Origin of the sequence: Robertmurraya mangrovi, from assembly GCF_034427655.1 — a bacterium.
Lineage (GTDB): Bacteria > Bacillota > Bacilli > Bacillales > Cytobacillaceae > Robertmurraya_A > Robertmurraya_A mangrovi.
Map to the genome: position 1 here is coordinate 1 of NZ_JAXOFX010000025.1, position 49473 is coordinate 49473.

At 36.4% G+C, this 49473-nt stretch carries 46 protein-coding genes, 2 tRNA genes, 2 rRNA genes and 2 riboswitches; of the genes, 7 read left to right on the forward strand and 43 right to left on the reverse strand.

What is annotated here, in order from left to right; all coding sequences use genetic code 11:
• The 8 genes from SM124_RS22115 to SM124_RS22150 all read right to left on the reverse strand — a co-directional run.
• Positions 1–98: ribosomal RNA gene (locus tag SM124_RS22115) — 16S ribosomal RNA — on the reverse strand; the annotation flags it as partial.
• 353 nt (positions 99–451) lie between these two features.
• Positions 452–2521, reverse strand: coding sequence for a glucose-specific PTS transporter subunit IIBC (ptsG, locus tag SM124_RS22120; protein WP_322448686.1), 2070 nt, complete (start codon positions 2519–2521; stop codon positions 452–454).
• 299 nt (positions 2522–2820) lie between these two features.
• Complete coding sequence (glcT, locus tag SM124_RS22125) at positions 2821–3663, reverse strand: glucose PTS transporter transcription antiterminator GlcT (RefSeq protein ID WP_322448687.1); 843 nt, start codon at positions 3661–3663, stop codon at positions 2821–2823.
• A 167-nt stretch (positions 3664–3830) separates the two neighbouring features.
• Entirely contained in the window at positions 3831–5159 is a 1329-nt protein-coding gene (locus tag SM124_RS22130; protein ID WP_322448688.1) for an NCS2 family permease, read from the reverse strand.
• Between the two features lie 110 nt (positions 5160–5269).
• A riboswitch (purine riboswitch) is annotated at positions 5270–5371 on the reverse strand.
• 93 nt (positions 5372–5464) lie between these two features.
• Complete coding sequence (gene guaA, locus SM124_RS22135) at positions 5465–7018, reverse strand: glutamine-hydrolyzing GMP synthase (RefSeq protein ID WP_322448689.1); 1554 nt, start codon at positions 7016–7018, stop codon at positions 5465–5467.
• Positions 7019–7204: 186 nt separating this feature from the next.
• Positions 7205–7306, reverse strand: a riboswitch (purine riboswitch).
• A gap of 90 nt (positions 7307–7396) precedes the next feature.
• Entirely contained in the window at positions 7397–9589 is a 2193-nt protein-coding gene (locus tag SM124_RS22140; RefSeq protein ID WP_322448690.1) for a DUF4129 domain-containing transglutaminase family protein, read from the reverse strand.
• Positions 9586–10800, reverse strand: coding sequence for a DUF58 domain-containing protein (locus SM124_RS22145; protein ID WP_322448691.1), 1215 nt, complete (start codon positions 10798–10800; stop codon positions 9586–9588). Before SM124_RS22145 ends, SM124_RS22140 begins: the two co-directional genes overlap by 4 nt.
• A 1-nt stretch (position 10801) precedes the next feature.
• Positions 10802–11758, reverse strand: coding sequence for an AAA family ATPase (locus SM124_RS22150; protein ID WP_322448692.1), 957 nt, complete (start codon positions 11756–11758; stop codon positions 10802–10804).
• A gap of 457 nt (positions 11759–12215) precedes the next feature.
• Here SM124_RS22150 and mdxK point away from each other — a divergent pair, with 457 nt between their 5' ends.
• From mdxK to SM124_RS22165, 3 genes are all read left to right on the forward strand, one after another.
• Positions 12216–14525 (forward strand): maltose phosphorylase MdxK, encoded by a 2310-nt coding sequence (gene mdxK, locus SM124_RS22155; protein ID WP_322448693.1) that lies wholly within the window; start codon positions 12216–12218, stop codon positions 14523–14525.
• Between the two features lie 13 nt (positions 14526–14538).
• Positions 14539–15210, forward strand: coding sequence for a beta-phosphoglucomutase (gene pgmB / locus SM124_RS22160; protein ID WP_322448694.1), 672 nt, complete (start codon positions 14539–14541; stop codon positions 15208–15210).
• A gap of 118 nt (positions 15211–15328) precedes the next feature.
• On the forward strand, positions 15329–15859 hold the full coding sequence (locus SM124_RS22165; RefSeq protein WP_322448695.1) for an STM3941 family protein: 531 nt from the start codon (positions 15329–15331) through the stop codon (positions 15857–15859).
• Between the two features lie 41 nt (positions 15860–15900).
• On the opposite strand, the gene SM124_RS22170 is transcribed toward SM124_RS22165, so the two are convergent.
• From SM124_RS22170 to SM124_RS22270, 21 genes are all read right to left on the reverse strand, one after another.
• Entirely contained in the window at positions 15901–17268 is a 1368-nt protein-coding gene (locus SM124_RS22170; protein WP_322448696.1) for a vWA domain-containing protein, read from the reverse strand.
• A gap of 24 nt (positions 17269–17292) precedes the next feature.
• Entirely contained in the window at positions 17293–17847 is a 555-nt protein-coding gene (locus SM124_RS22175; protein ID WP_322448697.1) for a hypothetical protein, read from the reverse strand.
• Between the two features lie 65 nt (positions 17848–17912).
• Positions 17913–18620, reverse strand: a complete 708-nt coding sequence (locus tag SM124_RS22180) for a hypothetical protein (RefSeq protein ID WP_322448698.1) — start codon at positions 18618–18620, stop codon at positions 17913–17915.
• A 25-nt stretch (positions 18621–18645) separates the two neighbouring features.
• Positions 18646–18939 (reverse strand): hypothetical protein, encoded by a 294-nt coding sequence (locus SM124_RS22185; RefSeq protein WP_322448699.1) that lies wholly within the window; start codon positions 18937–18939, stop codon positions 18646–18648.
• Positions 18940–19191: 252 nt separating this feature from the next.
• Positions 19192–20889: a transglutaminase domain-containing protein gene (locus SM124_RS22190; protein WP_322448700.1), complete on the reverse strand. Its 1698-nt coding sequence runs from the start codon at positions 20887–20889 to the stop codon at positions 19192–19194.
• 783 nt (positions 20890–21672) lie between these two features.
• A complete protein-coding gene (locus tag SM124_RS22195) occupies positions 21673–21975 on the reverse strand; it encodes a barstar family protein (protein ID WP_322448730.1) in 303 nt (100 codons plus the stop codon).
• A 17-nt stretch (positions 21976–21992) separates the two neighbouring features.
• Positions 21993–22745 carry a ribonuclease domain-containing protein gene (locus tag SM124_RS22200; RefSeq protein WP_322448701.1) on the reverse strand — a complete coding sequence of 251 codons (753 nt, stop codon included), beginning with the start codon at positions 22743–22745 and terminating at the stop codon, positions 21993–21995.
• A complete protein-coding gene (locus SM124_RS22205; RefSeq protein ID WP_322448702.1) occupies positions 22637–23632 on the reverse strand; it encodes a hypothetical protein in 996 nt (331 codons plus the stop codon). The genes SM124_RS22200 and SM124_RS22205 overlap by 109 nt, the downstream gene beginning before the upstream one ends.
• A 239-nt stretch (positions 23633–23871) precedes the next feature.
• On the reverse strand, positions 23872–24159 hold the full coding sequence (locus SM124_RS22210) for a hypothetical protein (RefSeq protein ID WP_322448703.1): 288 nt from the start codon (positions 24157–24159) through the stop codon (positions 23872–23874).
• 24 nt (positions 24160–24183) lie between these two features.
• Entirely contained in the window at positions 24184–25710 is a 1527-nt protein-coding gene (locus SM124_RS22215) for a hypothetical protein (RefSeq protein WP_322448704.1), read from the reverse strand.
• A 25-nt stretch (positions 25711–25735) separates the two neighbouring features.
• Complete coding sequence (locus tag SM124_RS22220) at positions 25736–26491, reverse strand: pilus assembly protein TadG-related protein (protein ID WP_322448705.1); 756 nt, start codon at positions 26489–26491, stop codon at positions 25736–25738.
• A complete protein-coding gene (locus SM124_RS22225; protein ID WP_322448706.1) occupies positions 26481–26861 on the reverse strand; it encodes a TadE/TadG family type IV pilus assembly protein in 381 nt (126 codons plus the stop codon). Before SM124_RS22225 ends, SM124_RS22220 begins: the two co-directional genes overlap by 11 nt.
• Before the next feature lie 23 nt (positions 26862–26884).
• On the reverse strand, positions 26885–27088 hold the full coding sequence (locus tag SM124_RS22230; RefSeq protein ID WP_322448707.1) for a hypothetical protein: 204 nt from the start codon (positions 27086–27088) through the stop codon (positions 26885–26887).
• Between the two features lie 53 nt (positions 27089–27141).
• A complete protein-coding gene (locus SM124_RS22235; RefSeq protein WP_322448708.1) occupies positions 27142–28080 on the reverse strand; it encodes a type II secretion system F family protein in 939 nt (312 codons plus the stop codon).
• A 4-nt stretch (positions 28081–28084) separates the two neighbouring features.
• Positions 28085–29017, reverse strand: a complete 933-nt coding sequence (locus tag SM124_RS22240; RefSeq protein WP_322448709.1) for a type II secretion system F family protein — start codon at positions 29015–29017, stop codon at positions 28085–28087.
• Positions 29014–30348, reverse strand: coding sequence for a TadA family conjugal transfer-associated ATPase (locus SM124_RS22245; protein WP_322448710.1), 1335 nt, complete (start codon positions 30346–30348; stop codon positions 29014–29016). The genes SM124_RS22240 and SM124_RS22245 overlap by 4 nt, the downstream gene beginning before the upstream one ends.
• A 4-nt stretch (positions 30349–30352) precedes the next feature.
• Complete coding sequence (locus SM124_RS22250; RefSeq protein WP_322448711.1) at positions 30353–31477, reverse strand: CpaE/TadZ family protein; 1125 nt, start codon at positions 31475–31477, stop codon at positions 30353–30355.
• A gap of 60 nt (positions 31478–31537) precedes the next feature.
• Complete coding sequence (gene cpaB / locus SM124_RS22255; RefSeq protein ID WP_322448712.1) at positions 31538–32158, reverse strand: Flp pilus assembly protein CpaB; 621 nt, start codon at positions 32156–32158, stop codon at positions 31538–31540.
• A gap of 28 nt (positions 32159–32186) precedes the next feature.
• Entirely contained in the window at positions 32187–32894 is a 708-nt protein-coding gene (locus SM124_RS22260) for a hypothetical protein (RefSeq protein WP_322448713.1), read from the reverse strand.
• 47 nt (positions 32895–32941) lie between these two features.
• The gene (locus SM124_RS22265) at positions 32942–34264 is read right to left on the reverse strand and encodes a vWA domain-containing protein (protein WP_322448714.1); all 1323 of its coding nucleotides are present in this window, start codon (positions 34262–34264) and stop codon (positions 32942–32944) included.
• Positions 34265–35308: 1044 nt separating this feature from the next.
• The gene (locus tag SM124_RS22270) at positions 35309–35446 is read right to left on the reverse strand and encodes a hypothetical protein (protein WP_322448715.1); all 138 of its coding nucleotides are present in this window, start codon (positions 35444–35446) and stop codon (positions 35309–35311) included.
• A 207-nt stretch (positions 35447–35653) separates the two neighbouring features.
• Between SM124_RS22270 and SM124_RS22275 the strand changes: the two genes are divergently transcribed.
• Entirely contained in the window at positions 35654–36829 is a 1176-nt protein-coding gene (locus tag SM124_RS22275) for a DUF4317 domain-containing protein (protein WP_322448716.1), read from the forward strand.
• A gap of 191 nt (positions 36830–37020) precedes the next feature.
• Here the strand turns inward: SM124_RS22275 and SM124_RS22280 are convergent, their stop codons facing one another.
• The 3 genes from SM124_RS22280 to groES form a co-directional block, all read right to left on the reverse strand.
• Positions 37021–37746 (reverse strand): polysaccharide deacetylase family protein, encoded by a 726-nt coding sequence (locus tag SM124_RS22280; protein ID WP_322448717.1) that lies wholly within the window; start codon positions 37744–37746, stop codon positions 37021–37023.
• Between the two features lie 323 nt (positions 37747–38069).
• Positions 38070–39704, reverse strand: a complete 1635-nt coding sequence (groL, locus tag SM124_RS22285; RefSeq protein WP_322448718.1) for a chaperonin GroEL — start codon at positions 39702–39704, stop codon at positions 38070–38072.
• A gap of 66 nt (positions 39705–39770) precedes the next feature.
• Entirely contained in the window at positions 39771–40055 is a 285-nt protein-coding gene (gene groES, locus SM124_RS22290; protein ID WP_322448719.1) for a co-chaperone GroES, read from the reverse strand.
• A 421-nt stretch (positions 40056–40476) separates the two neighbouring features.
• On the opposite strand from groES, the gene SM124_RS22295 reads away from it, so the two are divergent.
• The gene (locus SM124_RS22295; RefSeq protein ID WP_322448720.1) at positions 40477–41214 is read left to right on the forward strand and encodes a CPBP family intramembrane glutamic endopeptidase; all 738 of its coding nucleotides are present in this window, start codon (positions 40477–40479) and stop codon (positions 41212–41214) included.
• A complete protein-coding gene (locus tag SM124_RS22300) occupies positions 41211–41420 on the forward strand; it encodes a YdiK family protein (protein WP_322448721.1) in 210 nt (69 codons plus the stop codon). The genes SM124_RS22295 and SM124_RS22300 overlap by 4 nt, the downstream gene beginning before the upstream one ends.
• A gap of 15 nt (positions 41421–41435) precedes the next feature.
• Here SM124_RS22300 and tatC read toward each other — a convergent pair whose 3' ends face one another.
• The 4 genes from tatC to moaC all read right to left on the reverse strand — a co-directional run bounded on the left by tatC (position 41436) and on the right by moaC (position 43754).
• Positions 41436–42200: a twin-arginine translocase subunit TatC gene (gene tatC / locus SM124_RS22305; RefSeq protein ID WP_322448722.1), complete on the reverse strand. Its 765-nt coding sequence runs from the start codon at positions 42198–42200 to the stop codon at positions 41436–41438.
• A gap of 18 nt (positions 42201–42218) precedes the next feature.
• Positions 42219–42398 carry a sec-independent protein translocase protein TatAY gene (tatAY, locus tag SM124_RS22310; RefSeq protein WP_322448723.1) on the reverse strand — a complete coding sequence of 60 codons (180 nt, stop codon included), beginning with the start codon at positions 42396–42398 and terminating at the stop codon, positions 42219–42221.
• Between the two features lie 183 nt (positions 42399–42581).
• The gene (locus SM124_RS22315) at positions 42582–43235 is read right to left on the reverse strand and encodes a redox-sensing transcriptional repressor Rex (RefSeq protein ID WP_322448724.1); all 654 of its coding nucleotides are present in this window, start codon (positions 43233–43235) and stop codon (positions 42582–42584) included.
• A 33-nt stretch (positions 43236–43268) separates the two neighbouring features.
• Entirely contained in the window at positions 43269–43754 is a 486-nt protein-coding gene (gene moaC / locus SM124_RS22320) for a cyclic pyranopterin monophosphate synthase MoaC (protein ID WP_322448725.1), read from the reverse strand.
• 217 nt (positions 43755–43971) lie between these two features.
• Between moaC and SM124_RS22325 the strand changes: the two genes are divergently transcribed.
• Positions 43972–45897 (forward strand): ABC-F family ATP-binding cassette domain-containing protein, encoded by a 1926-nt coding sequence (locus SM124_RS22325; RefSeq protein ID WP_322448731.1) that lies wholly within the window; start codon positions 43972–43974, stop codon positions 45895–45897.
• A gap of 229 nt (positions 45898–46126) precedes the next feature.
• On the opposite strand, the gene tsaD is transcribed toward SM124_RS22325, so the two are convergent.
• The 7 genes from tsaD to rrf form a co-directional block, all read right to left on the reverse strand.
• Entirely contained in the window at positions 46127–47149 is a 1023-nt protein-coding gene (gene tsaD, locus SM124_RS22330) for a tRNA (adenosine(37)-N6)-threonylcarbamoyltransferase complex transferase subunit TsaD (protein ID WP_322448726.1), read from the reverse strand.
• Positions 47149–47598, reverse strand: coding sequence for a ribosomal protein S18-alanine N-acetyltransferase (gene rimI, locus SM124_RS22335; protein ID WP_322448727.1), 450 nt, complete (start codon positions 47596–47598; stop codon positions 47149–47151). The genes tsaD and rimI overlap by 1 nt, the downstream gene beginning before the upstream one ends.
• Before the next feature lie 14 nt (positions 47599–47612).
• A complete protein-coding gene (gene tsaB / locus SM124_RS22340) occupies positions 47613–48314 on the reverse strand; it encodes a tRNA (adenosine(37)-N6)-threonylcarbamoyltransferase complex dimerization subunit type 1 TsaB (protein ID WP_322448728.1) in 702 nt (233 codons plus the stop codon).
• On the reverse strand, positions 48311–48766 hold the full coding sequence (tsaE, locus tag SM124_RS22345) for a tRNA (adenosine(37)-N6)-threonylcarbamoyltransferase complex ATPase subunit type 1 TsaE (protein ID WP_322448729.1): 456 nt from the start codon (positions 48764–48766) through the stop codon (positions 48311–48313). The genes tsaB and tsaE overlap by 4 nt, the downstream gene beginning before the upstream one ends.
• A gap of 252 nt (positions 48767–49018) precedes the next feature.
• Positions 49019–49094 (reverse strand) — tRNA-Asp (locus SM124_RS22350).
• A gap of 11 nt (positions 49095–49105) precedes the next feature.
• Positions 49106–49179, reverse strand: a tRNA-Met gene (locus SM124_RS22355).
• Positions 49180–49298: 119 nt separating this feature from the next.
• Positions 49299–49415, reverse strand: a 5S ribosomal RNA gene (gene rrf, locus SM124_RS22360).
• Between the last annotated feature and the right edge of the window lie 58 nt (positions 49416–49473).

A 49473-nucleotide genomic window follows, 5' to 3' on the forward strand; every position in this document is an offset into this window, starting at 1 on the left:
CTAAGTTTCAAAAGCAAGCTTTTAAAACTTCGCTCGACTTGCATGTATTAGGCACGCCGCCAGCGTTCGTCCTGAGCCAGGATCAAACTCTCCAATAAAGAGTAAGATTTAGCTCTTAAAAAAATAATAATAGATTAACGTTGACGTATGATTCGTTCAGTTTTCAAAGAACAAGTATCAATCGCTCAAAAGCGACTTTATTAATATATCACTGATATTATCTCTCGTCAATTACTTTTTCGTTAGTGGCGAGGCAATTAACTGTATCAGCGACTGTTTTAATATAATATCATCTCCCTAAATTTGAGTCAACACGACGAACCTAGGTATATAATTCCAATATTATTTTACAAACAACATCAATAATACAAGACTCTTTCACACACACAACTATTTGTTTAACTTAAAAGCCAACTTCATTCGAAGTTGGCTCTGTTTCTTCTATATAATATTACCCTTTTATAAAACGGATAATATCTTCATCGTTGCGATTAACATTCCCCGGCTTATTAATGACAACTTGTTCACCAGGAGATAAGTTAGTAAATACAATAGGCGTCATAATGGAAGTTGCATTTTGATTAATAAAGTCTAAATCGAAGTTTAGTAAAGTTTGGCCTTTTTCAACACGGTCATTCTCTTTTACTAATGCTTCGAATCCTTGACCTTTTAGATTAACCGTATCAATACCAACATGTATCAAAATCTCACGACCAGAATCTGAAAGAATTCCTATTGCGTGTTTTGTTGGGAATAGGTTGACGATTTTCCCATTGACTGGAGATACAACTGTTCCTTCTGATGGAACAATAGCAAATCCATCACCCATCATTTTACCTGAGAAAACGGCATCTGGAACTTCTGTTATCGGCTTAATTTCACCAGCAATTGGGGAAACAAACACATCCTGTCCACTGTTATCAGTTTGTAAAGCTTCTGGATTGATTTCTTCAATCTGTTGTTCAACCCCTTTTTGAGGAGTTTTATCAACAGCCATCGGCCTTTTACCAGCAATAATATCTTTCATTTGACCTTTTATCGTTTCAGAACGAGGTCCGAATATAGCTTGAATATTATTTCCAACTTCAAGCACTCCAGCTGCACCTAGTTGTTTTAATTTATTTTTATCTACGTTATTAATATCGTTAACTGTAACTCGAAGACGCGTGATACAAGCATCTAAGTTAGAGATATTTTCTTTTCCACCCATTGCCGCAAGAATATTATATGGTAAATCCCCAGCTGCACCTGTTTGTGTATTGCCTTCTTGTTGAGCCTCTACATCCTCGCGACCTGGTGTTTTAAGATTGAATTTACGAATCGCAAAGCGGAATCCAAAATAGTAGATGACAGAAAACACTAAACCAACGGGAATAACGATCCAAGCATTTGTTTGCGGATTAATTAACCCGAATAAAATGTAGTCAATTAAACCACCCGAGAATGTCATACCAATTTTAACGTCTAATAAATGCATCGTCATAAAAGACAGACCCGCAAAGACTGTATGGATAGCAAAAAGAATTGGAGCTACAAATAAGAATGAGAATTCAATAGGTTCTGTAATCCCTGTTAAAAATGATGTTAAAGCCGCTGAAGCCATTAGTCCACCGACGATAACTTTCCTTTCTGGACGTGCTTCATGATAGATAGCTAAAGCTGCTGCCGGTAAACCAAACATCATGAATGGGAATTTACCAGTCATAAATGTACCTGCAGTTAAGTCTTGAACATTATCACGAATCTGAGCCATAAAAATACGTTGGTCACCACGAACCAATTCGCCAGCTTTATTTACATATTCACCAAACTCATACCAGAATGGAGAGTAGAAAATGTGATGTAATCCAAAAGGAATTAATGCACGTTCAACTACTCCAAAGATAAATGCAGAAATTGTTAAGTTTGCATGTACCATGTTATGAGAAACAGCATTTAAACCATTTTGAATTGGAGGCCAGATGATTAACATAAGTAATCCAAGGACAACCGCTGTTGCTGCTGTAATAATTGGAACAAAACGTTTACCTGCAAAGAAACCTAAGTACGATGGTAACTCAATTTCATAAAATCTGTTGTACAAGGCAGCAGCGATAATACCCACGATAATACCACCGAATACCCCAGTTTGAAGTGTAGGTACCCCTAGTACATTTGCATAGCTGAGTCCATTAACATCCTCAGGTGTTAGACCAAGCGCTGTCCCCATCGTTACATTCATAATTAAATAACCTATGATCGCTGCTAACCCGGCAACACCGTCTCCTCCTGCTAAACCAACGGCAACCCCGACAGCAAATAGTACTGGTAAGTTACCAAAAACAATATCACCAGCATTTTGCATAACAGCGGCAACCATTTCAACTCCGCTATTATTTAAAAATGGGGCTAGTTCTAATAAAGCTGGGTTTCTTAAGGCAGCCCCTAGAGCTAGTAATATCCCTGCTGCTGGTAATAACGCAACAGGCAGCATGAGTGCTCTACCTACTTTTTGCAGAACACCAAAAGCATTTTTAAACATAAACATCCTCCTATTTAGGTTTGATTTTTCAGCCCATCAAGCCATTCAACGAGCATTTCAAAAAAATAAAAAAGGCATGAGTAGAAAAAATAACTAAAATAAAGATTCACAGGGTTAGCATACCCAATAAACTCCATTTCAATTATCTTTCTTCACTCATGCCTAATCGAATTAGTAACACGTAAATAAAAGATGATTATACCTATAATTTTTTTGCCGATTTCGTAATAAAAGTCGTTTACGAAAAAGTCTATTTTCTAATGCAATGGTTTTATACAAGGATTATATGTAGTAGAAAGCTATTTAACTTTCTTCTGCAATCTCTGTAAGTGCATAGTTAAATACACAGCCTCTGCATCAAATACTTGTTTCTTTAATGCTTGTTGCATAATCTTAATGAGCTTCCACGACAGAGTATAACATAAAGGATATTCCTCCTTCAACATTGACGTTATCTTTTCTGGTTCGTTCACTTTTTCTCCACATTTTACTCTTTCAATCGCAAACCTTAAATGGCGGACTAGTCGCATATAGTCGACACTTTCCTTATCTATTTTAATGTCAAGTTGCTCTTCAATGGTATTGATTAACTGAGTCACCAACTGTGAATGTTGATTGACTTCATTTAAGTTACGGTTATTAACGGCACTATGGATATGGAGTGCAATAAAACCTATCTCTCCGGGAGGCAAGTAAATTCCTGTTTTATTATTTATTAAATCCACTACCTCTTTCGCAATCTCATAATCGGATGGGTAGAGTGCCTTTGTTTCAATCAGGAATGGATTTTTCATTTCCATTCCATTAGAAAGACGATTGATAGCAAACATTAAATGATCTGTTAAAGCAACATGTATATGTTCATTAAGGGTTGAATGGGTTCTATCTTTTATTAATTGAATGGAGGCAATGATAGTTTCTTGCAAATCATTATCGATAAAAGGAAGTAACTTAATGTAGTTCTCTTGTTCCTTCTCACTTTTTAAGACAAATATTTTTTCCCCTACCGAGCGATCAATAACATCTCCGGGTTTACGATTAAAGCCTATCCCCTTACCAATTAGAACAACCTCGCCATAAGTTTCGTGCACTCCGGTTAATACATTGTTATTAAGAGCTTTTTTTACAGTAATTTGATCCATACATTTTCCTCTATCCCGACAAATTTCGACTCTTATTCGTATATGTTATATAAAACGGCTACCTCAAGTCAACGTAGATAATAATCTTATGCTTACTGAAAATATACCCATTTTTAACATAAAAGAACCACACCATAGATATATGATGTGGTCCTTTAATCGTCTAATTAGTGTAAGAAAATAAAGTACAGAACAAAGATAACAAACAAGATATACATAATCGGATGAATTTCTTTCGTACGGCCTTTTACAATCATAGTAATTGGGTAGAAGATGAATCCAATCGCGATACCTGTAGCTATACTATATGTTAATGGCATTGAGATTATAGTTAAGAAAGCTGGTACGGCAACTTCAAATTTTGTCCACTCAATATTACCTAAAGCTGAAACCATTAACACCCCAACAATGATTAAAGCTGGTGCTGTTACTGGAGCTGTAATTACTTCTAATAACGGGAAGAAGAAGATAGACAATAAGAAGAATCCTGCTGTTACTACTGCTGCAAAACCTGATCTTGCACCCGCTGCAACCCCTGATGATGATTCAATATAAGAAGTAGTAGTTGAAGTACCTAAGATCGCACCTGCAACCGTTGCACATGAATCAGCAAATAGTGCTTTACCTGCTCTTGGAAGAACTTTACCCTTCATTAAACCAGCTTGATTAGCTACAGCCACTAATGTTCCAGCTGTGTCAAAGAAATCTACAAACAAGAAAGTTAGGACTACAACAAGCATTTGAGTTGTATAGAATGAGCTATCACCAAATGCTCCGAACGCTGCTCCAAATGTTGGTTCAAGACTCGGAACGGCTCCTACTACTTTGCTTGGTGCATCAATTAATCCAAAAATCATACCAACGATAGCCGTAACGACCATACCAATAAAAATACCAGCGTTAAAACCACGAGTCATTAGAATAACAGTTACTATAATTCCGAAAATCGCTAGTAATACTGGACCTTGAGTTAAATCCCCTAATCCTACAAGCACTGCATCATTATTAACAATAATACCTGCATTTTGAAAACCTAAAAATGTAATGAAAAGTCCAATACCTGCTGCAACTGCATATTTTAATTCTGATGGAATAGAGTTGATAACTTTTTCACGAAGACCTGTTAACGTTAATAAAATAAAGATTAATCCCGATACTAATACCCCACCTAAAGCGTTCTGCCATGGAATACCCATTGTTAAAACAACTGTGTAAGCAAAGAATGCATTTAATCCCATACCCGGTGCAAGGGCGATTGGATATTTGGCTATAATCCCCATGAACAATGAACCGATTGCAGCTGCGATTGCTGTAGCTACGAAAACAGCACCATAATCCATTCTCATTGCATCTGGCAAATCCGGTATATTTTGTAATGAAAGAGTAATAGGATTAACTACTAAAATATAAGCCATTGCTAAAAACGTAGTTAAACCTCCGATAAACTCACGACGATAATTTGTTCCAAGTTCTTCAAACTGGAAAAACTTCTTCATAATTACTTCCTCCTAAAATAAAAATGAATAATAAATGCAAAAAACGTTCCATTTCTACCGGAACGTTGACAGGAAGTTAGTGATATGTACGGTGATTTAAATAAAATTCACCCAAATATCTCATACTTCGTAGTCAAGCTATTTACGGTAGCTCGGTAGAGACTTTCGGGCCATATCCCCGATATTATACGACGTAAATCGACAAATATTCTGTTCTTTTTCATTTTAGCAAGCAATGTTAAAATCGTCAATAGAAAAAACGAACATTTTTAAAATGTTCGTTTTTAATGTTCGTGTTTAACTTATTATTCCCACTCAATCGTTGCTGGCGGCTTACTTGTGATGTCATAAACCACACGATTCACGTGTTTTACTTCGTTTACAATTCTAGTAGAGATTTTCTCAAGTACATCCCAAGGAATTCTTGCCCAGTCAGATGTCATCCCATCAATAGACGTTACTGCTCTAATTCCTATCGTATAATCATATGTACGAGCATCTCCCATTACTCCAACACTACGAATATCAGGTAGAACTGTGAAGTATTGCCAGATATCACGATCTAGCCCTGCATTCTTAATCTCTTGACGTAAAATTGCATCCGATTCTCTAACAATTTCTAACTTATCTTCAGAAATTTCTCCAAGTACACGAATACCTAATCCTGGGCCTGGGAATGGTTGTCTCCACACAATTTCATCTGGAATTCCTAGTTCCGTACCTAACGCACGTACCTCATCTTTAAATAACGTATTTAATGGCTCAATTAACGTAAATTGCATATCTTCAGGTAAACCACCTACGTTATGGTGAGATTTAATCGTTTGTGCTGTTGCTGTTCCACTCTCAATAATATCTGTATATAAAGTACCTTGTGCTAAGAAATCAATTCCTTCTAATCTAGAAGCCTCATCGTCAAATACATAGATGAACTCGTTACCGATAATTTTACGCTTTTGCTCTGGATCACTTACACCTTTAAGCTTATTTAAGAAACGATCTTTTGCATCTACTTTAATAACATTCATATTAAAGCCTTCAGTAAAAGTCTTCATTACACTCTCAGCTTCATTTTTACGTAATAGACCATGGTCTACGAAAATACAAGTTAATTGATCACCGATTGCTTTGTGGATTAAAACAGCAACAACAGATGAATCTACCCCACCGCTAAGAGCACAAAGAACTTTTTTGTTTCCAACAGTTTGACGGATTTTCTCCATTTCGATTTCAATGAAGTTCTCCATTGACCAATTGCCTTTACATTCACACACATTGAAAACAAAGTTCTTTAATAATTCATTTCCGTAAACGGAGTGACGAACTTCTGGATGGAATTGTACAGCGTATAAGCTACGAGATTCATCACTCATGGCTGAAATTGGGCAGGAAGGACTCGTTGCATCCACATTAAATCCTTCTGGAGCTTTAACAACTAAGTCACCATGGCTCATCCAAACAATTTGCTCAGTTGGAAGGTTCCCAAATAGTCTAGTTTCGTTTTGGACGTTAATAGCTGCTTTACCATATTCACGGTGCTCTGCAGGCTCAACTGAACCTTTAAAATGAGTCGTCATTAATTGCATTCCGTAGCAGATACCTAGAACAGGAATACCTAAGTCAAAGATACCTTCATCACATCTAAAGGAATTTTCATCATATACACTATTAGGTCCACCTGATAAAATAATCCCTTTTGCATTCATATTTTTGATTTCTTCAGCTGTCACTGTGTGAGGGTGTAACTCACTATATACACCAAACTCACGAATTCTTCTTGTAATTAATTGATTGTACTGACTTCCAAAGTCTAATACTACTACGATTTCTTGATTTTGAAGCTCTGTCTTTCCTGTCATCCTAGTCACCCCATCAATAGTCTATTTCTTTATTATTTCTTAAACTTGCATGATGTATCAAAATATCCTCGGAAGACTTTATATCATTCTATAAAGGATATAAAAAAAACTAGAATCCCCATCACCAAAAAAGGGTGAAGGCAGGATTCTAGTTTTTTGGTTACTATAAAATAATGTAAACCAAGTGATAGAATGTTCTGCCTTCATAGTCAGGTCATTTACGGCGACCCGGTAGAGACTCTCGAACCCTATCTTCGAGGATATATGAAGGTAAATATATACAGCCATTTCCTTAGTCTAAAGAACATTTTTAACAGAATAAGAAAACAGCAAAAATAATGATGTTGTGAACATTGTATCAACTTGTCGAATTTCAGGTCAAGCAGTTGTCTTTTTAATTAAATTTTCCCACAATTTCTTATTATCTTTCCAGCTACCCTCAGGTAGGGTCCCTTTGTACAAATACCTCTCATAATGAGCTGTTAGGTCACCCATATCCTTAGTGGAGAAAAAGGAATCAATGTAGCGTGAATATTCTCTCAATGTTTGATTCTCTTTTCTCTTTAGCCCATAACGATTCAACTGTTTTAATAACACTAAATAAGCATTCTCCAGTTCTTCATCTTTATGTTTAAACGAGTACCTAAATAGTAAATACCTTGGGAACCAACGAAGACGGTACTTATAAAGAAGCAAAGCAATAACACCTAATAACAGCACTATAAAAACTACTGTCTTCCATTTCTTAACGAAGATTTCTTTTATTTTTGCCTTTAAATCACTGAAAGAGAATGAAGAGTCTGCTGTGTTCATCTCATCTTTTGGCTTTTCTGGTTCCTCAACTTCTGGTTTTTCCTCTTTCTCAGGAACTTCTGTATTATTTTGTTGCCCATCAGTTGTGTCATAATTGAATATCACATTATTATCAAACCCTTGAGTAGGTTCAAACGGTACCCATCCTACTTCCGGGAAAAATACTTCTACCCAAGAGTGAGCATTATTGTTTGTAATATTAAATGCCTTTTTATCCTCTGGAGCTGCACCAATAAACTCACCTTCTGTATACCCTTTAACCCATCTACTTGGGATGCCTAAAGTTCTTAGCATAACGGCCATGGAGCTTGAGTAGTTATCACAATAGCCTCGCTTAGATTCGAATAAAAACTGATCAACATAGTCATCTTGTGGACCAGGGACAAGAACGTTTACTTGATCATAGTAGTATTCCGACCTACCAAAATACCTTTCTATTGCTCTCGCTTTGTCAAACCAAGTATTCTTTCCTTCAGTAATTTCAACCGCTAAATCTTTAACACGTTCTGGTAAATTTTCTGGAAGGCTCGTATAACGCTCAATAAACCTCTGCTCTAGATCGGTATCTTCTACATTCTTCGTAGCTAACATCGCTTTCACACTAAAACTAGGTTTCTTGAAATTTAGTGTGAATCCATCTAATGATTCTTGGGAGTAGATTTTTTCCGTAACAGGCTCCAGATCAAAATATTCGCCAGCTTGTGCCGTTACGCTTTGTACCCCTAACGGATAAATAATATGAGGATACTTTTTCTCCACAAATACATGGCTGAGCATATCCTTTTCTTCTCGAACATCTCTATATGTTGGGATAGGCACCTCAGCTTCCTGATTAAAAGATACCCTTTGTCCTTCACCTGATGCTACCCAGCCCTTCCCTGTGTAAACATCTTTTGTTTCTACCTTCCAATAATGCAATTCATCAACCTCAGTACGGTAGACTACTTGGTCATCCCCCATAAAAGGTCCACCAAGCCTCGAATCATCTGCTCCGTATCCCACTCGACCACCCATAGCGGTCCCATCATTCCCACTGTTTGTAGAATAGGACTTAATGAAAGGCACTGGATCTGGCCAAATAGGATCTGCTTTTGGAGCGTTATATCCAACAAGAACACTGAGGGTAATCATGATAACTAGCGGAACCATCCACTTTCTAGAAAAGGAAAATTCCTTCTTAATCTTCTCCCTATCTAATATTCGATAGAAGGTTAACATTCCCATTACAGCAAATCCTGTAACAACCGTTCGGACAATTGCTTGGGTTGCTTCATACGGAGTAAATGTATCAAGTACCGTAATGTACACTAAAGTCATAAAAAAGAAGATAAAGATTTGCCTACGATTAATTAACCAATATTGAATTAAATACGTCATTAACCAAAGTAATACAAAGAATAATAAAGTTTTAAACATGAAGCTTAAGCTTGACCAATCTGCTGTAAAAACAGCCGTCATGCTTGTTACAAAATCTCCTGTAAAAATGGAGAACCAGTTAAAAGAGAAAAATGAACCTTCTAGATATAGGTGATGTAGAAAGTACAAGATAAAAATAACTTTTATTAACACCGTGAAAATAAATCGCACACTAAAATAATACAGAGCAAATGAAATAACAAGGAAAGCTAGAAAAATCTTAATACCTTCTGTTTCAGTCAGTTGCTCTAGTGGACGTAACCACTCCCATAATAGGAAAAACCCGAATACATATAGAACTAAGTTAGAGAAGTCAAATTTTGATTCTGTATGTGATGTCACCCTCTATTCACCTCCGAGAATGCATCATTAAAGAGATGATCATGTACAAATATGACACGTATCCCTCTTGCTAATGCGGATGACTTGAGTGCAACTTCATCTTTACTTGGAGATTCACCATCCTGCTTCAAAAGAAAGATGGTGATGAAACCTTTTCTAGAAGCAAAAAATCCAGCCTTTTCTATTAGTGTTTTTGACAGTTGAGAAGTTACTAGCATAAGAGAAATACTCTGTTGGGACAAGAAAGTCTCTGATTCTAGCACTTTATCAAAGGTAACAGGGCAGTTATCTTTTACTTTAGCTAAATGGTAAAAGACCTTTTGTTGGTGAACTTCTCCCCCTCTAAAGGCAAAAGCCACTCTATCTTCACTTTGGGACATAAACCCAACTTGTGCACCTTTTCTTAATATAGCTCTTACAATAGAAGCAGTGAACGAAACAATGGCTTCAAACCGCTTTTCTGGAGCACAATCCATCAAAACAAACACATCGTGAGACTGACGTTGTTCGAATTCCTTTGTCATAATGTCATTTCGCTTAGCCGTCGCTTTCCAGTTGATCCAGGAAAACTTATCACCCGGCTGATATTCGCGGATTCCAATAGCCATAGATGTATCCCTCTGAACACGTTCTTTGGAAGCTGTCATCCCCTGGTCATAATGATTGGCAAACGGTCTATAGACGATATCCTCGTACGAAGGATAAACAATAATTCGATCATTTGTTTCAACAATATATTCCTTCTCAATTAAACCGAGAAGATCTCCTATTTTTACTCGGACTGATTGGAACTGATGCTCTCCCCTTGGAAGATCCTTAATTTCATAGCTAAAACCAAGGTCTCTTTTAAAATGTGGAACTAAGAACATTTTAGCCTTACCTTTTTTCGCAGCTATTAATTGGTCATTTAAACAATCTTCTATAATCACATAAAACAAAGGAAAGGAATGGCTTCTTCGGACATTGACTGTTACCTGAAGCCTTTCACCTGCATTGTAATCGGACTTTAAGAATACGCGCTGGACCGTCATATTTTTTAAAGAAACAAAGGATAATGCCAATCCATAAATCCCAAATGGCAAGAAGCTATAAAATAAAAACCAGCTTACAAATCCACCTTGAAACATAGCATAAGAAAAGGTAAGGAAAATTAAGAATAGGAGAACAATCAGTTTCCATATATTCTTTAAAGAAACTAATAGATTTCTCATTTTATTTCACAAGCCTTTGAACTGGGACAGGAACTCTCGCTATTACCCTTGATACAATCTCTTCTGCCGAAATCCCTTCAAACTTTGCTTCAGACTTCAAAATCATACGGTGGGCAAATACACTTGGCGCCAAATATTGAATGTCATCTGGCAATACATAATCCCTACCATACATAAATGCGTAGGCTTGAGCTGCTTTCATTAGAGCAATAGAACCACGAGGGCTTGCACCTAAATAAACACTGCCATGATTTCTCGTGCGATTAGCAATGTCTACAATATAACGTTTAATCGTATCATCAACGGAAACTTCTTTTACTTGTAACTGTAACTCTCTTAATTCATGTAAAGAGATAACAGATTCTAAGTCTTCAATAGGAGCCACACGCTGTGCACGGTTTAAAACTTCCATCTCTTCATCAATGTCTGGATAGCCCATTTTCATTTTTAACAAGAAGCGGTCTAATTGAGCCTCTGGTAAAGGATAAGTTCCTTCATACTCAATCGGGTTTTGTGTAGCCATTACAAAGAAAGGTTTGTCTAAATAATTGGTTACCCCATCAATCGTTACACTACTTTCTTCCATTCCCTCTAATAAGGCAGACTGCGTCTTAGGAGACGTTCGGTTAATTTCGTCTGCTAAAATAATATTTCCCATAATAGGGCCAGGTCTGAATTGGAACTCCATTTCCTTCGGGTTATAGATAGAAACACCTGTTACATCAGACGGCAGTAAATCAGGGGTAAACTGAATACGTCTAAATTGAGCACTCACAGACTTAGCAAGCGCACGAACCATCATGGTTTTCCCTACACCCGGTACGTCCTCTAATAGAACATGACCTTCAGCCAAAAGAGCAACTAAACTCAATTCAGCAACATTTCGTTTACCAATCATTACTTTTTCTATATTTTTTAGTATTCTTTCAATCGTTGGATTCATTTGATCGCGTGACATGTTTCTCCTCCTGTCTAGGTCTTGGGTATATTTGTTACGTTATAAACATCCTAACGCTAAAAATAATATATTTAAGATGAATATATGATAAATTAGATTCCAGCCTTTTACATATATTCGAGGTTTGTCGAAAAAATCCTGTAATATTTATATAACTTTGGAATAGAATTGGTAGTTTTTATATTTAATTAGTAAAGACTAAATAATGGGGAAACATAGTATAAGACGACTGAGTAGCGACGAATGTTACACTATTTTTTAAATGGAAAGAATTGAGTATTTCTGCAGAATAATGATGAAGAAAATACATAGGGATAAGTAATCGTAGACTCAAAGATTTTGTCAAAAACTTATAACAAATTCAAATGCTTTTTTTTGTGAAATCCTTTACAATAGAATTGTATCATAAATAAAATATTTTTTTGCTTATTCGCGCAAACGGTTGCACATTGAAAGGGTGAGTACTTTGAATAGATTATTTGAAGTAGATAAATGGAAAATTGTTGAGACTTCTTTACATAAGGAGGACTTCCGTTTAGCAGAGAGTATGACTAGCTTAGGAAATGGTCATATGGGGATGCGTGGGAATTTTGAAGAAACGTATAGTGGCGATTTTCACCGCGGTTCTTATGTAGCTGGGGTTTGGTTCCCTGATAAAACAAGAGTAGGCTGGTGGAAGAACGGATATCCCAATTATTTTGGTAAAGTAATTAATTCTACAAATTATATTGGAATAAAAGTATTAATAGATGGAACAGAACTTGATTTAAATCAAGTTGAAGTGAAAGAATACTACCGAGAATTAGATATGCAGCATGGTGTACTAACTAGAAGATTTACTATCATAGATGGTCAGAAAGAAACAGAAGTTGAAGTTGTTCGCTTCTTGTCAGTTGCGGAGCCTGAATTAGCGGTCATTAAATATTGTGTTACCGCTAAAAATTATTCTGGTGAAGTAACATTCACTCCATATTTAGATGGAGATGTACGAAATGAAGATTCTAACTATGATGAAGATTTCTGGTATGAGATTACACGTCAATCAAGTGACTATACTGGACATCTTGTCATGAAAACAAAAGATAATCCTTTTGGTACACCCACTTTCCAAGTCGCTACAACCATGAATGTAAAAGTAGAAGGTCAAGTAACAAAAGTGAGTCACCTTAATAAAGAAGAATACGTAGAAAATACGATTTCAGTTACGTTAACTGAAGGAACACCGGTTTCTCTTTATAAATATGTTGCCGTTACTACAGACCGTGATTACGCGGAAAGTGAACTGGTTGAAAAAGGGAACGATATCCTAAAGCGTTCAATAGAAAAAGGCTATGATGCCCTTTTATCAGAACACCGTAACGGGTGGTTAAGCCGCTGGGAAATTGCAGATGTTGAGATTCAAGGGGATGACGAAGCACAGCAAGGGATTCGTTTCAACTTGTTCCAGCTATTCTCCACTTACTACGGTGAAGATGCACGATTAAATATTGGTCCTAAAGGATTTACTGGTGAAAAATACGGAGGGGCAACTTACTGGGATACAGAAGCTTATGCTCTTCCACTATATTTATCAACGGCTAAACCTGAAGTTAGTAAAAACCTTCTAGTATACCGTCATAATCAACTGGAAGGTGCTTACTATAACGCTGCTCAGCAAGGACTTAAAGGTGCCCTATATCCAATGGTTACATTTAATGGGATAGAGAGCCATAACGAGTGGGAAATCACCTTTGAAGAAATTCACCGTAACGGTGCCATTGCTTATGCAGTTTATAACTATGTAAACTACACAGGTGATCGTGACTATCTAAATGAATATGGCCTTGATGTACTAACAGCCATCTCTAGATTCTGGGCTGATCGTGTTCATTTTAATAAGAAAAAGAATCAATATATGATGCATGGTGTAACAGGACCGAATGAGTATGAAAACAATGTTAACAATAACTGGTACACAAACCGTATCGCACAGTGGACATTACAGTACACGTTAGAAGTGATTAATTCCTTAAAAGCTTCTGGTCATGATGAAAAAATTGCTGGTCTATCCATTTCGGAAGAAGAAACAAATAAGTGGAAAGAAATTATTGAAAAAATGTATCTTCCATATGATGAAGAGCTACAAGTGTTCGTCCAACATGATACATTCCTTGATAAAGATTTAAAACCAGTGGATGAGCTTAGTCCGGAAGATCGCCCGTTAAACCAAAATTGGTCTTGGGATAAAATTTTACGTAGCTGCTTTATTAAACAAGCAGACGTTTTACAAGGATTATATTTCTTAAACCATGAATTCTCTGTGGAAGAAAAACAACGTAACTTTGATTTCTATGAGCCAATGACGGTACACGAGTCTTCTCTTTCTCCTTCCATCCATGCTATTTTAGCCGCTGAACTTGGTAAGGAAGAAAAAGCTTATGAAATGTATAACCGTACGGCTCGTCTAGACCTTGATAATTACAATAACGATACAGAAGATGGACTTCACATCACTAGTATGACAGGTGCTTGGCTAGGAATCGTCCAAGGCTTTGCAGGAATGAGAACCGCTCATGAGACACTATCATTTGCTCCATTCATTCCAGCTGCTTGGAATTCCTACTCATTTAACATTGTCTACCGTGATCATTTCATGAAAATCAATGTTTCAAAAGATGGAGTACGAATCACACAAGAAGGACCTGAACTATCCATGAAGCTTTACAATGAAGAAGTTACTCTTCAAGCTAACGGTGAATTGACGGTTCCATTAAAAAACCTAGCTTAAAAGGAGAAATAGCATGACTAAACCTCTTAACGCCTTTATATTTGACTTAGATGGGGTCATTACAGACACCGCTGAGTATCACTTTCTTGCTTGGCAAGCACTAGCAGAAGATATCGGCATTACTTTTACAAGAGAAGATAACGAAGAATTAAAAGGGATTTCCCGCATGGAATCACTTGAAAAAATATTAGAAATCGGTGGTCGTACAGGTGATTTTTCTAATGAAGAAAAGGAAGCTCTGGCCGCTAAAAAGAACGACCATTACTTAACCTTAATTCAAAAAATCAGCCCATCTGACATCCTACCTGGAATGAAGGAATTCATTTTTACTATTAAAGAAAAAGGACTGAAGTTAGGTCTTGCCTCTGCCAGTAAAAATGCTTTTACGGTCATGGAAGCACTAGGGTTAAAGGATGAGTTTGACATCATCGTTGATGCAAAGACGGTTATTAACGGAAAGCCGCATCCAGAAGTATTTTTAACAGCTGCTAAGCATCTAGGTGTTGATCCGGTTACTTGTATTGGAGTGGAAGATGCCGTAGCTGGAGTAGAAGCCATCAAAGGATCAAATATGTTTGCCGTTGCTATTGGTCCAAAGGAAGCTTTCCCAAAAGCTGATATGGTATATGAAAAGACGGAAGATGTATCATTTGATGAAATCGTAAGCAAGTTTCAACAATCATAATTAGTTAAGGTCATTAGGGGCGTTCAACCTAGTGGCCTTTTTCATGCTTTGTTACTGGGATATATAGACCTCCTGTTACATAACTATAGGTGTAGAAAAATAACTAAAGAGGTGTGATATGGAGAAACATTTCTATTTATCAAAGATAAAAATGGTTGGGGTTTTTATACTTATGATCCTCTTAACATTAGCAGTAGCCGTTATGATGGTAAGTATGGTTGTGTCTGAAGAAGGAATACCTATTGTTACGTTTCTGTTTCTAGGATTGATTTTTCTCTTATTTGCTTGGTGTACTTACTTTATTGGAAAGAAGCTTTTTAGTGATGAACCAAACGTTACGGTCAGTCCAAAAGGGATTACTCTTTACGGTACTCAAAATCCAGGTTTTATTGAATGGGACGATATTGATGGCTTTTTTCCTTACTTATATCAAAGAAATAGATTACTAGGTGTTATTTTAAAAGACGAGGAAAAATATATAGATAACCTTAGTTCAACCGGTAAAAGGTTGGCGAGAATGAATCAAAAAATGGGGTTTCCTTCATTTAATATATCCATGAACTTGTTAAAAGAGGAAAAGGCTTTTCTTGAAGCCCTTGCAGAAAATGAAGCTCCCTTTTTTATCGAAGGTGACAGTGAGAGTATGTAAAATGCGAAGGGGATAACCGCATATCGTTTATCCCCTTCCCTCTATTTTGTATTTTCTTGATACTTCTTTTCAAGTTCTTTTAGCGCTTCAGAGTAGCCTTTCTCATTCAACGCATGTAACTCTTTTTTAAATCTGGCAATTTCTGAATCTATCCAATTATGATAGTCAGTATTTTTCTGATATAGGTAATCATAGGATTCGGAGTCCATTTTCCCACCCCGCTTAAACGCGCTCAAAATTAAATCTATCTCCATATCTTCAAATGTAGCGTTATACTCTTCCTGTGTGATATACACAAAGATATCCAGGGAATTTGACACCTTTTTATAATCAATTTTTTTCTGATTCTGTTCCTTCCAATCCTTCCACATGTCGGCAATTTCCGCTATTTTATCTAACTCCCGTTTTAACTCACTTTCATCATTAACCCTTTGGTATATTCCTTCTGTCGCTTTAGCCATTTCTTTAAGTTGATTTTCCCCTTCACTATCTACATCAAAACCGATAATGTTGATAATGGGTGAGATATTTGAATCATATAATTCCTTGGCTGCACTTACCGGATCCCCACCACATGTTTCTACTCCATCACTGACAAGGTAGATGATATTGGTGTTTTCTGTACCATCATATTGAGATAAATCTTCTTTCGCTTCGTTTATAGCTAACTCAATAGGCGTCCATCCCGCTGGCTTTACTTTATCAAGAGAAGTTTGGAAACGTTCCTTGTTAAAGCCTGAGATGGAATAAAACAATTCACTACTTTCACAAGATAACTGCTTATCGGAATCGGAACCACTTCCTTTATGACCATAAACTCGTAGACCGATATTTGCCTCTTCGGGAAGTTGCTGGACAAAGGACATAATCGCATCTTTGGCACTATCCATCATTACTTTACCGTCAATTTTGTTTGCCATACTTCCACTTGCATCCAACAATATCTCTACATTTAACTGATCTTTAAATTGATACCGCTCGTCTTCCATTTCCGGATTACCTATTGATTGAAACTTTAATTGCTTGAAGGCTTCCTCCAGTCCTTTGAACTCCTTTTGTACTAATCTTACAAGCTCTCGATAAAAATGATCTAATTGTTGCTGGGTCGGGTTATTTGATATATCAGGCAAATCTTTAAATAACTCTAAAGTTGGACCTGGGTCACTTGGACTTGCAGAGTGATTAACAAACTTACCAATTGGCTGACTTGCTAGCTCCTCATATGTACTTGGCAAAGGTTCCGGAACAACTTCTTGCTCTTTTTGTTCTGTTTGCTTTTCTGCTGTTTCTTCACTCACTTTCCCCTCTTCTGCTTCTTGTTTTACACTTTTTGCATCTTCACTTTTAGAGCTACATGCAGTCAGCACGAGCATACATGTTAGCAGAAGAAAAAGTCTTTTTCTTAACACCCGAATCCCCTCCTACAGTAAACTTTATCCTTTAAACTTTGTAAATTTAGCGATAGATCCTTGAGCAAAAATAAGTATCCATATAGAGAATAGAAAAGAGAAAGTGGAATAGAACACTTCAGAATGTTCTCCCCATCTCTCTATCACTCTCTTTGTCGTAGGATAGTAACCTCCACCCCCTAAAAGGATTAAAACTAATGCAAATATCCAATAGCTTGCTCTATATTTCGTGTCCTCCTTGTTTCTACTAAATAAAATCCTAGCTATAGATTCTCTATACTTATAAGAAACAAAAGTTACTATTAAGAAAATCAAACTGGTTATTAAAGGAGAAATTTTTGTTAAGGCAGGATAGAGTAGATAAAGAGAGACAATAATCATTCCTATATAAGCTGACAATCCTCTTATTTTTCTAGAATGACTTGATTTTTTCGTCATATCCAAATAAATATTAAAACAGAAATAAGGTAGGATTGTTATTAAGACAAAGATAACACTATATACATCTTCACTTCCCCAAAATACCCACATTGAGAAAAATACGGGCAATAACGTAAAACTCGTAACTTTCTTAGACATATTTCCCTTCCTTTAGGTTGAAATGTTAAAATGCTCAGCTTTTTCTAAGCGTTTCTGATACTCCTTTATTTTTTCATGATATACTGCAACGGTTTCTCCCTCGTAACAGTTCCAACATTAATAATCTCGTGAAATTTTCCATCCCATTTATATGTTGTTCTTTTAACGTTTTCAATCGAAGCCAGCAGTTTAATTGTCGGAACACCTCTAAAATCAAGATCAGTAACCGTTATAGGAATATTGTGTTGATCAAACATCTCTAGCCACTCATCTAGATCGTTCTTGTTTGAATGTGTAAAGTTCCTTACGCGCCTTTCACCCGAATCATCTCTCCAAATGATAAATAATACAACATTTACAAAATACCTTGCCGTGTATAACGGAATATTGGTTGTATTGGGTATATAGTTTAGTGCTTTTGAAATGACCACTTCTTCCATTTGATCATACCGTACTAGTTCTTTATGAACTTCATATGTACGTTTATCCATTGCTTCCATAAAATAACCTTCATTTGTTAATTGAACTTTAAATGCCCATCTCTCGTATGTCTTATAGCTAGAGAGCCCTATTTTACCTAGCGAACCAAAACTCACTGCAAATATTAGTCCAATAATGATCAAAGAGTATTCTTTCGTATAAAAACTATATACAGCAAAGTAGATGCCTCCTATAGAAACACCCAAAAAAATAGTTGTTAGAAGTATAATTATTATCTTTGCCCATAAGGGGATTTCGTTTGAAAAATTTCTACCATTCCCTTGCATCTCCATTTGGCTAATCCCTTTCTTACAAAGTTTAAAAAATGGATATTAGTATTTTCCAAGTTAGAAAAATAGCAGCAATCCCCAATCCTCCAATGATTGTTTTTATAGAGATTGTCGTTCCTTTATCCCTAACTCCTGCTCCATCAATAGAGGTTAAAATGACAGCAATAAAAAATAAAATGGCGAAATATAAAAGGTTCATCTTTTGTTCTTGAAAATCAACTTCCCAATTCTCATCCGTTACACGAAAAGCATATATACTAAACGAAATAATGAGAACGAAATAGTAAATATAGGTTACAATTGTAAAAGTTTTCTTTTTCATATAACACCTCTATGTGTTTCTTTACTTTGAGAAGCCATAATCACTACTTCAAGGCTGTGAATATTTGATATATCATCGAATTCGGTACGGATATCATCGATTTCGAGATTATATCATCGAATTTGATACATATATCATCGAATTTCGTAATATATCGTTTTTTCGACAAACCATCCCTTTCCATCTATGAAAATAGGATACCTAATTAAAGGTATCCTATTTTTCAACCATACCATTCAAAATAAAAACTCCTTAGTAAGAAACCCCTTTACGCATATGAGTCTTTTTAAATTCAGACTTCTTCGGATCAAAATATTTCGTATTATAATCAGCTACGAATTCGCCATCCTTTATATATCCTGCTCCCCAAGTTGGGTCCATTGTTAGCCACTCACCATCTACTTTTGCTTCTACCCAAGCATGGTTAGATGGCCAAAAGCCTCCAAATGCAGTTCCTTCTATCATTCTAGCTTCAATATTACTTGCCCGAAGCAAGGCAACGGCAAGATAAGAATAATCTTGGCAAACGCCCGTTTTTGACTGTAATGTTTTTAAAGCACTATCATCCCAACTAAACTCTTTATTTTCATATTTATCTACATCGTAAGATACGTTACTAGCTACGTATTTATAAATAGCCTTTGCCTTTTTTCTCTCGTCAGTTATTCCTTCTGTCAGTTCATTAGCCAAACTGATTACTTCTGGTGCATCCGATTCAACACCTCTAGATGGCAACAGATCTCGTTTATCCTCACTAGATGCCTCAACCTCAAATTTGGCAAAACCAAAGTATCTGAAATAGTCACTATTCTGTTCCTTAATTTCAGGGACACTTAGAGTAACCTCATACGTTCCTGGTCCAAATCTTAAATAAAAGGAACCATCAAAGTTGAAATTCTCTACTGGAATCACATCCAATGCCTCATCTTCTCCTTTTTTTGTAGTGACATAAATATGAGTTGTTTCTGGGCCAAACTCCACACTAGGATCAATCTTTCCTTTTACTCCAAATACTCCGTTCGACTCTACACCACCAAATTGAGGAGATTCTAACGTAACCCCACGCTCCCGGTAGGTTCTTGAGTATTCAATCGGCTTCATTATCCGATCAGACTCATTTTCTATTAAAATCTTAGTTGCTGTTTGATAGTAATTTTCACGTTCTTTATCAGGAACTAATATTTCTAGTTCATGAACTCCCTTGCCAAAAAACAAAGGTACATCATATGAAAATTTGCCATTTTCTATAGGAAGGACATGCTGCCAAGATTCAGCATCCTTGTTTAGTTTTAACATAATCGTATCTTGATCGGTTAAGTTGCCAGCATCACCACTTATTGAAAACACTTCATTATCTACGAGATAACCTAGGTCTTGATTTAATGTAATTCCAGCTTCTTGGCCAAACGGGGAGTAAGTTACGTCCCGCTCCTTCTCCGGGTTAACATTATGGACCGTGAAAGAAGCTGTGTCGTAATAATAATTCTCTGAGTCCTTGCTTGGAACCTGTACCTTTACTTGATATTCTCCTGCTCCGTTAAAAAAGCGAATTTCTTGCTTAAACTTCCCATCCTTTAACACTGCATAATATTCATGCTGGTTACCTGCAGGTCCATCCTCATCAGATTGGACTTTAATCCACACAAAATTGGACTTTAATTCTGTATATTTTTCGATGGCACCTTCAACAACAACTTTTCCATTTACCGCGAACTCTTTGTAACCAGGTTCTTTTAACGTTGCTCCAACTTCCTCGCTGTAAGAAGTTAATTCAATTGGCTCAAGCTCTAATTCTTTATTTTTTTCCTTGGCAAGCTTCTCAAACTTATCTTCTTCCTTTTTAATGACCTTCGTCTCAGAATTACTTGTATCTGAACTACATGCAGATAAAAAAAGCAAGGTACTTAACAAACATACCCAAACTGTTAATATAGGATTCTTTTTACTCATAACGTCCCCCTTATAATTTCTCAAGTACATAAACCATTTTATGTATGTATTTACGTTTTTTACTCATTATAGTTTCTAGGTCTTCTCTCCTCATTTAGGTTCTTGTATACGTTAGTAATCTAAAACAATAGCTGATTATATAGAATGGTATTCTCTAAACACAACTAGTCATATAGAAAGAGGCTCCTAAAATATCCCAACAATTATTATAAACGGTTTAAAAGATGGTTTATATAGAGTAAAAGACAGGGGGCAAAAGTAGTGATTATCAAGTAAAATGTAAAAGCACTATATATGAGTATGTACGTAAAAGGTGCGAAAAGGCAGGGAGAAAGCGAAGGTAAAGTATTAGGGGATGATAATGGTAGTATCTGATGAATTTCTCTTGTTGTACTGCCAAGTTATAAAACAAAGCGTGCAGCGCAAGATAATAACTCCATTAAACCATTTACCAAAAACTTAAAATTAATAAGCCAAAGCATTAACAGAACACACTTGCACGTTACCCTATTGTTTATCACCACGAGCTTTGTCATTATCGTTAATTTGACAGCTATTCTATACCATAACTCCCCCTGCTATATAAAATGTCATCTCACCTAATTCTCGTTCTTTTTATCCAACCTAAGTATTAAAATGATACTCCATGATGGTACAACCATCATGAGCTATCGATGATCAAACAAACCATTTTCTTATTGTCTCATACAAATATTAGTCAATTTAATCTAAACTAATGTAAAAAACCTTGAAAAGCATTTAGCCAATCAAGGTTTTAAAATATTATTTATAAACGACTTTACATTTCCAATGTGGATATTGTTCGTTAAAATCATTTAAGAGGTTAATAAAGATTTGAGATTCTTTTGGTAGTCTCTCTTCAACGTTGCTCCACCCCTCAAAGATCAAAGTTTCAGGTAATTCAATTAGTCCAGTAATTGCATCCCAAAATGCATCCCAGTTCATTCCATAAAAATCGGGTAATTCAAGATTCTTTTTTAACAAACAATGAAGATCAATTGAATTTTGAACTGCACTCACATCTAATATAAGTCTATCTTGTTTTGATTCATTCTCCTGTATCATCAATATAATCCCTCTCTTTATTTATAAGTTCCGATAAAATGAACTGTTTTATAATGATCAGTAGTTATATACATTTGCCCATCGTTAGAATATAGTAGTCTTGAACCGAGCTGTTTACTTCTTGCCATTGTGTTATTTAGGCCTACATCCGCTTCATACCACACTCTTCCTGGTGCATTAGGTAGCACATTTGTAGTATTTTTGAATACATCTCCACCAAGTTGCCCACCAGATACATAGTTATTAAGCGCTTTTCCCGGTTTCCAGCCGTTTAATACAGCCACGTCCTTATTAACATAATTTGAAGGTAATTTTCCAGTTTGTCTTAAACTATCTACTATTGGATTAGCTGACTCAGTAACTTTAAGAACTTCCTTGTATTTAGCATGTAATGCGATATTGTCTGTCCCGGATTTACCCGTACCCTTAGCCTTCAAACCACTCTCAACATTCTTCGTTTCTGGGCTAGTTTTTGCTACGGTTTGATCTCCACATGCACAGCCTGTTAGAGTGAGTTTTGGACTGAGATACATCCCCGCTCCTACAAGAATGAGACTAGTAGTTACAACGATCGCAGCCTGTTTGCCGGTTCTTTTCCAATCTACTTTCCCGTTATCCTTCCATTGGTGGAACACATCGACCATGGAAAGGATGACTCCGTTTAAGCTACTAAATATTGCACTTGCTTTGAATATATTCCAAGCACGATTGATTGAGCTATCTGGTTGACTGGTTTCCTTGTATGCTTTGCTAGTAATCCTGCAATCCATTTTCCTGGCCCTTTTATGGTTTGCTGCAAACCTACCTGACTAAATATTCTAGCAGCAAGTGGACCCATGATACCACCTAATGTGAAGTTAAGAAGTAGACTTTCGAGAGCAAATGCCTCTTTTAATTTAGTGTTATCTCCTGTAAAGAGATAATATAGGGCTCCATGAAGAATGGAAAAACTAACCGCACCTGAACCACCTAATAAACCTAATGTAAGAAACCTCAACGGCCCACTAGCTGGCAACAGCTTAAATATATTTAATACACGTAAAGCCCCTAGCCCCACTAACGACGCAATTGCAGATGATAGCCCTCCAGTAACTAACCCTATGAAACTAGTATCTCCGCCAATTGCAGTAAATAGAACACCAATTGCTCCAAATGCTACGGCCCCTAATACCATGCCTATCGTTAGTGTTATACCGATGGCTGCCAAGACCCATACCCCGGCAAGGACAATAGCAGCAACAACCACTATAGCCCCAATAATTTTCAGAACGGTTTGTACCCATTCTTGTGAGAAGAATTCCTTTACCCCTTCCCATGCATCTACCGTCCATTGTTCAACATCTTTCCACTTCTTCTTTGCCCATTCGGTAAACTCATTCCATTCGTCTATAACCTTGTCTTTAATATCAATGACTTTAATTTTTATCTCATTAATGAGGTCCTTTCCCCAATTCTTTAACTTATCTAAGATTGATTCCTCTTTATCCTTGGGATCTATATCTTCAAAATCAGATGTTTTCGTCTCCGTTATCCTTTGATGTTGGGACTCTACCTCGTCTACATTAGCTGAAACTGGTGTTAAATAAGTAAGGAAACAACTTAGTAGAATCATACTTATAAAAACAAGAGTCTTTACATTCCTTATAGAATTCATCATAAAACCTCCGGAAAAACAATATTCGGGCTACTTTGAACTTTAAACTTGTTACCTTTAAGTCAAAAAAAAGATTAGCTATATTGAAACGGCTAATCTTGGTGTGCGTGGGGTATACGTTACTATATCTAGAAATTTCTATGTTATGTTTTTCTTAATGGACCTTACCCAAGATAAAAATCTTTTAGGTTATAAATAAAAATAATTTTCTTATATACACTCAAACGAGATTTTTCTCCCCTTTAGATGGAAACGGTTATTCTCCATATAATGAAAAATATAGCGATTACAATTCCTGTAAAGACAGTTCTTTTATTTATTTTTGAACCTTCCTGATTCTTAGCAGCTAGACCAATAGCTGTTATTAGGAAACCAATAATCGCCAAAACTAGAAATGTTAATATGACGGAAAAATGCTCTTGAGTGTCTATTTGTCCGTTCTCTTGAACCATAAATGCAAAGATCCCGAATCCCCCAAAGACACAAATTAAAAATATTAGGGAAGTATAAGTTATTATTTTATTTTGCAAAGGTATCGCTCCTACTCTACTATTTTAAAACTCTGGTTCAGGCTTAAGATTGTTTATACCTCGCTCAGCCGACTTATTAACAGAAGGTTCAGTTTTTGTATTTGTATCGTTATCATTTACCTGATTCCCCTCGTTAAGTGGTTTTTTGTCTGTTTGTACCTGGGTCTTATTTTCTTCTGTGTTTGTCTCTGTTGTAGAATCATTTGTTGGAGTATTGCCTTCTTTATTACCACTGTTTCCAGTGTCACCACTATTACCATTAAACAAATCTTTTATTTTGTCTTTGACGTATTCTTCTGAAATCTTGGTTCCAGCCTCTGATGTTAGTACATGATCCCATCCTACAAATTTTAAGATTTTGTCTACCACGAAAGTTAACCCTTTAAAAGATAAAATGGATACAGCAAACCCAATGGCAAAGTTCTCAAATTTTAACCATTCTCCGTTTTTAATTCCATCACTAATATAACTTTCAAATCCGCCGTACAATCCTAACACTAGTAATGATGATCCCGAAAGTAGAACTCCTGCGGCAAATACTGGCGCCCAAAGTGTACCAGTGATTCCACCAACCGCGACGTCGTAAACCAATTTCCAAAGTGTAATTTTCTCTCCAGCTATGAGTGAACCTGCAATGGATCCTATGAAACCTCCAAACATACCTAAACCAGGTCCTAATAAAAGAGCACCCATACTTAATTTACTGTTTGGTAAATAGAAAGCTCTAAATCTAGTAAGGTACAATTGAAATTGAGTTCTTAAAAATGTGCCAAAAGCAATTCCTTTCCCTCTCAACCATGGCCAGGCAACTGTTCTACCCCAGGTTAAAGCTGCTCTTCCTTTACCTACTACCCAAGGGACTGCCGTATTTCGAATCCAGTTCCATGCAGCCGGCCCAGCAGTGTTTCTCAGCCATAACCATGCAGTTGCAAAAGCACCCGTAGTGTAACCAACATACCCCAATATTCCGCCTATAAGGGAGCTTCCAAAGGCTCCTAAAAAACTATAATTATCTCCAGCAATCCATTGATATAAGAATCCCGCCCCGAGTGCAGCTGCACCTATGATGGCTATGACTCCCCAAGCTGGAGCAGTCCCAACAATTACAATGATAGCAACAACAATGAGTGCAGTTGCTAAAATGGAGGCTACAATGGTCTGAATCCATTCCGTTTCTTGTATCCAATCCCATGCGTCATTTAACCAATCAGTGGCTTTATCCCATGCATCACCCACCCAACTATTCTCTAGATCTGTAAGAAATTCGTTCCACTCAGTTGAAATGGTTGATCCAAGATCGGATATAATATCTAGCCCATCCTGACCAATTTCTTTTGCTTTATCCCATATAACCTTCCACCACGGGACGTCTCCCCCGCCTGCATCCGGATCATGTTCCTTGCTGTCACTTGGCTCAACTTTACTTATTTGCTGTTTCTCTGAATCTACATCCTCTACATTTCCAAAGGCAAGTTGCACACTAAAAACTTGGAAAAACAGGAGAAATATAAATCCATAGAGAAAAGCTTGAATCATTTCTTTCCTTGGCACGAGTTCCCCTCCTTCACCAACAATTTTAATCACAAGAAATTTTATCTTCGTACCCTTTTGGTTCACCTATCTTTACAGATGATTCCGAAGTTACTGCTGGAACGTCATCATCCGATACGGTAGTGTATTTCCCTTTTCGCTCCGTTTCTACAAAAACCCGAAAATCTTCAGGGATAAATCGTATTTGTGTTAACTCATCATTTTGATTCTTTTTGGCATAGCTCTCCGCTTTTTGTTTTGCTTTATCCCAATGATTTATGACAGAACTACAAGCCATATCACTTACCTCATTATCTTCAAAAAAGAACTTCATCGCGGTTTCTGCTTTCACCTTAACAGAATGGTCAAGAAGCCATGCCTTTATATCTCCGGGCATTGGTTTTCCTAGTTCAGCCTCCACCATCTCTACAAATTCCTCTAAAATTTCTTCTGTAGTTGGCGGATCTTCTGAATCCTCTTCATCTCCATCCTCACCTGAACCCTCAGAAATAGCTTCTAAAGCATCCTCCAAAAACTCTTCCCAACGTTCACCCAGTTCATCTAACTTTTTTTGAGTCTCCGTTTTTAAATCTTCTCTCATATGCTTATTCGCCGTTTGGGCAGCAGCTAAAGCCGCAGCGTCAGCACCCGTTTGTGTGACACGCTTATTAATAAAGACATTTGATAAATCAAAAAACATTAAAGCTAAAAAAATAGCAGCGAGAACTAGACCTATCATGATAATGACTGTTCCACTGCCTCTTTCATTTTTTATATAGTTAGATATACTCCTAGTCTCCATCTGATTCTTCCTCCATTGGCATGACTGCATCAACCGTATAGGAGAATTCAATTTCACTTATTAAAGGTAGTTTTACGATGGGTGCCTCTACCTCTATAAATACATGTGCCTCTTCTGAACCGGGTCCTCCTGTTACATTCACTTTTAGACCTGATGCAGATTTAATAGCAACCTGTTTCCAATTCGAATCGTGGATAGCTGCTGCTCGAGCTCCATCTCGAGCAGCAGATTCAGCCACCACTAACGAAAAAGCAATCAAACAAATTTGCCAAATGATTAAAATGGCTAAAATTATTAACGGAAACATTGCTAGAAACTCAATTGCTTGAGAGCCTCTTTCGTTATTTATATACTTTTTAATATTCTTCATGGTTAAAACCTACTTGATTCATCTTAAATTCCTTCAATTAATCCTTTTAATTTATTTACAATTGCTTTACCAATAGAAGTATCGCCTTCAATTCCTGCTGCAATAACACCCATGATTGCTAGAACTACTAATCCTAATGCAACCCATTCTAATGCTTGTGCTCCTCTTTCATTTTTCACATAATTTGTATACACGTTATTTACCTTAGACCAACCTTTTTTTAACATATTTGTTTCCTCCTTAAAATCATATATTTATATTTTAGTAATTTACTTACGTATTAGAAAAAGAATGAATCTAACCCAAATGCTCCCGGGTTGTAAATAATATTTAATGCTAATAATCCTACAATTAAACCGATAACAGCTGGCGCTATGAAAAATGTTGTTACTAACGTAATTTGAGGGCTTGCTTTTGCTGCCTTTTCTTTTGCAACGAATCCCCTTGTTGCCCTCAAGTCTTCAGCCTGTAATTTAAAGGTTCGAGAGACAGGTACTCCTAGTGCGGTTCCTTGAATAAGAGCATTTACTAAAGAATGAAGTTCTTTTGAAGAATTCCTTTCTACTAAACTCTGATAGGCTGTCAATCTAGGAACTCCTAACTCTACTTCTTTATTAAAACGGTCAATTTCTTCACTCAGTGGTCCCTCAAATTGTTTGGTCACTTGCTTAAGGGCACCATCTAAGCTAACCCCAGCTGATAAGGTTACACTTACTGTATCTAAAAAATCAGGCATCATAATACTGATGGTTTCCTGTCTGTATTTCGCCTTGAAGTAAAGCCATACACTAGGCCCTAAAAACCCTCCGAAGATCGCCATAAACATAATGGGTAAAGCGAATGGAAGTCCTAAAAAACCATATATTGAGCCAAAACCTAATCCAATCATCCCTAAAACAAATCTAAAACCATAAAAGTCTTGAAATTGCAGTCCTAGAGGATTACCGGCATGGCTCAAAAAAGTTTTATGTTTATCCATGTCAGCAAAAAATGGGTATTTGATTCCAACAGGTCCAGCTTTTTTTCCCCATCTAACAAGTGGTGTAATGATCTTTTCACTCAGTTTCCGTTTATGCTTATTTTTTTTAAGGGAATATCCATTGGAACTCAACAAATTTTCTTTCTTGGCAATATACAAATAGAGATAAATAAAACCAACCAAAAGCATGATTAAAATTAAGGTAAACATAACGAGAGAAAATAAATTAAGTAACTGCATGCTTCTACACCCTTATAGTTGTAATTCGTTTGATAATCATAAATGCACAAAAAACAATTACCGAAAAGACAGCAAAGATAATCATTCCAAACGGAGTAAACAGAACATTTAAGAAGCCTTTAATAAACAAGTTCATCATCATGGCCATGAGAAACGGCATGAAAATGAGAATATAAGCAATGGAACGACTCTCCGCCGTGATCGTTTTAATTTCTTTATGCACACGACTTCTTTCCTCTAGTGTTTCTGCCATGTTTGATAATACTTCAGCAAGGTTTCCACCTACACGCTGCTGAATTAATATCGTACTTACGAAGATGTTAATGTCGTTACTTAACACCCGTTCTCTAAACTGTGTCATCACGTATTCCAAACTATCTCCTAGCTTTAGCTGATAGTCCATATTTTGAAACTCGAGCTTGCTAGGTTCCTTTACATCACGACCGACCATTTCAATGGCTTGTGGAATCGTCTGTCCTGCTTTAATTCCATTGGACATCATCCGGCATATTTCCGGTAGCTGCCTGTTAAAGTTCTCCGTTCTTTTATCCTTCCGGGAATTCAAATAGAATTTTGAACCGAGCGAAACAATGAGATAAGCAAATAAGAATCCCATAAAGATATACAAGCCTAAAATAACGACGTTTATAAAAGTTAAAAGTGCTAAGAGTAGAATGTATATCCCCATATACTCTGATGGCTTTAACTGTATATCTCCTTGAATGAGTTTTTTCTGCAGAGATTCAGACAATTCAGATGAATCGAATTTGTCTCCGAATAGTAAGACAAAGCTTTTTCTCTCAGACTTCTTCTCTCGATCAAACCACTTATCTACGCGTTTGTATGTTCCTCGTGTCGCCTTGCTACTAAAAATAAAAAACAGTCCTGTGAAAAAAGTGAAAATGCTACCAGATAATAAAGCCCACGCTAGACTCATTTGAATACACCATTCTCAAAAAAACTCTTTGGAAAATCAATACCAAAGGAACGGAAACGCTCATACATTTTAGGTATATATCCAGTTGCTTTAAATTCACCTTTAATCGTTCCATCTGGAAGAGTTGCTTGCCTTTCAAAATGGTATATATTCTTTAACAGAAGTTCTCCATTTTCTTCAACAATCTCAGATATATGAACAATTCTTCGTTTTCCGTCTGTAAAGCGTGAAGTTTGAACAATTAAATCTAATGCACCGACAAAATAGCCTCGAATAACTTCAACCGTTAACGGAAGTCCCGACATAATAACCATCGACTCTAGACGCCCTAAAGCATCCTTTGGACTGTTTGCATGGATCGTGGTTAAAGAACCTTCGTGACCCGTATTCATTGCTTGAAGCATATCGATGGCTTCAGAGCCACGAACCTCACCGACAATAATTCGGTCGGGACGCATACGAAGAGCATTTTTCACTAAATGTCTAATCGTTACTTCTCCTGTCCCCTCCATATTCGGTGGCCTTGCCTCTAAACGAACTAAGTTGTCATAAGAAAATCTTAACTCCGCCATATCTTCTATTGTGACAATACGTTCTCCTGACGGAATGGAATCGGATAGGACGTTTAACAGAGTCGTTTTTCCACTTCCTGTTCCCCCAGATACTAGAATGTTAGCCTTCGATTGAACGGCAGCTTGCAGAAACATGGACATTTCTTCTGAGAAGCTACCAAAATCCTTTAAATCATCGAGTTTAAAGGGATCCTTTTTAAACTTTCTTATCGAAACAGAGGGGCCATCCACACTGATTGGTGGAATAACCGCATTTACACGGCTTCCATCTTGTAATCTGGCATCAACCATTGGTGAGCTTTCGTCAATCCGTCTTCCTAATGGAGCAATAATTCGATCAATAATGTGCCTTACATGTTGATCATCTTTAAATCTGACGTCTGTCTTCTCAAGCTTTCCTTGTCTCTCGATAAAAACCTCATTCGCGCCATTCACCATAATTTCTGTAATGGACTCATCTCGAAGTAGGCTTTCAAGTGGACCATAACCAACCGATTCATTGATGATTTGTTGAATAATTTGTTCCGTTTGTTCAGATGTGATAATCACTTTTTCTTCATTGATCATTTGGATAACCAGTCGTTCGATCGTCTTCTTCCGTTCAACTGGTGGAAGCATCGTAATACTTTCTAAGTTTGCTTCTTTGATTAATCTGTTTTTATAGTGTCTGACCCAGTGATCCACTTGAGAAAGACTTACATTCCAGTCTCGTTGACTATTTTTTGAACCAATGACAGAGGCTTTTTCAACCCAAGACATTTACTCACCCCTTTGTACGTTTCGTTAATTCATCAACGTACTTTTTTACTTCTTTTGAAACTTTATTCGACCCTTTATCCTTTTTTCGCTTGTAAAAGGCCTCACCCATATTTAAGGAGGGCTGAATAGAAAAATAATCGGAAGGAATCAACCCAGTTGTTTCACGGTCAATGATCTTTTCAATATCATTTTTCGTTAGTTCTGATTTTGAATGATGGCGATTAATTAAAATCGAAAGTTCATTTCCTCTTCCAATTTGGAACCTTTTAAAGAGGTCGTCAGCATATTTATAGGCCCTCATTCCAAGGCTATCAGGTGTCAGAACGTAGTGAATATGCGTCGACTCGTTTAAACCAGTAAAAGTTAAGTTGTTAATATTAGACGGTAAATCTAGAAGAATATAATCATATTGATTTCTGGCTATTCTTATTAATCTACTAATTAATTCATCCGGGATGGATTCTGCTTTTGCCGGATCAGCAGGACCTGTTATTAATGTAACTTTTGTATCCTCATGATAATGAGCAATATTCTGGAGATGGCGGATATCCATTTCTTCCATAACGGGAATTAAATCATAATAAGACCGAAACGGCTGGCTTCCAAACAAGACCTCTATATTTCCAAACTGAGCATTTAAGTCAACTAAAAGTACTTTCTTTTCATGGTGAATGCTTAGAGACTGGGCACTTAAAGCTGCTAATAAGGTTTTCCCACTCCCACCTTTTGCACTGTAAAACGCATGTACTTGACCCGTACCAAAGCCCGTTTCCGTCTCCTTTTGGAACTTAAGCTGCTGATAAGTATTTTTGATCAAGTCACGTAAGCGATTTTTTTCTTCTGGAAAAATGACAACGTCCTTTGCTCCCGAAACGAGCCAAGATCTTCCTTGAACAAAGTCATTTGATTCCGTAAGACCGATCACTACACTTGAAGAGTTTTGAAATGGCTGTGTATCTCGAACATACTCTAAATCTACGAAAATATAATGGTTGAGCTGTTGTTCCTGGAAGCTACGTTTCCACTCTGAGACAACCGTAATCTCTATATTCACATCATGTAAAAGAGAATGTAGTTCATTAACCCACTCTTGATTTTTAGTAATAAATAATCCTTTAAAAGTACTCAATGATACGCACCCTTCCTTAATCTAGGGAAACCTACTATTTTATCTCTCTTCGTTATTTTGCTAATTTATTTCTCCTGCTTGGTTTACTCGCAAAACACGCAGCTGTACAGCTGTATTTTGTTCGTGAATAACCCTCTCAGCATCCTCAATGGATAGGGCTACTTTTACTCTTTGTTTTCCTTCTTTTCCTTTATCAATTTGAACAACTTGTATATTGCTAAGAATTCGCTCTGTTTGAACCTTTTCTTTTTCGTCTTTATAGACGGCCACGATATCAACAAGATCCCCTTCTGCTACTAATTGATCAATTAAGACAATCTCTGTAGCATTGATCCAAACTACACGTTCATTTGTGGGAATATCGAGTTTCCTCCTAATTAGAGAGCCTGTTATCAAATCTCCCTTTTTCAACTCAACAACAGAGATTACCCCTCGTAGGTCTTGTTCGTTTTTAATAAACGAATCATGCGCACTATTTTCTGGGAGCTCAACCCAGTCATAGTCAGTCTCTTTGATCTCGTGATAAGATTTAATATCTTCTTTTGCAACCGCCACTAAAACCGTCTTCCCTAGCTTTTGTTGAGCTTCCTGTATTTGAACTAATATCACTCCTGCCGCAGCAACAGCTAATAAGAATGCAATCGTTAAAAATATAATTGCTTTTCTCTTGGCATCAATCATTGAATGGTCACTCCGTTATCTATCTAATTTAAATGGGGATAAATATATCAACTTTATCCGAACTTATTGGTAAACCCTCGTTTTTAAGCCTATAGAAATCAAACTTTGTATCAGGGAGTTCCACCGTTCCTCTAGATGCAATAATGAATGTATTTCCTTGTAGAGTGGCTAATACTTTTTCAATTAGCTCAGGCTTCTGACCAGAAGTAATTTTTGTATGAGTAGTACCTTTTAGAAGGTGATATATCTTTTGTTTTCCTTCTTTCAATCGCAAGTAATTAGCCGATTTTTGATACTTTAAATCATTACTTATAGTGAATTTCTGATTCGTGCATAAATGGCTCAGACGGTAAACTTCCTCAAAGGGGTGGTTTGTTAATTCCTTTAATAGATGAATTGCAAAGGCTCGATTACTAGAACCATCTACTAAATAAAGCTTTCGATTTGGAAAATTCCAATTGCTAATTCTCTTAATTAAACGGCTATCTGTAACTTTTGAATCGTAAAGGTAAAAAAGCTGTTCCGACTCATGGAAGTACTTATGAAACTCATCTATTTCACTCTGTAAATCTTTTTTAATAAGGGATAAACTTTTTGTAAAAACCTTCCCTTTTCCTTTTTCAATTACATCTTCAAGAGACTCACCCTTTTTTAATGGAGTTTTTCTAACTATCGCACCATGAGGCTCCAAGCAAGAGTCAGGTAACCCTAATGATTGATCGACTAATATTTTCATGATTAATCCTCACTTTGTAAGCTCTTTTCATTCCTGCACCTAAAGAATCAATTCGAATCTAAGTAATCAAAGATTTCTTGTCTTTTCGTTTCTTTTCTCTCAAAAGCTCCTTCTTGCAAGCTTTCTCGATAACTGAGGAGTGCTTCCTCTCTTTCATCCACTAGGACTCTTAAAGATTCAGCCACACTTTCGGTTATTTGTCCTTGAACTTGAAGTTGTTGGATTACTTGAGACAATAAACGATTTTCTTCACTAATCACATCTCTAAACAATCCACTTAAATCACGAATTTCTTCCCCTAATTCCACACTAAGCATATTAATCTTGTAACCGCTTTTTGCTTTATCAAAATTCTTCTTTGTGGTCGCCTGTACATCATCCAATAATTCAAAGATGGTATCTGTCAGTTCGACCTTCGAATTAACAGTGTAATACTTTCCGTTTCCTGCATCTGCCGTAGCCTTTAATTGTTTTTGACCAGCATCGTCAACATTAAAACCGATAATATTGACTTCTACATTTAAGTCAGATTCCGCAAGTTTCTTTGCCTCTTGTACTGGATCTCCTTCACAAGTCTCCACCCCGTCACTAACGATAAAAAGAATGTTCTCTGAATCCTCCGAAGCATTTAACTTAAGATCTTCATAAGCAGACTGGATAGAAGCAGCTAGTGGTGTCCAACCGCTTGGCTTAAACGTATTTAAAGCTTTTTTGAATTTTTTCTCATCATATGTACTAGTTTCATATACCATTTCTGTGCTTGAACATGAGAGCTGTTTATCACTTTCCTTACCAGTCCCTTCATGCCCGTATACTCTTAATGAAACAAAGCTATCCTTTGCTAAACGAGAGGCATAATCTTTTACAGCATTCTTGGCTAAGTCCATTTTGACTCCCCCAGAAACCTTTCCACCCATACTTCCACTCGAATCTACCTGAATTGCAATATTTTTATAGGATTCTTTGTCACTCGAAATCTCAAATTCTCCAAAGTCAGGTTCATAATTGGCTAAGTTGTCATGTGTTTCCTGAAAGTCAAATCCAAAAGTGTGTATGAGACCGTTATAAATAGAATCCTGGTCCAATTCTGCTACCTGGAAATCTTTTAATAGGTCCTCCCATGCTGCCTGGTCACTATTCGATTCAACGAGAGTCATCGCTTCCTGTGTCATTTCCCCTAAGTTTTGTTGAACAATTGACTCTGGACTTTTTTGAGCTGGAGGATATTCCGGTTTAATGGCCTCCACCACTTCATCCTGTTTCTCTTCTTTTACACTAACTGGCCCTTTTTTTTCAGTTTCTTTATTGTTTGAACAAGCTGACAGTAATAATACCGCTGAAATTGCTATTACCATGTTTCGTAAATTCACTGACTTACTCTCCTTGCTAGAAATTTTTCATGCTCTAGGACAACTTACACGGTCAAAAGAACCGGCTTTGTTACCATCATTTGGCATACTTTAGGATTCATATTTATCTATTAACAAATTGAGCACTTCTATTTGTGATTTGGTCATATATGCTTAACCTCTGTGCCATTTTGTTTACTTACAGGATATTCCACCACATTAATCTATATATTTTTTACCACCCGAATATTATTGCGTCAATTTAGCCAAGACACTTGTCGGATTTTGTCTGTTAGTATTTTCCTACAAATCCCTTGACTTCAAAATTTTTTTCAGGGCTAAAGATATTCCTTCGTAGAGGGACAAAAGATAGGGTTGATAATAATTTTCAACTGCAATTTCCAAGTTATGTTACAATTGTTAAATTTCATAGTGCTTAATGACTGTTTTTATGAAATTAGAAAGGAAAGAGGGATTTTCTAAGTAGAGAAAAACAAAAAAAACTTCCTAAATCAATTTATAGGAAGTTTTTTATCCATGCTTAAACCAAAGCATGATTAATATTTAATAAATAAATGAAGGTAATCCAAAAAAGAAAAATGACTTTTGTTGCACAATAAAAAGTAATGTCCTTTATGTCTCTCCCTTTATAGGGCTTAATCATAATAGAAAGGAATAAAATTGACCCAAATCCAAATAGGATATAAAAATAATAGATTACTAGATTTAATATGTAACGATTAACAAACCATATATAAAAGTAAAAACAAGTTCCTATAATGATATAGAGGAAAATCTGAAAAACTAATTGTTTATGATTCATATGAATCCACACCTATTCCAGAAATTTTAAATATCTATTTATCTTTAGGTAGATATGAAGGTTGATCTATATCTATCATAGCCTAATTTGTAATTCATTTTTATTGGGAAAATTTTTTATCAAGTAGAATAGATAGAAGCCTTTTTCAGCTATTGAAAAAAGCTTCTATTCTTTTATTAAATATTACTGATGTAATAGGGGGACTTAAATGACCAACTTCAAATAAAAACCCCTCTCTTAGATCATTCATCCTTCTCATCATATGCAATCAAGACAATATTTTCATTTGTTTCCTTCCTTAATTCCTTTTCTAACTGTGTAATCTTTTGCAACTGATTTTCATCTAAGTTTGCTACAGGGAAATTTTCATATACGCTCATCTTTAACCCTCTTTTCTAGTGATAGTAAAATTTTTTCCTTGTAAGGATGGAATTATTCGGGAGAATTTTTAGCTGATAATGTTAGAGCTCTTTCATCACAATAAATTTTCTTAGAATCCATCTAACCATTTATGTTAAAATAAAGCGCTATATGGATTAAGTTGTATTTATCTAGCTAATTACGGCAGTTTGGGAGCGGAATGAATCATGAACAAAAAAGACGTAGCGCAAATTCGTAAACAATTCAAATTAAATAATGACCTACTAAAAATCCACGATATTTTCAATGTCTATATAATGAAGGGATCAAGTGATATTTATCATCACCAAAGTCAACCTTTCGAAATGCTTGACCAAGATCAGCAAGAACTATTTATGAGTAATTTTAAAAAACTGCTTGCTGGCCAATTAGATGAAAAACTCTTTGAATTAAGGTTTCAAAGAAATGCTGAAAATAGCAGTCAGCTCATCTTGCATCAAGGATTACTAAGTAGTGATGTGGAAGACTGGAAAGAGCAAATGCTAAAAATGGTAGGGAAAATGCTCCTAAACAGACAATACGATATGGATATTGTTGTCACTTTTATTCGTGCAGAATACTTAAAGCCTACAAAACGTCGAAATGATGAGGCTGAGGAAAGTGAACGAGATACCGTTTACTCCCACCCATTTATTCTATGTAGTATCAATAACACACAAGAGCCGAAAAAAGAGCTGCTATTTGACTATGTGGAGAAAGAGTTCAAGTACCATTTTGTTATCGATCCCATTATCAACCTCAATGCTCCGATCGGAGGCTTCCTATTTCCTTGCTTTACTGACAATGCGGCAGATGTTAACCACATTCTCTATTCAGCAGGAAAAGTACATGAACCTGATCATCAGTTCATAGAAGATGTTTTAAACGGCGAAGAAACAATGACAGCAAAAGACGATAAGATTGTATTTGAAGAAATCATTAAAGACGTCACCGGAGACCAGTTAAATACCTCCACTCTTTCTAATGTGTACGAAGAAATTAACCGTATGATTGTCGAAAATGAAGAGGAAGAACAACCCAAATTAGATACAAAAGACGTCGAACGGGTGTTAAAGATGAGCGGTCTTGAAGAAGTAAGTACCGAAAAGGTAGAAATGGCCTTTAAAAAGATTATTGATGATGAAAATTATGAGATTAAAGCAAGCAGTGTCTTGCCGAAGTTCTCTTCTAAATCTATTAAAATTCAAACGAAAATCGCGAATATTTCTATCAGTCCACAAGATTTAAGATATGTTAAGCAAGTAAACCTTGGTGGTAAACGTTACCTTATGATTGAAGTGGAAGAAGATACTGTGATTGAGGGCTTTACGATGATTCCAGAGGCTTTTGGAGAGTCAAATTAAACAAAGAGAGACGTTTTAAGTTCCCCTTAAGAACTTGTTCGTCTCTCTTTTTATTCATGAGACAGGTGATTAAGTATCAATCTTTATTCTGTATTTTCCTCAGAAGAACACCCTGTTAGATAAAATAAGCCCTTTTAACAAGAATCTAATATGTATATCGTGTATGAGGATGTTGTGAATATTTTGAAGGATTATTCTCCTTCCACAATCTTTGCAAAGTCATCTAGCGTAGTCGAATACTTCACATAAATCCGCGGCAATAGATAAAGTTCATCCTTTATTCCCTTTTTAGCAAAGGCCTCAGGTGTCGTGGTAAGCCCAAACATGTAATACTTCTTCGTATTCTCTACCACTTCGTTATTCCATGTTCCATATGGATAGGATAGAGCAATCACTGGTTTACCCGTTATTTTTTGAATATTATCCTTGGACTCTTTCAGTTCATATTTATAATCATTTATCTTTGTTAAATCAGGGTGAGTCGCAGTGTGAGACTGGATAGAAATGACGCCAGAACCCACCATCTCTTTTATGTCCGATTTTGATAATCGAATCGATTGGCCAATGAAGTCTGAAATGACAAAAATGGTCCCCGTTGGTTGAAATTTTTCTGTTTTCAGCTTTTGAAAGATAGCAAAGGCCTTTAAATTATTTTTGTAGCCATCATCAAAAGTAATAAAAATGGGTTTCTTTACTTGACCAATATCTTGCCAGCGTTCAAACGTTAATAAGGTAAATCCATGATCGCGCAAATACATCATTTGCTGTTCAAAATTCTCCGGAGTTACATAGAGCTCTCTAGAACCTATTCCCTTATACTCGTCAATAAAATGATAGACCAAAATCGGTACTTTCCCTTGTGCAAAAGCATGTGAAGGAATTAATAATAGTAGAAGACATAGGAAAATCTTTTTCATAAAACCCCTCGCTTTATCTCGTTTGCGCGTATTGTTCCCTTGTTCTATTATTACTATCATTTCGCAGCTGAAGGGTATCGGTTAAGGTAGACGGTTTTCAATATTTTAAGTTTTTTCTGGCTCCCCTTTCGACAGACAGTCTGACTATTTGGTTCCTATTTTACATCGTTAGAACTCGTACATTTCAATCGCTCTAATAATTAGTTGACAAAAAAAGAGGCTTCCCAAAAGTTTGAAAAACCTTTGAAAAGCCTCTTTCTATTCTTACATTATTTAGCATCCAGATTACGCAAAGATGCTTATATACCTGGATTGAGCAGCTATTACATCATGCCGCCCATTCCGCCCATGCCACCCATTGCGCTCATGTCAGGCATGCCACCTTTTTCTTCTGGCTTGTCAGCAACTACCGCTTCTGTAGTTAAGAACATAGCAGCAACTGATCCAGCGTTTTGAAGTGCAGAACGAGTAACTTTAGTTGGGTCAACGATACCAGCTTCGATCATGTTTACCCACTCACCGTTTGCAGCGTTGAAACCAGTTCCAACTGCTTCACGTTTTAATCGGTCAACGATAACTGATCCTTCAAGGCCAGCATTGTGAGCGATTGTACGTACTGGCTCTTCCATTGCACGAAGTACGATGTTAATACCAGTAGCTTCGTCACCTTCAGCTTGAAGCTCAGCCACTTTGTTGTATACGTTTAGTAGTGCAACACCACCACCAGAAACGATACCTTCTTCTACTGCCGCACGAGTAGAGTTTAATGCATCTTCAATACGAAGTTTGCGCTCTTTTAATTCTGTTTCAGTAGCAGCACCAACTTTAACTACTGCCACACCACCAGCTAATTTAGCTAAGCGCTCTTGTAATTTTTCACGGTCAAATTCAGAAGTTGTATCTTCCATTTGAACACGGATTTGGTTCACACGACCAGCGATTTGAGCTGAGTCTCCAGCACCTTCAACGATAGTAGTATTTTCTTTAGTAACTACTACTTTAGAAGCGCGTCCTAAAGATTGAACGGTTGCTGATTTTAGGTCACGGCCAAGCTCTTCAGTGATTACTTCCCCACCTGTTAAGATAGCGATATCTTCAAGCATAGCTTTACGACGGTCACCGAAACCAGGAGCTTTAACAGCAACTGCGTTGAATGTACCACGAAGTTTGTTCACTACTAAAGTAGCAAGTGCTTCGCCTTCTACATCTTCAGCAACAAGTAGTAATGGTTTACCTTGTTGAACCACTTGCTCAAGAACTGGTAAAATTTCTTGAATGCTAGTGATTTTTTTGTCAGTAATTAAGATATATGGATTGTCTAAAACAGCTTCCATCTTATCTGAATCCGTTACCATGTAAGGAGAAGCATATCCACGGTCGAATTGCATACCTTCTACAACGTCTAATTCAGTTGTGAAACCTTTAGACTCTTCAATCGTAATAACTCCATCGTTACCAACGCGCTCCATTGCTTCAGCAATTAATTGACCGATTTCTTCGTCAGCAGCAGAAATCGCAGCAACTTGTGCAATTGAAGCTTTTCCTTCGATTGGTTTAGAGATTGCTTTTAATTCTTCAACAGCCGTAACAACCGCTTTTTCGATCCCTTTACGGATACCCATTGGGTTAGCACCAGCTGTAACGTTTTTAAGACCTTCACGAATCATCGCTTGAGCAAGAACTGTAGCAGTAGTTGTACCGTCACCAGCTACATCGTTTGTTTTGCTAGCTACTTCAGCAACAAGCTTAGCACCCATGTTTTCAAATGCATCTTCTAATTCGATTTCTTTTGCAATCGTAACACCATCATTAGTGATAAGAGGTGAACCGAATTTTTTCTCAAGAACCACGTTGCGTCCTTTAGGTCCAAGAGTTACTTTTACAGCATTTGCAAGTGCATCAACACCGCGTAACATCGAGCGGCGAGCTTCTTCACTAAATTTAATATCTTTAGCCATTAGTAAAAACCTCCTCAGATCAATTGAAAATATTATTTAATAAACGTTAGTTTTAAAATGTAAAAATTATTCAACAACAGCTAAGATGTCGTTTTCACGGATAATTAAGTACTCAGAACCTTCATACTTAACTTCAGTACCAGCGTATTTTGAGAAGATAATTTTATTGCCTACAGAAACTTCAAGTGCTACGCGCTCACCATTATCAAGAACGCGGCCAGTACCTACAGCAACTACTCTGCCTTCTTGTGGCTTTTCTTTTGCACTATCCGGTAAAAGAATACCGCTTGCAGTTTTTTCTTCAGTTTCAACAAGTTCAATAACTACACGATCACCTAGTGGCTTTAACAAGTGAAACAACCTCCTCAAATTGTATGTAAATTTTTCTTTATTAGCACTCTCTCTTATTGAGTGCTAACACAATTATTATATTAATGAATCTGATAAATATTTGCAAGAGTCAAGCTCAAATTTTTTACATAAAATTATTAAGATAAGCTTTTTTCAATATACGTAGTTCATTTCTTTAGCGTACAAGTTGGATTTTTCCACAACCATACAAAGTATGCACGAATTTTCTATTTATATCCAATTTTTTATGAAAAATATTAAAAGTTTAGTTATGCTTGTCAGGCAAGGCCCATAGTTATTAAATACATCTACCTGAATATTTACATTAACAAGTCCTCTAATTTGAAACATTAAGCTTATTACTTGTAAAATGAAAGATAGTGCCATCATTGATTACATTTACTAAAGGAGATTAATAATATTGAAAAGGGAATATTGGATTATCTTAATCGCCTATATTGGTATGCAGCTCTCCAGCTTTATCGGAGTTCCCATCATTGCTTTTTCAGGAGTTTTCTTTGGAAAGACTATAGAAGATATGCAGGTTCTTTCTGTTATTATTTGGTTAGTTTTTAGTTTTTCATTAACGCTCTTAATCGTATTATTTTTATTAAGGAAAGAAATGAAAAAAGGATATAATGAGCGAAAAGTTGCTTCAATCAATTCTTCTATTTTTTGGGCAGTAGGCGGGGTATTTCTTGCTTTATTTGCTCAAGGTCTAGCTGCAAACATTGAAAGGTTATTAGGCATTGAAATGGGGTCAGAAAATACCCAGCAAATCTTAAGTTTTATTGAGGCCTTTCCGATTGTTGCTTTAGTAAGTTCCGTAATCGGACCGATTCTCGAAGAAATTGTTTTTCGTAAAATCATTTTCGGTTCTCTTTATCAAAGGTTTAATTTCTTCCTATCAGGATTAATCAGTTCTGTTATTTTTGCCTTAGCACATGCAGAATTAGAGCATTTACTACTGTATTCAGCTATGGGCTTTACCTTTGCCTTCTTATATGTTAAAACCAATCGGATTATCGTTCCAATCGTCGCCCACATTGCCATGAACACATTTGTCTTTTTAGTACAATCTGTCTTTAAAGAAGACATAGAAAGAATGATTCGAGAGTCAGAGAAAATTCAAAGCTTTATCGGAGGATTATTTATATGAGGCAATCACCGTTATTTTCGGGAATCATTTATATCGTTTTAGGAGTATTATTTACCGTTTTTGCTATCCAAGATGTTACAAGAAACGGTGAATGGGGCTTCTTCACTTATCTACTAGTTATTTTAGCTACTTTTGATTTCGGTTCTGGTATTAGAATGATCATGTTTCATTTTAAAATTAAAAATATCCAAAAAAAGAAAAAATGAGCTTGGTTCACAGGCTCATTTTTCTTCGTTTTGGCTATATTCTTGTTCATATTTCTCTTCTGCTTCTAATACCTTTTTGTAGGATACACGCGAAATGATGATACTTACTTCATATAGTAAAAGTAGAGGTACGGTCACCATCATATGCGACAAAAGCTCAGGTGGAGTAATAAATGCTGCAATAACGAGCAATACAAAGTAAGAGTACTTTCTAATTTTAGAAAGAAACATGGGTGTTACAATTCCAAGCCTAGTTAGAAACATAATGATAACTGGAAGCTGGAAAAGCAAACCAAAAGGAATCGTTAATTGAAACAAGAATTGAAAATATTCATTAATACCTATTACCTGATTAATATCTAACCGATTAGCCACTCTTGTCATAAACTCAACAACAAAAGGAAAAAGTACAAAATAAGAAAAAGCAATTCCTGTAATAAATAAAAACACAGAAATAGGTATATAACTTAATGTTACTCTTCTCTCTTTTTCATATAACCCAGGACTAATAAACGACCACAACTGATAAAGTAAAAATGGCGAAGTTAATACAAAGGCAATCAAAAAGGCAAACTGCATATAAATTTTAATTGGATCAGTTAGACGGAAAGCATTCATCGTTAACTCTTTTGCTTCATCCGCCTTCTGTAAGTAAACGATTAACGGCTCTGCTAAAAAGAAACTAATAACAGTGGCAATAAAGAAGAAAACGACTGCAAATACAAGCCGTTTTCTTAATTCACCTATATGCTCATAAATCGTCATATCTTTATGACTCATAACGGTTTCATCCTAACATTACTTAACTTTCTTCTTTTCATCGTCCTCATCATCATCTGCTAGCCCTTTTGTAGCATTCTTGAATTCACGCAGTGTGTTTCCTGCTGCTTTTCCAAGCTCAGGTAGCTTCTTTGGACCGAAAATTAATAGTGCAACAAACACAATTAGTAAGAGGCTTCCCATTCCAAGATTCATCATGTGCCTCACCTCCTTATCAATAGCCTTAATCTATCACTCATCGTAAACTATTATTTATAAATGGCATTAGTATCATAATACTTTTATTATGGAACTAAAAGCAATTCGATCGAAATAATTCTAACATAAAGAATATACCACTAACCTCAGTCGAATTCTATTGGTTAATTCTATGATTTTTTACTACTCTACTTCTTCTACCTCGGAGTAATGTTTTAAAAAATAAACTAAAGATTGCAACTCAACTGCTAAATCAATATGATGTACTCTAATCGTAGAAGGGACCGTTAGTCTAGCAGGTGTAAAGTTCAATATCCCTTTTACATTTACTTTTACAAGTCTATCTGTAATGGATTGTGCGGCAGATACAGGTACAGTCAGAATAGCAACTTGTACATCATCCTCTTCAATCACTCTTTCTAAGTCGTCCATATGATAAATAGGTACATCTCCAATTTTAGTCCCTACTTTAGAGGACTCTACATCGAATCCCATTTCAATTTTTGTATTATTATTTTTTAAAAAATTATAATTCAAAAATGCTGTTCCTAGGTTACCTACTCCAATTAAAGCAACCTTGGTTAACTCATCCTGATCCAGCGTTTTTCTAAAGAATGATAAGAGATAATTAACATTATACCCGTATCCCTTTTTCCCTAATGCTCCGAAATAGGAAAAATCTCTTCGAATCGTAGCAGAATCTACTTTTACTGCCTCACTAAGCTCTGCAGATGACACTCTCTGTTTACCAGAAGAGTGTAAGTTTTTTAAAAAACGATAATATAAAGGCAATCGTTTTGCCGTTGCTTGTGGGATTTTCATACTGTCATTATTCATTTAAAATTCCCCTTGCCTATTTTTGTTGGCTCATTATACTTCTCTCTTGTAATCGCCATGTTTCCCACCGGTCTTCTCTACTAAGTAAGTTGGACCAATGACCATGCCTTTATCTAAAGCTTTACACATATCATAAACGGTTAGTGCGCATACCGATGCTGCTGTGAGCGCTTCCATTTCCACACCCGTATTCCCTTTTGTCTTTACAAATGATTGAATTAATAATGTATACTCTTCTTTATTTATTTCCCATTCAAATGAAATGTCAATGCTAGAAAGAGGAAGTGGATGGCACATTGGGATAATATCCCAAGTTTTCTTAGCCGCCATAACAGCCGCTACTTGAGCCACAGCCAATACATCTCCTTTTTTCATCTCGTTATTGGCAATTCCATCGTAAATATCTTTATTTACCTTTATACTAGAATAAGCAATAGCTGTACGGACGGTTTCTTGTTTATCACTAACATCAACCATTTTAGCTCTGCCTTCTTCATTGAAGTGAGTAAATCCTGACATGTCTAAACACCCTCTCATAAAAAATGATACACTATTTTTGTCAATCTGTGTGAAATCTTTGTTCTTTTCTTCACAAAAAGCTCTTTCCATAACAATTGAAAAATAGCCCAATTTATAGAATGATTGAACATACAAAAAATCTTTATCAATACTACTTATATTGCTGTTCCTACGTGAATCAGTTACACTTATCACTAGAGTATTGAGGTGAAAAATGATGATATTATTACAAGTTAATCAACTATCCAAATCATATGGTGCTGACCTTATTTTATCCAATATAAAGTTAGAAGTACAAACAAGAGACCGGATTGCACTAGTTGGACGTAATGGTGCCGGAAAATCTACTTTATTAAAAATTATAGCCGGGCAAATTTCGTATGAAAGTGGCGACATCGTTAAACCAAAGGATGTGACGATTGGTTACTTAGCACAAACAACTGGACTTGAATCAGGACTCTCTATTTGGGAAGAAATGCTGACTGTTTTTAGTCATCTTAAAAAACAAGAAGCTGAACTACGACAGCTTGAGGCGAAAATGGCTGATCCGTCTACGTTTAACAATCCGACTGATTATGATCGAGTACTTAAAGAGTATGACCGTCTGCAGGTTCAGTTCAAAGAAAATGGTGGATACCAGTACGAATCTGATATCAGATCCGTTCTTCATGGGTTAAATTTCCAATCCTTTGATTACTCAACTAAAATTGATAGCTTAAGTGGTGGGCAAAAAACACGTTTAGCCTTAGGTAAATTATTATTAACAAAGCCAGACATTCTTATTTTGGACGAGCCGACTAACCATCTTGATATTGAAACACTCTCATGGTTAGAGCAATATTTACAGGGTTATGACGGGGCAATTTTAATCGTGTCCCACGATCGTTATTTCCTCGATAAAGTAGTAAATCAAGTGTATGAAATAGCGAGAAATCAAATTGCTAAATTTACGGGTAACTACAGCTCTTATTTAGACCAAAAGGCAGAACAATACGAACGAGAAATGAAGCTATTTGAAAAGCAACAAGACGAAATTTCTAAATTACAGGATTTTATTCAAAAGAACTTAGCTCGAGCTTCAACAACCAAACGAGCACAAAGTAGACGAAAAAAGCTTGAAAAAATGCAAGTAATGGACCGCCCATTAGGAGATGAGAAGTCTGCTTCTTTTGGTTTTCAAATTGAGAAACAAACGGGTAACGATGTCTTAAAGGTTGAACATGCCACTATTGGTTATGATCAAGAGGCCATTTCGAAAGGCATTTCCCTACGGTTAACTAGAGGAGAAAGTATTGCCCTAGTTGGTCCAAACGGTGTAGGTAAATCTACTTTATTAAAAACAATTATCGGAACCTTACCTCTTTTATCAGGTGAAATTTCACGTGGATCTAACGTTATGGTAGGCTACTATGACCAAGAACAAGCTAACTTAAGGTCTAATAAAAGAGTGATTGACGAATTATGGGATGACTACCCTATGAAGACGGAAAAAGAAATTCGAACCGTTTTAGGTAATTTTCTTTTCTCTGGTGATGATGTTTTAAAAATTGTCTCTACATTAAGTGGTGGGGAAAAAGCTCGACTTGCACTTGCTAAATTAATGATGCAAAGAGCTAACTTCTTAATCTTGGACGAGCCTACAAACCATCTTGATTTAGATAGCAAAGAAGTCCTAGAAAATGCCTTAGTCGATTTTCCAGGGACAATTCTATTTGTTTCACATGATCGTTATTTTATCAATCGAATTGCAACAAAAGTGGTAGAGCTAAGTACTACTAGTGCAACAGAATACTTAGGTGACTACAACTACTACGTAGAAAAGAAATTAGAGCAAGAAGAGCTTAGACAGTTGGAAGCTGCTACAAAAACTACCGAGTTATCTTCTAAACAACAAGTGAAAACAAATTATCATCAAGATAAAGAAATGAAAAAGTTAGAACGTCAAAGAAGAAGGCGAATAGAGGAACTCGAGGAACTTATCGAATCATTAGAAGGTACGATAGAAAAAAATGAAGAGTTACTATGTCAGGAAGAAATTTTTCAAGATCATGAAAAGGTTATGGAAATTAATAAAGCGATTGAACAGGCCAAAGAGGACCTTGAGCGATTTATGGAAGAATGGACCGAACTTGCTGAGGAATAGAAATCTTAACCGAAAAAACCAGGAAGATTTATCTACCTGGTTTTTTTGTTTTTCCACAGATTTATTCACATTAAAATACTCCTATTTTTAAGCTTTCCACATACTTTTCCACACTATCCACAGTTTAGTTAATTTTTATCCACATTATTAACAGTATTTTTTGTCGAAATAGTCAGTTATCCACAAAATAGCCCCTTAACTACTTAAGGGACTATTTTATTACTTCTATTTAGTTGTGGATAGCTATATCTAGTCCTGGATTTGCATTTAAAGCCATACTAGATTTTATTCCTTTTTCGAATAAAATACTGCCTGCTGCTGCAATCATAGCCGCATTATCTGTACATAGGGAAAGTGGTGGAATTACAAGCTCAACATCCTCTAGTTCATTAAACACTTGTTCTAAAGTTGTTCTTAACCCTTTGTTTGCAGCTACGCCTCCTGCTAGCAATACTTGTTTAACTTCGTATTCCTTAACCGCTAATAAAGTTTTTTTCGTTAGAACTTCGATAACACTTTCTTGAAAGCTTGCTGCTAGATCCTCTGGAGCAATAACTTCGCCTCGCTGCTCCGCATTATGAACTGCATTTATAACAGCAGACTTTAAACCACTGAAACTGAAATCATAAGATCCCTCTTCCAGCCAAGCCCGAGGCAAATTGATATTTGGAGTCCCCTCATGAGCAAGCCTGTCTATATGTGGTCCACCTGGATAAGGTAAATTTAAAGTCCTTGCTACCTTATCATAAGCTTCTCCCGCTGCATCATCTCTTGTTTCACCGATTACCTCGAAATGACCATGTTCTTTCATATATACAAGCTCCGTATGTCCACCAGAGACTACTAGGGATAGCAAGGGGAACTTCATCTCAGTTACTAACCGATTAGCATATATATGTCCCGCTATATGATGAACACCAATAAGAGGGATATTGTGTGCAAATGCTAAAGCCTTAGCAGCATTTACCCCAATTAACAAAGCACCTACTAGTCCTGGTCCTTCCGTAACGGCAATGGCATCTATTTGAGAGAAATCCATTTCTGCTTGTTTTATCGCCTCTTCTATAACAAGGGTCATTTGTTCAACATGATGGCGAGAAGCAATTTCAGGTACTACCCCTCCAAATCTCTTATGACTTTCAATTTGAGAAGCCACTACATTAGCTATAATTTCACGGCCATTTTTAACGATTGCTACAGCTGTCTCATCACAACTTGTTTCAATCCCCATGATATACTGATTATTTTCCATTATAATTTCACCCACATTACTAAAGCATCCTCTTGATTATCTGTATAATAATTTTTTCGAATAGCCCCATCCTGAAAACCTAATTTTCGATATAACGACTGAGCAACATGGTTCGTTACACGCACTTCTAACGTCATTGAAATGGCTCCCATCTCTTTTGAGACATCCATCATTTTTTTCATTAAGGCTTCACCAAATTTTTTCCCTCGGTGTTTAGGTAAAACAGCAACGTTGGTAATATGAGACTCATCAATAACAATCCAGGAGCCACAATATCCAACAATTTCACCTTCATCCTCTAAAACAATATATACAGCATATTGATTTTTAAAGATTTCATTTTCAAAGGCTTCCCTACTCCAAGGTGTAGCAAAAGATTGATTCTCAATTTCTATTATTTGATCGATATCTCTTTCTTCCATCAATCGAAAGGTTAACGATTTGTTCATGTACGTTCTTCCATTCAACATTTATTCTTATTTTCTTCTATCCATTTCGCTTCAGCCTCTGCTAAACGAATATAATTTGGCGTGAAATGGTGTATATCTACACCTTCTAAATCTTTACCTAATAAAGCTAATTCCGATGGTCTAGGATTAAGTTCGGTAATCTCCGCAAATCGAGCACGCTCTCCGAGAACTTCTTCTATAACAGACCGGTGCAAAGGTAGGTCATTGCCTACAAAAAGAATCTGCTTATCTCGTTCTATTAACTCCTGTACCCAATCCTTGCTTAAAATTAGTTTATCTTGTATAACCGTTTTAATTTGGCCAGCACTATACTCATACAAACCCGTATATATTTGACCTCTTCTAGCATCAAACAATGGTGATACAACACCATTAAAATATCTGCCTACTGTAGCAGACACTACCTTTAAACTAGAAACACCTACTAGAGGGATATTTAATGTCCAAGCTAACGTCTTTGCAATCGTAACACCAATTCTTACACCTGTATAAGAACCAGGACCCTCGGCTACAACGATTTTAGTAAGATCACTCGGTTTAACGTCCACATCTTTTAATAAAGCTTCAATTGCAGGCATAACCCTTACAGAGTGATTTTTATTTATATTTGTGATGTATTCTCCAATCACCTTTTCACCATCTATAACAGAGACTCCAAGTACGTAATTGGAAGTATCAATTGCTAAAATCTTCATTTGAATAGCTCCTTACATAATGACTCATAACGCTCTCCACTTGGCTCAAACGTAAGAACCCTTGAGCCGTTCTCACCGTGCTTTAAATATATAGTTAGTAATTGAGGGGGTAACTGATCCTCGATGAGATGAGCCCATTCTACAACCGTGACACCCTCACCTTCAAAGTACTCACCAAATCCAAGGTCCTCATCTGAACTTTGCACTCTATATACATCCATATGATAAAGCGGCATTTTTCCTATATATTCTTTGATAATGGTAAAAGTAGGGCTGTTTACATTTCGGGTTATACCTAATCCTTCAGCAAGTCCCTTAGTAAATGTAGTTTTTCCGGCTCCGAGATCGCCCTCTAACGCAATGACATCACCTGGCTCTAATAATTCAGCAAACCGTCTAGCAAATTCAGTGGTCTTCTCAGGTTGAGTTGAAATAAATTTATATTGACTCATATATTAATCACCTTTTTAAAACGTCTTTATTATGTAGTTTCTTTCTTAATCTTATAAAAAAACCTTAGGATTTTCTCCTAAGGAAGTTTTAATCTATATGTAGTTTACATGATTTTCTACTAATGAGCAAAAGACTTTAACGAAAGGTTCTTATAACCCCTAATTCTTACCTAGCACATAAATCATTTTTCCCAGAAAATAAAAAAACGAAACTATCAATGTTCCGTTATCATAAATTATTATTCTATTAAATGGCGGTCCCGACGGGAATCGAACCCGCGATCTCCTGCGTGACAGGCAGGCATGTTAACCGCTACACCACGGGACCTTGATGGATTATTGCGGGGACAGGATTTGAACCTGCGACCTTCGGGTTATGAGCCCGACGAGCTACCAGACTGCTCCACCCCGCGATAATAATAATATTAATTGTTTGTTCTAATTAAAAACCTTAGTAATTATTTGCTTACTTGTATAGTATATGCAAGATATTCTAATTATATACTATATATTTTATATTTATTTTTACAAAGCCTGGCGACGTCCTACTCTCACAAGGGGACAGCCCCTAACTACCATCGGCGCTGAGAAGCTTAACTTCCGTGTTCGGTATGGGAACGGGTGTGACCTTCTCGCTATCGCCACCAGACTATGTAATTTAGAAGGATTGATCTTTTCACTATCGTGAAAAATCATAGTTATGCCTT

What these genes read in the sequence shown, in the direction of transcription:
- ptsG (WP_322448686.1), bottom strand. Translation starts at nt 2,521, where the DNA reads ATGTTTAAAAATGCTTTTGGTGTTCTGCAAAAAGTAGGTAGAGCACTC.
- glcT (WP_322448687.1), bottom strand. Translation starts at nt 3,663, where the DNA reads ATGGATCAAATTACTGTAAAAAAAGCTCTTAATAACAATGTATTAACC.
- SM124_RS22130 (WP_322448688.1), bottom strand. Translation starts at nt 5,159, where the DNA reads ATGAAGAAGTTTTTCCAGTTTGAAGAACTTGGAACAAATTATCGTCGT.
- guaA (WP_322448689.1), bottom strand. Translation starts at nt 7,018, where the DNA reads ATGACAGGAAAGACAGAGCTTCAAAATCAAGAAATCGTAGTAGTATTA.
- SM124_RS22145 (WP_322448691.1), bottom strand. Translation starts at nt 10,800, where the DNA reads ATGAGAAATCTATTAGTTTCTTTAAAGAATATATGGAAACTGATTGTT.
- SM124_RS22150 (WP_322448692.1), bottom strand. Translation starts at nt 11,758, where the DNA reads ATGTCACGCGATCAAATGAATCCAACGATTGAAAGAATACTAAAAAAT.
- pgmB (WP_322448694.1), top strand. Translation starts at nt 14,539, where the DNA reads ATGACTAAACCTCTTAACGCCTTTATATTTGACTTAGATGGGGTCATT.
- SM124_RS22165 (WP_322448695.1), top strand. Translation starts at nt 15,329, where the DNA reads ATGGAGAAACATTTCTATTTATCAAAGATAAAAATGGTTGGGGTTTTT.
- SM124_RS22175 (WP_322448697.1), bottom strand. Translation starts at nt 17,847, where the DNA reads ATGTCTAAGAAAGTTACGAGTTTTACGTTATTGCCCGTATTTTTCTCA.
- SM124_RS22180 (WP_322448698.1), bottom strand. Translation starts at nt 18,620, where the DNA reads ATGGAGATGCAAGGGAATGGTAGAAATTTTTCAAACGAAATCCCCTTA.
- SM124_RS22185 (WP_322448699.1), bottom strand. Translation starts at nt 18,939, where the DNA reads ATGAAAAAGAAAACTTTTACAATTGTAACCTATATTTACTATTTCGTT.
- SM124_RS22190 (WP_322448700.1), bottom strand. Translation starts at nt 20,889, where the DNA reads ATGAGTAAAAAGAATCCTATATTAACAGTTTGGGTATGTTTGTTAAGT.
- SM124_RS22195 (WP_322448730.1), bottom strand. Translation starts at nt 21,975, where the DNA reads ATGATACAGGAGAATGAATCAAAACAAGATAGACTTATATTAGATGTG.
- SM124_RS22200 (WP_322448701.1), bottom strand. Translation starts at nt 22,745, where the DNA reads ATGGATTGCAGGATTACTAGCAAAGCATACAAGGAAACCAGTCAACCA.
- SM124_RS22205 (WP_322448702.1), bottom strand. Translation starts at nt 23,632, where the DNA reads ATGATGAATTCTATAAGGAATGTAAAGACTCTTGTTTTTATAAGTATG.
- SM124_RS22220 (WP_322448705.1), bottom strand. Translation starts at nt 26,491, where the DNA reads ATGGAGACTAGGAGTATATCTAACTATATAAAAAATGAAAGAGGCAGT.
- SM124_RS22225 (WP_322448706.1), bottom strand. Translation starts at nt 26,861, where the DNA reads ATGAAGAATATTAAAAAGTATATAAATAACGAAAGAGGCTCTCAAGCA.
- SM124_RS22230 (WP_322448707.1), bottom strand. Translation starts at nt 27,088, where the DNA reads ATGTTAAAAAAAGGTTGGTCTAAGGTAAATAACGTGTATACAAATTAT.
- SM124_RS22235 (WP_322448708.1), bottom strand. Translation starts at nt 28,080, where the DNA reads ATGCAGTTACTTAATTTATTTTCTCTCGTTATGTTTACCTTAATTTTA.
- SM124_RS22240 (WP_322448709.1), bottom strand. Translation starts at nt 29,017, where the DNA reads ATGAGTCTAGCGTGGGCTTTATTATCTGGTAGCATTTTCACTTTTTTC.
- SM124_RS22245 (WP_322448710.1), bottom strand. Translation starts at nt 30,348, where the DNA reads ATGTCTTGGGTTGAAAAAGCCTCTGTCATTGGTTCAAAAAATAGTCAA.
- cpaB (WP_322448712.1), bottom strand. Translation starts at nt 32,158, where the DNA reads ATGATTGATGCCAAGAGAAAAGCAATTATATTTTTAACGATTGCATTC.
- SM124_RS22260 (WP_322448713.1), bottom strand. Translation starts at nt 32,894, where the DNA reads ATGAAAATATTAGTCGATCAATCATTAGGGTTACCTGACTCTTGCTTG.
- SM124_RS22270 (WP_322448715.1), bottom strand. Translation starts at nt 35,446, where the DNA reads ATGAGCGTATATGAAAATTTCCCTGTAGCAAACTTAGATGAAAATCAG.
- SM124_RS22275 (WP_322448716.1), top strand. Translation starts at nt 35,654, where the DNA reads ATGAACAAAAAAGACGTAGCGCAAATTCGTAAACAATTCAAATTAAAT.
- SM124_RS22280 (WP_322448717.1), bottom strand. Translation starts at nt 37,746, where the DNA reads ATGAAAAAGATTTTCCTATGTCTTCTACTATTATTAATTCCTTCACAT.
- groL (WP_322448718.1), bottom strand. Translation starts at nt 39,704, where the DNA reads ATGGCTAAAGATATTAAATTTAGTGAAGAAGCTCGCCGCTCGATGTTA.
- SM124_RS22300 (WP_322448721.1), top strand. Translation starts at nt 41,211, where the DNA reads ATGAGGCAATCACCGTTATTTTCGGGAATCATTTATATCGTTTTAGGA.
- tatC (WP_322448722.1), bottom strand. Translation starts at nt 42,200, where the DNA reads ATGAGTCATAAAGATATGACGATTTATGAGCATATAGGTGAATTAAGA.
- tatAY (WP_322448723.1), bottom strand. Translation starts at nt 42,398, where the DNA reads ATGATGAATCTTGGAATGGGAAGCCTCTTACTAATTGTGTTTGTTGCA.
- SM124_RS22315 (WP_322448724.1), bottom strand. Translation starts at nt 43,235, where the DNA reads ATGAATAATGACAGTATGAAAATCCCACAAGCAACGGCAAAACGATTG.
- moaC (WP_322448725.1), bottom strand. Translation starts at nt 43,754, where the DNA reads ATGTCAGGATTTACTCACTTCAATGAAGAAGGCAGAGCTAAAATGGTT.
- SM124_RS22325 (WP_322448731.1), top strand. Translation starts at nt 43,972, where the DNA reads ATGATATTATTACAAGTTAATCAACTATCCAAATCATATGGTGCTGAC.
- tsaD (WP_322448726.1), bottom strand. Translation starts at nt 47,149, where the DNA reads ATGGAAAATAATCAGTATATCATGGGGATTGAAACAAGTTGTGATGAG.
- rimI (WP_322448727.1), bottom strand. Translation starts at nt 47,598, where the DNA reads ATGAACAAATCGTTAACCTTTCGATTGATGGAAGAAAGAGATATCGAT.
- tsaB (WP_322448728.1), bottom strand. Translation starts at nt 48,314, where the DNA reads ATGAAGATTTTAGCAATTGATACTTCCAATTACGTACTTGGAGTCTCT.
- tsaE (WP_322448729.1), bottom strand. Translation starts at nt 48,766, where the DNA reads ATGAGTCAATATAAATTTATTTCAACTCAACCTGAGAAGACCACTGAA.